The 56,305-nt window shown below is 68.5% G+C and carries 55 protein-coding genes and 1 tRNA gene (2 of these 56 only partly in view); 34 read left to right on the top strand and 22 right to left on the bottom strand.

All coding sequences use genetic code 11. The features are described 5' to 3' along the window. Positions 1–3 carry the 5' portion of a hypothetical protein gene (locus FHR20_RS20190; protein WP_167301405.1) on the bottom strand. The gene continues 888 nt to the left of window position 1, outside the view, so only the first 3 of its 891 coding nucleotides appear in the window; it begins with the start codon at positions 1–3; the stop codon falls past the left edge of the window. Between the two features lie 138 nt (positions 4–141). Between FHR20_RS20190 and FHR20_RS20185 the strand changes: the two genes are divergently transcribed. Continuing rightward, entirely contained in the window at positions 142–525 is a 384-nt protein-coding gene (locus FHR20_RS20185; RefSeq protein ID WP_167301404.1) for a hypothetical protein, read from the top strand. A gap of 96 nt (positions 526–621) precedes the next feature. Here FHR20_RS20185 and cobS read toward each other — a convergent pair whose 3' ends face one another. Then, entirely contained in the window at positions 622–1,626 is a 1,005-nt protein-coding gene (gene cobS, locus FHR20_RS20180; protein WP_167301403.1) for a cobaltochelatase subunit CobS, read from the bottom strand. Between the two features lie 186 nt (positions 1,627–1,812). On the opposite strand from cobS, the gene FHR20_RS20175 reads away from it, so the two are divergent. Then, entirely contained in the window at positions 1,813–2,463 is a 651-nt protein-coding gene (locus FHR20_RS20175; RefSeq protein WP_167301402.1) for a hypothetical protein, read from the top strand. A 56-nt stretch (positions 2,464–2,519) separates the two neighbouring features. On the opposite strand, the gene FHR20_RS20170 is transcribed toward FHR20_RS20175, so the two are convergent. Next, a complete protein-coding gene (locus FHR20_RS20170) occupies positions 2,520–3,134 on the bottom strand; it encodes a winged helix-turn-helix transcriptional regulator (protein WP_243857678.1) in 615 nt (204 codons plus the stop codon). Positions 3,135–3,293: 159 nt separating this feature from the next. On the opposite strand from FHR20_RS20170, the gene FHR20_RS20165 reads away from it, so the two are divergent. Genes FHR20_RS20165 through FHR20_RS20130 form a run of 8 tightly spaced genes read left to right on the top strand, consistent with a single transcriptional unit; the run spans position 3,294 to position 7,846 of the window. Beyond that, positions 3,294–3,986 (top strand): DUF899 family protein, encoded by a 693-nt coding sequence (locus tag FHR20_RS20165; protein ID WP_167301400.1) that lies wholly within the window; start codon positions 3,294–3,296, stop codon positions 3,984–3,986. Between the two features lie 23 nt (positions 3,987–4,009). Then, complete coding sequence (locus tag FHR20_RS20160) at positions 4,010–4,450, top strand: VOC family protein (RefSeq protein WP_167301399.1); 441 nt, start codon at positions 4,010–4,012, stop codon at positions 4,448–4,450. Between the two features lie 26 nt (positions 4,451–4,476). Beyond that, positions 4,477–4,860, top strand: coding sequence for a DoxX family protein (locus FHR20_RS20155; protein ID WP_167301398.1), 384 nt, complete (start codon positions 4,477–4,479; stop codon positions 4,858–4,860). A gap of 24 nt (positions 4,861–4,884) precedes the next feature. After that, a complete protein-coding gene (locus FHR20_RS20150) occupies positions 4,885–5,364 on the top strand; it encodes a VOC family protein (RefSeq protein ID WP_167301397.1) in 480 nt (159 codons plus the stop codon). Between the two features lie 10 nt (positions 5,365–5,374). Further along, positions 5,375–6,028, top strand: a complete 654-nt coding sequence (locus FHR20_RS20145) for a glutathione S-transferase family protein (protein ID WP_167301396.1) — start codon at positions 5,375–5,377, stop codon at positions 6,026–6,028. Between the two features lie 22 nt (positions 6,029–6,050). Further along, a complete protein-coding gene (locus FHR20_RS20140) occupies positions 6,051–6,413 on the top strand; it encodes a DUF1428 domain-containing protein (RefSeq protein ID WP_167301395.1) in 363 nt (120 codons plus the stop codon). Further along, positions 6,410–7,192, top strand: a complete 783-nt coding sequence (locus FHR20_RS20135) for a VOC family protein (protein WP_167301394.1) — start codon at positions 6,410–6,412, stop codon at positions 7,190–7,192. The genes FHR20_RS20140 and FHR20_RS20135 overlap by 4 nt, the downstream gene beginning before the upstream one ends. 6 nt (positions 7,193–7,198) lie before the next feature. Then, on the top strand, positions 7,199–7,846 hold the full coding sequence (locus tag FHR20_RS20130) for a glutathione S-transferase family protein (RefSeq protein WP_167301393.1): 648 nt from the start codon (positions 7,199–7,201) through the stop codon (positions 7,844–7,846). Here FHR20_RS20130 and FHR20_RS20125 read toward each other — a convergent pair. Continuing rightward, a complete protein-coding gene (locus FHR20_RS20125; RefSeq protein ID WP_243857682.1) occupies positions 7,843–8,385 on the bottom strand; it encodes a J domain-containing protein in 543 nt (180 codons plus the stop codon). The genes FHR20_RS20130 and FHR20_RS20125 overlap by 4 nt on opposite strands. A gap of 108 nt (positions 8,386–8,493) precedes the next feature. Here FHR20_RS20125 and FHR20_RS20120 point away from each other — a divergent pair, with 108 nt between their 5' ends. The 4 genes from FHR20_RS20120 (at position 8,494) to FHR20_RS20110 (ending at position 11,019) form a co-directional block, all read left to right on the top strand. Further along, positions 8,494–8,778, top strand: coding sequence for a BolA family protein (locus FHR20_RS20120; RefSeq protein ID WP_167301391.1), 285 nt, complete (start codon positions 8,494–8,496; stop codon positions 8,776–8,778). A 175-nt stretch (positions 8,779–8,953) separates the two neighbouring features. Next, positions 8,954–9,853: a pirin family protein gene (locus FHR20_RS20115; protein WP_167301390.1), complete on the top strand. Its 900-nt coding sequence runs from the start codon at positions 8,954–8,956 to the stop codon at positions 9,851–9,853. Between the two features lie 43 nt (positions 9,854–9,896). Then, positions 9,897–10,022, top strand: a complete 126-nt coding sequence (locus FHR20_RS23085) for a hypothetical protein (protein ID WP_279589467.1) — start codon at positions 9,897–9,899, stop codon at positions 10,020–10,022. 97 nt (positions 10,023–10,119) lie between these two features. Then, on the top strand, positions 10,120–11,019 hold the full coding sequence (locus tag FHR20_RS20110; protein ID WP_167301389.1) for an alpha/beta fold hydrolase: 900 nt from the start codon (positions 10,120–10,122) through the stop codon (positions 11,017–11,019). Positions 11,020–11,047: 28 nt separating this feature from the next. Here FHR20_RS20110 and FHR20_RS20105 read toward each other — a convergent pair whose 3' ends face one another. Both FHR20_RS20105 and FHR20_RS20100 read right to left on the bottom strand, forming a co-directional pair. Next, entirely contained in the window at positions 11,048–11,425 is a 378-nt protein-coding gene (locus FHR20_RS20105) for a DUF6157 family protein (RefSeq protein WP_167301388.1), read from the bottom strand. Beyond that, a complete protein-coding gene (locus tag FHR20_RS20100) occupies positions 11,425–12,522 on the bottom strand; it encodes a DUF2332 domain-containing protein (protein ID WP_167301387.1) in 1,098 nt (365 codons plus the stop codon). The genes FHR20_RS20105 and FHR20_RS20100 overlap by 1 nt, the downstream gene beginning before the upstream one ends. 64 nt (positions 12,523–12,586) lie before the next feature. Here FHR20_RS20100 and hisG point away from each other — a divergent pair, with 64 nt between their 5' ends. The 7 genes from hisG (at position 12,587) to FHR20_RS20065 (ending at position 20,806) form a co-directional block, all read left to right on the top strand. Further along, complete coding sequence (gene hisG, locus FHR20_RS20095) at positions 12,587–13,240, top strand: ATP phosphoribosyltransferase (RefSeq protein ID WP_167301386.1); 654 nt, start codon at positions 12,587–12,589, stop codon at positions 13,238–13,240. Next, positions 13,237–14,529, top strand: coding sequence for a histidinol dehydrogenase (gene hisD / locus FHR20_RS20090; RefSeq protein WP_167301385.1), 1,293 nt, complete (start codon positions 13,237–13,239; stop codon positions 14,527–14,529). Before hisG ends, hisD begins: the two co-directional genes overlap by 4 nt. Further along, positions 14,529–14,918 (top strand): hypothetical protein, encoded by a 390-nt coding sequence (locus FHR20_RS20085; RefSeq protein ID WP_167301384.1) that lies wholly within the window; start codon positions 14,529–14,531, stop codon positions 14,916–14,918. Before hisD ends, FHR20_RS20085 begins: the two co-directional genes overlap by 1 nt. A 90-nt stretch (positions 14,919–15,008) precedes the next feature. Beyond that, positions 15,009–15,470: a transcription antitermination factor NusB gene (gene nusB / locus FHR20_RS20080; protein WP_167301383.1), complete on the top strand. Its 462-nt coding sequence runs from the start codon at positions 15,009–15,011 to the stop codon at positions 15,468–15,470. Positions 15,471–15,514: 44 nt separating this feature from the next. Beyond that, positions 15,515–16,354, top strand: coding sequence for a thiamine-phosphate kinase (thiL, locus tag FHR20_RS20075; RefSeq protein ID WP_167301382.1), 840 nt, complete (start codon positions 15,515–15,517; stop codon positions 16,352–16,354). A gap of 108 nt (positions 16,355–16,462) precedes the next feature. Further along, the gene (locus tag FHR20_RS20070; RefSeq protein ID WP_167301381.1) at positions 16,463–18,643 is read left to right on the top strand and encodes a sodium-translocating pyrophosphatase; all 2,181 of its coding nucleotides are present in this window, start codon (positions 16,463–16,465) and stop codon (positions 18,641–18,643) included. Positions 18,644–18,814: 171 nt separating this feature from the next. After that, a complete protein-coding gene (locus tag FHR20_RS20065; RefSeq protein ID WP_167301380.1) occupies positions 18,815–20,806 on the top strand; it encodes a S9 family peptidase in 1,992 nt (663 codons plus the stop codon). Positions 20,807–20,890: 84 nt separating this feature from the next. Here FHR20_RS20065 and FHR20_RS20060 read toward each other — a convergent pair whose 3' ends face one another. Next, positions 20,891–22,270, bottom strand: coding sequence for a hypothetical protein (locus FHR20_RS20060; protein ID WP_167301379.1), 1,380 nt, complete (start codon positions 22,268–22,270; stop codon positions 20,891–20,893). 247 nt (positions 22,271–22,517) lie between these two features. Here FHR20_RS20060 and infA point away from each other — a divergent pair, with 247 nt between their 5' ends. From infA to FHR20_RS20035, 5 genes are all read left to right on the top strand, one after another. Further along, positions 22,518–22,736, top strand: a complete 219-nt coding sequence (infA, locus tag FHR20_RS20055) for a translation initiation factor IF-1 (protein WP_003049127.1) — start codon at positions 22,518–22,520, stop codon at positions 22,734–22,736. Positions 22,737–22,749: 13 nt separating this feature from the next. Continuing rightward, positions 22,750–23,319 (top strand): Maf family protein, encoded by a 570-nt coding sequence (locus FHR20_RS20050; RefSeq protein ID WP_167301441.1) that lies wholly within the window; start codon positions 22,750–22,752, stop codon positions 23,317–23,319. After that, positions 23,312–24,274: a ribonuclease gene (locus tag FHR20_RS20045; protein WP_167301378.1), complete on the top strand. Its 963-nt coding sequence runs from the start codon at positions 23,312–23,314 to the stop codon at positions 24,272–24,274. The genes FHR20_RS20050 and FHR20_RS20045 overlap by 8 nt, the downstream gene beginning before the upstream one ends. A 1-nt stretch (position 24,275) precedes the next feature. After that, a complete protein-coding gene (locus tag FHR20_RS20040; RefSeq protein ID WP_167301377.1) occupies positions 24,276–24,461 on the top strand; it encodes a DNA gyrase inhibitor YacG in 186 nt (61 codons plus the stop codon). Positions 24,462–24,491: 30 nt separating this feature from the next. Next, a tRNA-Phe gene (locus FHR20_RS20035) sits at positions 24,492–24,567 on the top strand. Positions 24,568–24,783: 216 nt separating this feature from the next. On the opposite strand, the gene FHR20_RS20030 is transcribed toward FHR20_RS20035, so the two are convergent. The 7 genes from FHR20_RS20030 to FHR20_RS20000 form a co-directional block, all read right to left on the bottom strand. Beyond that, a complete protein-coding gene (locus tag FHR20_RS20030) occupies positions 24,784–25,638 on the bottom strand; it encodes a CPBP family intramembrane glutamic endopeptidase (RefSeq protein WP_208413778.1) in 855 nt (284 codons plus the stop codon). A 150-nt stretch (positions 25,639–25,788) separates the two neighbouring features. After that, positions 25,789–28,971, bottom strand: a complete 3,183-nt coding sequence (locus tag FHR20_RS20025; protein ID WP_167301375.1) for an efflux RND transporter permease subunit — start codon at positions 28,969–28,971, stop codon at positions 25,789–25,791. 3 nt (positions 28,972–28,974) lie between these two features. Next, positions 28,975–30,102: an efflux RND transporter periplasmic adaptor subunit gene (locus tag FHR20_RS20020; RefSeq protein ID WP_167301374.1), complete on the bottom strand. Its 1,128-nt coding sequence runs from the start codon at positions 30,100–30,102 to the stop codon at positions 28,975–28,977. A gap of 54 nt (positions 30,103–30,156) precedes the next feature. Further along, complete coding sequence (locus FHR20_RS20015; RefSeq protein ID WP_167301373.1) at positions 30,157–30,489, bottom strand: hypothetical protein; 333 nt, start codon at positions 30,487–30,489, stop codon at positions 30,157–30,159. Positions 30,490–30,540: 51 nt separating this feature from the next. Further along, positions 30,541–32,070 carry a DHA2 family efflux MFS transporter permease subunit gene (locus tag FHR20_RS20010; RefSeq protein ID WP_167301372.1) on the bottom strand — a complete coding sequence of 510 codons (1,530 nt, stop codon included), beginning with the start codon at positions 32,068–32,070 and terminating at the stop codon, positions 30,541–30,543. Between the two features lie 11 nt (positions 32,071–32,081). After that, complete coding sequence (locus tag FHR20_RS20005; RefSeq protein ID WP_167301371.1) at positions 32,082–33,227, bottom strand: HlyD family secretion protein; 1,146 nt, start codon at positions 33,225–33,227, stop codon at positions 32,082–32,084. Continuing rightward, positions 33,220–34,689 (bottom strand): efflux transporter outer membrane subunit, encoded by a 1,470-nt coding sequence (locus tag FHR20_RS20000; protein ID WP_167301370.1) that lies wholly within the window; start codon positions 34,687–34,689, stop codon positions 33,220–33,222. Before FHR20_RS20000 ends, FHR20_RS20005 begins: the two co-directional genes overlap by 8 nt. Positions 34,690–34,778: 89 nt before the next feature. On the opposite strand from FHR20_RS20000, the gene FHR20_RS19995 reads away from it, so the two are divergent. Continuing rightward, positions 34,779–35,408 (top strand): TetR/AcrR family transcriptional regulator, encoded by a 630-nt coding sequence (locus tag FHR20_RS19995; protein ID WP_208413777.1) that lies wholly within the window; start codon positions 34,779–34,781, stop codon positions 35,406–35,408. On the opposite strand, the gene FHR20_RS19990 is transcribed toward FHR20_RS19995, so the two are convergent. Both FHR20_RS19990 and FHR20_RS19985 read right to left on the bottom strand, forming a co-directional pair. Further along, positions 35,405–35,638, bottom strand: coding sequence for a hypothetical protein (locus FHR20_RS19990; protein WP_167301369.1), 234 nt, complete (start codon positions 35,636–35,638; stop codon positions 35,405–35,407). The genes FHR20_RS19995 and FHR20_RS19990 overlap by 4 nt on opposite strands. 3 nt (positions 35,639–35,641) lie before the next feature. Further along, a complete protein-coding gene (locus tag FHR20_RS19985; RefSeq protein WP_167301368.1) occupies positions 35,642–36,709 on the bottom strand; it encodes a Glu/Leu/Phe/Val family dehydrogenase in 1,068 nt (355 codons plus the stop codon). A gap of 103 nt (positions 36,710–36,812) precedes the next feature. Here FHR20_RS19985 and FHR20_RS19980 point away from each other — a divergent pair, with 103 nt between their 5' ends. The 5 genes from FHR20_RS19980 to FHR20_RS19960 all read left to right on the top strand — a co-directional run bounded on the left by FHR20_RS19980 (position 36,813) and on the right by FHR20_RS19960 (position 45,156). Continuing rightward, positions 36,813–37,301: an Lrp/AsnC family transcriptional regulator gene (locus FHR20_RS19980; RefSeq protein ID WP_167301367.1), complete on the top strand. Its 489-nt coding sequence runs from the start codon at positions 36,813–36,815 to the stop codon at positions 37,299–37,301. Between the two features lie 64 nt (positions 37,302–37,365). Further along, on the top strand, positions 37,366–38,469 hold the full coding sequence (locus FHR20_RS19975) for a LacI family DNA-binding transcriptional regulator (protein WP_167301366.1): 1,104 nt from the start codon (positions 37,366–37,368) through the stop codon (positions 38,467–38,469). Between the two features lie 187 nt (positions 38,470–38,656). Next, on the top strand, positions 38,657–41,497 hold the full coding sequence (locus tag FHR20_RS19970; protein ID WP_167301439.1) for a TonB-dependent receptor: 2,841 nt from the start codon (positions 38,657–38,659) through the stop codon (positions 41,495–41,497). A 117-nt stretch (positions 41,498–41,614) separates the two neighbouring features. Further along, entirely contained in the window at positions 41,615–43,558 is a 1,944-nt protein-coding gene (locus tag FHR20_RS19965; RefSeq protein WP_167301365.1) for a glycoside hydrolase family 3 protein, read from the top strand. 86 nt (positions 43,559–43,644) lie between these two features. Beyond that, positions 43,645–45,156, top strand: a complete 1,512-nt coding sequence (locus tag FHR20_RS19960) for a tryptophan halogenase family protein (protein ID WP_243857675.1) — start codon at positions 43,645–43,647, stop codon at positions 45,154–45,156. A gap of 41 nt (positions 45,157–45,197) precedes the next feature. Here FHR20_RS19960 and FHR20_RS19955 read toward each other — a convergent pair whose 3' ends face one another. Then, on the bottom strand, positions 45,198–46,184 hold the full coding sequence (locus tag FHR20_RS19955; protein WP_167301364.1) for a cupin-like domain-containing protein: 987 nt from the start codon (positions 46,182–46,184) through the stop codon (positions 45,198–45,200). 317 nt (positions 46,185–46,501) lie between these two features. Here FHR20_RS19955 and FHR20_RS19950 point away from each other — a divergent pair, with 317 nt between their 5' ends. Together FHR20_RS19950 and FHR20_RS19945 are read left to right on the top strand one after the other, a co-directional pair. Next, positions 46,502–47,905 (top strand): glycoside hydrolase family 30 protein, encoded by a 1,404-nt coding sequence (locus FHR20_RS19950; protein ID WP_167301363.1) that lies wholly within the window; start codon positions 46,502–46,504, stop codon positions 47,903–47,905. Continuing rightward, positions 47,902–49,149: an MFS transporter gene (locus FHR20_RS19945; RefSeq protein ID WP_167301362.1), complete on the top strand. Its 1,248-nt coding sequence runs from the start codon at positions 47,902–47,904 to the stop codon at positions 49,147–49,149. Before FHR20_RS19950 ends, FHR20_RS19945 begins: the two co-directional genes overlap by 4 nt. Here the strand turns inward: FHR20_RS19945 and FHR20_RS19940 are convergent. The 5 genes from FHR20_RS19940 to FHR20_RS19920 all read right to left on the bottom strand — a co-directional run. Beyond that, positions 49,133–49,333 carry a hypothetical protein gene (locus FHR20_RS19940; protein ID WP_167301361.1) on the bottom strand — a complete coding sequence of 67 codons (201 nt, stop codon included), beginning with the start codon at positions 49,331–49,333 and terminating at the stop codon, positions 49,133–49,135. The two genes, FHR20_RS19945 and FHR20_RS19940, sit on opposite strands and share 17 nt — an antisense overlap. Positions 49,334–49,377: 44 nt before the next feature. Further along, positions 49,378–50,433 (bottom strand): alginate lyase family protein, encoded by a 1,056-nt coding sequence (locus tag FHR20_RS19935; protein WP_167301360.1) that lies wholly within the window; start codon positions 50,431–50,433, stop codon positions 49,378–49,380. Between the two features lie 59 nt (positions 50,434–50,492). Then, positions 50,493–53,576 carry a TonB-dependent receptor gene (locus FHR20_RS19930; RefSeq protein WP_167301359.1) on the bottom strand — a complete coding sequence of 1,028 codons (3,084 nt, stop codon included), beginning with the start codon at positions 53,574–53,576 and terminating at the stop codon, positions 50,493–50,495. Positions 53,577–53,901: 325 nt separating this feature from the next. After that, complete coding sequence (locus tag FHR20_RS19925) at positions 53,902–55,317, bottom strand: efflux transporter outer membrane subunit (protein WP_167301358.1); 1,416 nt, start codon at positions 55,315–55,317, stop codon at positions 53,902–53,904. Next, positions 55,314–56,305, bottom strand: partial view of an efflux RND transporter permease subunit gene (locus FHR20_RS19920; RefSeq protein WP_167301357.1) — the final stretch only. The gene runs 2,254 nt beyond the window's last position; only the last 992 of its 3,246 coding nucleotides appear in the window; its start codon lies off the right edge, out of view; it ends in the stop codon at positions 55,314–55,316. The genes FHR20_RS19925 and FHR20_RS19920 overlap by 4 nt, the downstream gene beginning before the upstream one ends.

Below are 56,305 nucleotides of genomic sequence, written 5' to 3'. Positions count from 1 at the left end.
CATCGTCCCCCCTCTTCCGCGCGATTGCCCGCGCCTTCCCGCGCCGAGCTTGCCCGGGCGCGAAGGGCAGCACAATCGCCGATCGATCCGCGATTGCCTTGGCTGCGCCTGCGCTTCATGGTTCCGGGCAAGGGGGATCACATGAAGCTTCTCGACCGTATCGGCCTCGGGCGGATGAGCCACGGGGAATATCGGGCCAACCTCAACGGCCTGGGCATCTTCTTCGGCGCCGTGCTCGGCTTCGTGATGGCGAGCACCGAGACGCTGGGCACCAGGGACTATACCCTGGTCCTCGTCGGCACCGCGTCGATGGTGATCACCATCCTCTACGTCTCGTCGAGCAAGCAGCGGCTGGCCTATGCGCTGCTCGCCGCGGCGGGGGTCGCGCTCATGCCGCTCGCGCTCAAGATCCTGCTCACGCCGGAGGCGCAGCTGCCGGTCCAGCTCCAGCCGACGCTCGCGGTATGGCTGGCGATGACCGTGGCGATCGAGTTCGCCCCGCGCGAGACGGGGAAGAAGGGCTAGGCGAGGCCTCCCATTGTCCCGTGTCGACCGTCATCCCCGCGCAGGCAGGGATGACGGAAACGAAGAGGAGGTCTCAGCCTGGCGGCGGCGCGCCGCTCAGGCCTTGCTCACCACGCTTTCGGGCAGGTCCTTGCCGAACACGCGCTGATAATATTCCGCCACCTGCGCGCGCTCCGCCTCGTCGCACTTGTTGAGGAACGACAGGCGGAAGGCGAAGCCGACATCCTTGAAGATCTCGGCATTCTGCGCCCAGGTGATCACGGTGCGCGGCGACATCACGGTGGAGATGTCCCCGGCGACGAAGCCCTTGCGGGTCAGGTCGGCCACGCGGACCATGTTCTCGACCAGCTCCTTGCCGCCCGGCTTGTCGAAATCGCCCGATTTGGCGAGCACGATCTGCGCCTCGACCGCGGCGGGCAGATAGTTGAGCGTCACCACGATGTTCCAGCGGTCCATCTGGCCCTGGTTGATCTGCTGGGTGCCGTGATAGAGGCCGCTGGTGTCGCCCAGGCCGACGGTGTTCGCGGTGGCGAACAGGCGGAAATAGGGATTGGGGCGAATCACGCGGTTCTGGTCGAGCAGCGTCAGCTTGCCCTCGGTCTCCAGCACGCGCTGGATCACGAACATCACGTCCGGGCGACCCGCATCATATTCGTCGAACACCAGCGCGGTCGGAGTCTGCAGCGCCCAGGGGAGCAGGCCCTCGCGGAACTCGGTGATCTGCTGGCCGTCCTTCAGCACGATCGCGTCGCGGCCGATCAGGTCGATGCGGCTGATATGCGCGTCCAGGTTGATGCGGATGCAGGGCCAGTTCAGCCGCGCCGCCACCTGCTCGATATGCGTCGACTTGCCGGTGCCGTGATAGCCCTGGACCATCACGCGGCGATTGTGCGCGAAGCCCGCCAGGATCGCCAGCGTCGTATCCGGATCGAAGACATAGGCGGGGTCGAGATCGGGCACGCGCTCGTCCGCCTCGCTGAACGCCGGCACTTCGAGGTCGCTGTCGATCCCGAACAGATCGCGCGCCTTCACCATCTTGTCGGGCGCGTCGAGGATCGTGGTGCTCCGGCTGTCGGGCTGGGTGTTGGGGATATCGGCCATGTCTTCGGATCCTTCCGTCGCCAGAGCGACTAGAAGCTCCCGTGCCGCACTGCAACGGGCATCGCGCAAAACGCACCGACGTCGCCTTCCGCCGCAAGCCCTTTCCTCGAATCGGCTTTCATGGGATCATGACGCCACAGTAACGGGCGCGCGCATCCACCGATTCTTAGCTCTCTGGGGAAGACGATGAACGGGAAGCTGTTGTTCCTGGCGCTGCTCGCGCCGCTTGCCGGTTGCGATTGGGGCCAGCAGCCTCCCCCGCCCCCGCGGCGCCCGCCGCCGGTGGTCCGCCCGGTCGATCGCGGGCCGAACTGGCTCGATCCGATCCCCTATTGCGAAGGCGCGCTGCGGCGCGGCGAATGGCTGGTCTGCGACAACAAGGGCCTGAACTGGCTGCACCGCACGCTGGCCGGCCAATGGGCGGAGGAACGCCAGGGTGCCGACCGCCAGCGGCTCTGGGTCCAGCGCCAGCAGCTCCAGGCGCTGCTCAGCGAGCGCGATGCCTGCCAGACGGCGGAATGCGTGGCCACTGCCTATCGCCGCTATCTCAAGGCGCCGCCCCGCTGGACCCAGCCGCCGGAATGGCGGCCCACCCCATCGCCGCGGCCGATCCACTATCGCCCCCGCGAGAAGCGCTGGAACTGGCGCGACAACGGCCCGAGCTGCGCATCGAAGATCGGCTGGCAGAAGGCGGCGCTGCTCGCGCGCCAGTGCACGGTGGTCAATCCCGACGGCCAATGCGGGCCGCAGCGGGGCTGCGAGACGCTCAAGACGATGATCCTCGACGGCTGCTGGGACATGGGCGATCGCCGCCCGGGCTTCTGCAACCGGACCTAGGGCGCGCGCCGCGGCATCCCCGCCTTCACGGGGATGACGGCGGTAGCCGATAGCCTCTAGTCGTTCTCGAATCTGGGCAGGCCGAACAGATCGACGAAACGCTGGGCCAGCGCGATGTCGCCGGCGACGGCCACGCGTCCCTCGCGGATCGACTCGGCGAGCGGCAGCGGGCCATAGAAGGTCGCGGCAAGCGGAGTCGGCACGCCTTCGAAGATCACATCGGCGCCGGCGGGGTCGCCGCGCTCGATCACCAGCCTGCCATCCACGATCGTCGCGCGGAACGGCTCGCCGCCAATGCGGAAGCCGAGATCGATCGAGAGCCCTTGCGCGCCCTCGCGGTTCATCATCGTCTTGAGCGAAAGCATGAAGGCGCCGTTGCTGAGCGGCAGCGTGACGTCGTGCGCGGGCGAACCCGCCGCCCAGCGGCTGAGCGCGAAGATCGGCTCCTCCAGCGCCGCGCCCCAACGGGTAAGCGCATAGACCTGGGCATTGGCCGGCGAAGGGAGCTGCCGGCGGCGCAGGATGCCGCCCTTCTCCAGCCCCTCGAGCCGCTGGGTGAGGATATTGGCGCTCAACCCCTCCAGCGCGCCGCGAATCTCGCCGAAGCGACGCGGCCCCAGCAGCAGCTCGCGAACAATCAGCAGCGACCAGCGTTCTCCGATCAGGTCCATCGCGAGCGCCGTCCCGCACGCGTCCTGATACCAGCGGCGAGCCTTTGCGAAATCCGAGTTAGTTATTTTTTGTGACTCCATAGTTGCTTTTAATAACCGAGTCGGGCATCAGGATCAAGAAAGCGATTCGCTGACCACCCAAAGCGGAGGTTTAGTCCGATGACATTGGTTCCTGCCGCAGAACTGGCCGCGCGTGAGACGGCGCGCTGGCCGGGCGAGTCCCCGGAATATCGCGCCGCGCGCACCGCGCTGCTCGCCGAGGAGATCGCGCTGCGCCGTCATCTGGAAAGCGTGGCCGAGCAGCGCCGCGCGCTGCCGCCGGGTCCGGAAGTGACGGGCGACTATGGGTTCCAGGGCGAGAACGGCGCGGCCCGCTTCGCGGACCTGTTCGGCCCGCACGATACGCTGGTGATCTATACCTATATGTTCGGCCCGCAGCGCGAGCGGCCCTGCCCGATGTGCACCTCGCTGCTATCGGCCTGGGACGGCGAGGCGCCCGACATCCTCCAGCGCACCGGCCTTGCGGTGATCGCCCGCTCGCCGATCGCGAAGCTCGCGGCGTTCAAGGCCGAGCGCGGCTGGCAGCATCTCCCGCTCTATTCCGACGGCGAACAGGCGTTCAGCCGCGACTATGGCGCGATCGCCCCCGACGGCTCGGACATTCCGCAGCTGCTGGTCTTCACCCGGCGCGACGGCACGCCCCGCCTGTTCTGGGCGGGGGAGATGGGCCCGGACAGCGCCGATCCCGGACAGGACCCGCGCGGCGCGCCCGACCTGATGCCGCTCTGGACCATCCTCGATTCCACCCCCGAGGGCCGGGGGACCGACTGGTACCCCTCCCTCACCTACTGAACCAAATCCCCAGGAGAGAAAACATGCCCCAGATGATCTTCGTCAACCTGCCCGTGGCCGATGTCGCCCGGTCGACCGCCTTCTACGAAGCGATCGGCTGCACCAAGGACGCCCGCTTCAGCAACGAGCAGGCCTCGGCGATGCAGCTCAGCGACACGATCGTGTTCATGATCCTGTCGCGGGACTTCTTCAAAACCTTCACGCCGAAGCCGATCGCCGATGCGCATGCGGTGACCGAGGCGCTGATCTGCATCTCGCGCGACAGCCGCGAGGCGGTGGACGCGATCGTCGAGGCGGCGGGCAAGGCCGGCGGCAAGGCCGATATCCGCGAGAAGCAGGACATGGGCTTCATGTACGGCCGCAGCTTCGAGGATCCGGACGGCCATATCTTCGAGCCGATGTTCATGGACCTCGAGGCCGCGATGGCGGCCTTTCCCGACGGCCCCGCCCATGAGCCGGCCTGAGCGGACGCGAGGGAAGGAGACGCAGCATGAAGCGTGACTTCGCAATCGGCTGGGCGCTGAGCGGCCTCGTCATCCTGTTCCTGGCGATGGATGCGGGCGGCAAGCTCCTCGCGCCGGCGGCGATGATCGCCTACAGCCCGCCGCTCGGCATCGCCCCGGACGTGAACCTGTATCGCGAGCTCGGGCTGATCCTCGCGATCTGCACCATTCTCTATGCTGTGCCGCGCACCGCGGTGCTCGGCGCGATCCTGCTCACCGGTTATCTGGGCGGCGCGGTCGCGATGCACTTCCGGGTGGGCAGCCCGTTGCTCAGCTACACCTTGTTCGGCGTCTATCTGGGCGTGATCGCCTGGGGCGGACTGTGGTTCCGCGATCCCCGCATCCGCGCGCTGATCCCGATCGCCGGCTGATTTCAGATCCAAAGGAGAGGACCGATGGCAGACAAGATCACCACCGTCCTGTGGTTCGACCATGTGGCCGAGGAAGCCGCCAGCTTCTACGTCTCGCTGCTGCCCGACAGCCATGTCGGCAGGATCTTCCGCGCGCCGGGCGACAATCCGAGCAGTAAGGAAGGCGCGGCGCTGGTCGTCGAATTCACCCTGGCCGGGCGCAGCTATGCCGGCCTGAACGGCGGCCCCAATTTCAAGCCGAACGAAAGCGTCTCGTTCCAGATCCTCACCGAAGACCAGGAAGAGACCGATCGCCTGTGGAACGCGATCGTCGGCAATGGCGGCGCGGAAAGCATGTGCGGCTGGTGTAAGGACAAATGGGGCTTCAACTGGCAGATTACGCCCCGCCGGCTGATCGAGCTCAATTTCGGCGACGATCCCGCAAGCGCGAAGCGGGCGTTCGAGGCGATGATGACGATGAAGAAGATCGACATCGCCACGATCGAAGCCGCTGCGCGCGGTTGAGGAGGATGCCATGACTGTCGAGATCACCGGCTTCAACTGGGTGCCCGATTTCGCGCGCGGCTATGTCCGCGATCTCAGGCCGCGCTGGGCCTGCGAGGAGATCGGCCTGCCCTATGCCATGCGGCTGATCAGCCCGGTCCCGCCCAAGCCCGCCTCCTATTTCGGGGAGCAGCCCTGGGGCCAGGTGCCGGTGCTGCACGATGGCGACATCCGGCTGTTCGAGAGCGGCGCGATCCTGCTCCACCTGGCCGAGAAGGACACGCGGCTGCTGTCGCGCGATCCGCAGCAGCGGGCGACGAGCATCGCCTGGCTGTTCGCCGCGCTCAACAGCGTCGAGCCGGGGCTGTTCGAACTGGGTAACGTCACCCTGTTCTCCAAGGACGCGGAATGGGCGAAACTGCGCCTGCCGAGCCTGATGGAAGATATGGGCAAGCGGCTCGACCGGCTCGCCGACGCGCTGGGCGAGCGGGAATGGCTGGGCGAGGACTTCAGCGTTGCCGACATCGCGATGGTGACGGTGCTGCGCAACGCCGACGGCAGCACGCTGATCACGTCGCGCCCCGCGCTGGCCGCCTATGTCGAGCGCGGCATGGCGCGGCCCGCCTTCCGGCGCGCGATGGCGGCGCAGCTCGCGGATTTCCAGCCCGCGCCGGTCGCGGCCTGACACTGTCGAGAGGAGAACCAAAATGGCTTATATGGACGGTTACGTGCTCGCGATCCCCGAAGGGAACAAGGAAGCCTATCGCAAGATGGCGGAGAAGGTCGCGCCGATCTTCCAGGAATTCGGCGCCACCCGCGTGCTGGAAGGCTGGGGCAACGACGTGCCGCATGGCAAGCTCACCGACTTCTACATGGCGACCAAGGCCGAGGAAGGCGAGACGATCGTCTTCTCCTGGGTGATGTGGCCCGACAAGGCGACGCGCGATGCCGGCTGGGCGAAGCTGATGCAGGACGAGCGGATGCAGCCCGACGGCGAGTCGCCCTTCGACGGCAAGCGCATGTTCTGGGGCGGCTTCGAGCCGATCCTCGACACGGGAGAAGCGAAATGAACGCGCATGGAAGCTTCATCTGGTACGAGCTGGTGACCGGAGACTCCGCCAAGGCCAAGGCATTCTACGATTCGGTCTGCGGCTGGAACATCGATGCCCAGCCCGCCCCCGGCGGCATGGACTATCGCATGATCAACGCAGCCGACGGCCAGGCCGGCGGCGTGATGCAGCTCAATGCCGACATGATCGCCGGCGGCGCCCGGCCCACCTGGCTCGGCTATCTCGGCGTCGACGACGTCGATGCATCGGTCGCCGCGGTGGTCGCGGCCGGCGGGCAGGTGCACCTTCCCGCCTTCGACATCCCCGATGTCGGCCGGCTGGCGATGGTCACCGATCCGCAGGGCGTGCCCTTCTATGTGATGCGCGGCGCCTCGCCGCACACCAGCACCGCCTATCAGCGGATGGGCCTGGGCCATGTCGCCTGGAACGAGCTGCTCGCGCCCGACGACGCCGCGGCACTCGCCTTCTACGAACGGCTGTTCGCCATCACCAAGGTGGGCGGCATGCCGATGGGCGAGATGGGCGAGTACAGCTTCATCGCCAATGGCGACAGCAAGGGCGAGGCGGTCGGAGCGATCATGCGCGTGCAGCCGGGCACCGCCCCGGGCTGGCGCTTCTATATCCGCGTGCCCGACATCACCGACGCGATCGCCAGGGTCGAGGCCGGCGGCGGCAAGGTCGTGTGGGGGCCCGAGCAGGTGCCCGGCGGCGAATGGGTGATCAGCATCGTCGATCCCGAGGGCGTGGCCTGCGGCTTCGTCTCGCCCGGCAAGAGCTGAGCCGCGATGACCGTCACCATCACGGCGTTCGAACGATCGCCCGATGGCGGCAAGGGGCTGGCGCGCGACACTCGGGTGCGCTGGGCGCTTGAGGAGACGGGCCAGCCCTATGCGGTCCGGCTCGTCTCCTTCGCCGCGATGAAGGCGCCCGCGCATCTCGCGCTGCACCCCTTCGGCCAGATCCCCACCTATGAGGAAGGCGACCTCGCCTTGTTCGAGACCGGGGCGATCGTCTTCCACCTCGCCGAGCGGCATGCGGGCCTGTTGCCCGACGACCCCGATGCGCGGGCCCGGGCGATCGCCTGGATGTTCGCCGCGGTGAACACGGTGGAGCCGCCGATCCTCGATCTGGTCACCGTCCGGATCGTCGAGGGCGACAAGCCCTGGGCGGCCGAGCGCATGCCGCTGGTCGTGGAGCGCATCCATGGCCGGCTGCGCCAGCTCGCCGACCGGCTCGGCGATGCGGAATGGCTCGACGGCGCGTTCAGCGCGGGCGACCTGATGATGGTCTCGGTGCTGCTCCGGACCCGGCCGTCGGGCATTCTCGACCAGCATCCGAGCCTGGCCGCCTATGTGGCCCGCGGCGAGGCGCGCCCCGCCTATCGGCGCGCCTTTGCCGACCAGCTCGCAGTGAACACCCGCCCGGCCGACTAGGCGAAGGCAGGCGAGCCCTTGAGCGTCTGATACGCTTCGATCACGCGCTGGAGCCGGCCTTCATGGCTGCGGTCGCCGCCGTTGCGATCGGGGTGGAACTTGCGGACCAGCTCGGAATAGCGCTTGCGCAGCGCCGTGCGATCGGAATCGATCGCGAGGTCGAGAACCTTGAGCGCCTCGCGGTCCTTGCCCGATAGCGGCTTGCCGTCCTTGCGCTCCGCCCGGTCCTTCACGCGATCGTTGAAGCGCGCGCCGATCGCATCCAGCGGATCGGCGAAATCCGCCCAGCGCGGCGGCCGGTCGGCGCCGCCCGCGCCCGAAAAGGCGCGCGTTTCGCGCTCCCAGCCGGCATAGGGACGCTGGGCGTCGTGGATCTCGTCGGGCGTCATGCCCTGGAAGAAATTATAGCCCGAGTTGAACGCGCGGACGTGATCGAGGCACAGCCAGCGATACTCGCCCGGCCCGTCATAGCCGCCGCGCGCATGGCCCATCGGCGCACGGAACTCGCCCGGCTCGGTGCACCCCGGCTCGGCGCACAACCGCCCCGGCGCCTCCACCCGGCCGTGGAAACGCGCGTTCGGCCTGTCTTTCCTGTGCTGGCCCTCGGCCACGCTACCTCCCTTGCGCAAACCGCCTATATAAGCGCGATGACCGACACTGCCACCGGCGGACTCGCCGACATCATCGCCGCCCGTCTCACCGCTGCGCTCGCCCCGGCGCATCTCGAAGTGATCAACGACAGCCATCACCATGCCGGCCATCTGGGCGACGACGGCACCGGCGAATCGCACTGGACGGTGGTGGTCGAGAGCGGGGCCTTTCAGGGCCTGTCGCGCGTTCAGCGGCAGCGCCTGATCAACAGCGCGCTCGCCGACCTGCTCGCCTCGCGCATCCACGCATTGGCGATCCGGGCCCGCGCGCCGGGAGAATGAGCATGCCGGACAAGCTCTGACACTGGACGGAAATCCAGGGCCGGGGCGAGTTCGTCCGGCATATCGCCCATCTCGCCAGCGAGCGGCGCATCGCGACCCGAAAGGATGGGTTTCCAAACTGTGGCTGTCCGTCCCGTACGCCGCGGGCTATGCATCCGGCGACGAAAGGGCTCTTATGACCGACGCGCTTTTCACGCAGATCATCACTCCCACCACCCATGATCTGGGCGGCTTCAAGGTCCACCGCACGCTGCCTTCCCGGCCGCGGACGATGGTGGGGCCGTTCATATTCTTCGACCAGATGGGCCCGGCGCGGCTGGACCTGGGCACCGGCATCGACGTGCGCCCGCACCCGCACATCAACCTCGCCACCGTCACCTATCTCTATGCCGGCGCGATCGACCATCGCGACTCGCTCGGCACCTTCGCCACGATCGAGCCTGGCGCGGTGAACCTGATGACCGCCGGCCGCGGCATCGTTCATTCCGAGCGCTCGCCCAGCGCCGAGCGCGCGAAGGGCCCGGAGCTGTCGGGCATCCAGACCTGGCTCGCCCTGCCCGAGGCGAACGAGGAAATGGCCCCGGCCTTCGAGCATGTCGGCGCCGGCGAACTGCCGCTCGTCGAGGCGCCCGGCGCGCGCTGCCGGGTGATCATGGGCACGCTGTGGGGCGCCAGCGCACCCACCACCACCTATGCCCAGACCATCTATGCCGATATCGAGCTTGCCGAAGGCGGCGCGGTGCCGATCGATCCTTCCGCCGACGAGCGCGCCATCTATCTCTCCTATGGCGATGCCAGCATCGACGGCGTCGAGATGGAAGTCTCCACGCTCTACATCCTGCGCCCCGGCATCACGGCGATCCTGCGCTCCGCCGGCGGCGCGCGCGTGATGCTGTGCGGCGGCGAGGACTTCGCCACGCCGCGCCACGTCTGGTGGAACTTCGTCTCCTCCAGCCGCGACCGCATCAACCAGGCCAAGGAAGACTGGAAGGCGGGCAACTTCCCCAAGGTGCCGGGCGACGACAAGGAGTTCATCCCGATCCCCGAAGTGCCCAAGACGGTGAGCTATCCCTAGGACGCGGCTCAGCATCTGCCGGCGCAAGCGGCGCTATGCGACGATGCCCGAGGCGCTGGGCGCGATCCATGCGTCGGGGCTGACGCTGCGTCCCTATCGCTGCGACCGTTGCTTCCAGTATCATCTGACCAGCCGCACCAGGGGCAAGCGCGCGGTGCGGCCCGAATAGGCGCCATTGCTATCGACGCGCGCGGGCCAGGATGATGGTTGAGGATGCACGCCTCCCGGCCTACCCTGCGGCAAAGAGACAAGCGGGAAAGGCAGACATGGCCGATTTCGAACTCCGGCAGATCACGCTTCCCACCGGCGTGACGCTGAACGTCGCCATCGCGGGCGATCCCGCCGCGCCGCCGGTCCTGCTGCTCCACGGTTTCCCCGAATCGCACCGCACCTGGCGCCACCAGATCCCGGCACTGGCCCGCGACCATTTCGTCATCGCGCCCGACCAGCGCGGCTTCGGCCATTCCGCCCGTCCCGAGGGCGTGGCGAACTATACGCCCGACAAGCCCGTAGCGGACCTGCTCGCGCTGGCCGACCATTTCGGGCTCGCTCCCTTCACCCTGGCCGGGCACGACTGGGGCGGCGCCATCGCCTGGATGGCGGCGCTGCAGAACCCGCAGCGCATCGCCCGGCTGATCATCGTCAACGCCCCGCATCCGCTGGTCTTCCAGCGCAGCCTGTTCGACGATCCGGCCCAGCGCGAGGCCAGCCAGTACATCACTGCCTTTCGCAACCCCGATTTCGAGCAGTTCCTCGCGCGAATCGGGCTGGAGAATTTCTTCGACACCACGTTCGCCAAGCATGCGGATCCGGCGCTGCTCGCGCCCGAGAAGCCCGCCTATCTCGCCGAATGGAGCCAGCCCGGCGCGATGACCGCGATGCTGAACTGGTACCGCGCCAGCATCATCCAGGTGCCCGCACCCGGGGACATGCCGGAGCGGCCGCCCTGGCTCGATGCGCCCTTCCCGCCACTCGGCCAGCCGACGCTGGTGATCTGGGGAATGCAGGACAGCGCGCTGCTGCCCGTCCAGCTCGACGGACTCGATGCGCTGGTGCCGGACCTGACCATGGTGCGCATCGCGGACGCCGGCCATTTCGTGCCGTGGCAGAAGCCCGATGCCGTGACCGAGGCGATGCGGGACTGGCTCGCCGCGCGGAACGGCTGAGGGCCGGAAGCCCGGGACGCCCTCGACCCTAGCGCGCCCGGCGCATCCCGGGCGCCTTGGCGACCGAAGGATCCTCGAGCAGCCGGCGATACTCGGCGCTCTCCATGCCGAGCAGCGCGATCCGGCCCTCGCCGTCGTGATGCACGCCCCAGCCGAACTGCTTCACCAGCGGCGAGGCGCGCAGGCAGGCCTGGGGCCTGGCGAAGAAATCCTCGCGGCTCTTGTCCCCGCCACGCTCGCGATATGCCGCGAAGATCAGGTCGTCGCTGGTCATCGCATAGGGCCGGGCGAGCAGCGCATGCTGCACCGCCGCCACCGTTCCCGGCTTTCCGGGCACGATGCCCTTGTGCACCGGAGTATCGGGGGAAGCGGTGATCAGCGTGTCGCGATAATTGGTCGACTTCATCACAACCGCACCTCGGCCGCGGCATCGAGGAGAATGCCCTGCTCGCTGCTGCGTTCCGCACCCGGGCGAACCCAGGCGGCATGGGCGTGCGCGGTGGCGACCACCATGCGCGGTCCGCCATCGGGCCAGGTCCGCACGCTCACCACCTGCTCGCCGAGCGCGCGATCGGGCTCCATCGCCACCCAGGCGAGCGGCCGTTCGGGCGTGGCCGCGGCGCCGGCCGCCTCCATCGCGGCGCGAATGCGCGCGGTGCTCGCATCGGGAACATATTGCCATACCACCGAATGCATCAGCACGCGCGTGACGCCTTCCGCCTGCGGCTCGGCCAGGCGCGCCTCGACCCAGTCGGCGGCATCGGCACGCGCGAGGTCCACGCCGCTCGCACGCACCATCGCGATCGCCTTGCGCAGCCGATCGAGCCGCATCGGCGTCTCGGCCCAGACATAGGCGGAGAGCCGCGCCTCCACCGCCGGATCGGTGACGTCGAGCGGCGCGACGTCGCAACCCCGGGTCGAGACGATCTCCAGCGGCGGCAGCGCGGGCGGGTCGCCCAGCCATGCGGGCGCGATCGTGACGGGCGAATCGGCCGGCCCGAGCAGCGCGCCGCCCAGGTCGAAGCGATAGCGATCGATCAGCAGGTTGAGCCCGCCGCTCGATCCGATCTCCAATATCTCCAGCTTCGGGTCATGGCGCCGCGCGACTTCGATCAGCCCGACGATCAGCGCGCCCGAGCGGCCCGGCTCGTTGGTCTGGGGCGGGCCATCGAGCCAGGGGAGCAGGGCGGCATCGTTGCGCGCCAGCACGCGGTCGAGCGCCGCCTGCAATGCTTCGCCCGCCAGCCTGCCCGCGAACGCCTCGGCCAGTTCCGCGTCGCTGCCCGCCAGCACCAGCGCGTGCAGCCCGCCGACCAGCCGCAGCGGCAGCGCGTCGCGAGTCGGCTCGCCCGGCCAGTGGAGCGCGCGGCGGCCGGTTTCGCTGCCACGCGTCAGCCCGTCGGCAAGCGCGGCGCAGATGTCCGCATAGATGGGCGCGTCCATCTTGCGGCAATAGAATTCCTGGATCCGGAACGCGCCGCGGTTATTCTCTTCACTGGCCATAAGAATTACCTCCGCGGCGCGTCTGTTGCGCCTGTCGGGTGCCCCTAGTAAAGCCCCGCCTTCGATGACCGAACCGCTGATCCTCGCCGTCCCCAAGGGGCGCATCCTCGACGAGGCGCTGCCGCTGCTCGCCCGCGTCGGCATCGTGCCCGAGCCGGACTTCGCCGACGCGGGCTCGCGCGCGCTCCGCTTCCGGACCAACACGCCGGCGATCGACCTGATCCGCGTGCGGGCGTTCGACGTCGCCACCTTCGTCGCGCATGGCGCCGCGCAACTCGGCATCGTCGGCTCGGACGTGCTCGCCGAGTTCGACTATTCGGAGCTCTATGCCCCGGTGGACCTGGGAATCGGCCATTGCCGCATCTCGGTCGCCGAGCCCGCCGACCTGGCGGAGCGGGACGATCCGCGCGGCTGGAGCCATGTCCGCGTCGCCACCAAATATCCGCACATCACCCGCGCCCATTTCGAGGCGCGCGGCGTGCAGGCGGAGTGCATCAAGCTCAACGGCGCCATGGAACTGGCGCCCGTGCTGGGCCTGGCGCCGCGCATCGTCGACCTCGTCTCCTCGGGCCGCACGCTCAAGGAGAACGGGCTGGTCGAAGTGGAAGTGATCGCCGAAGTGAGCAGCCGGCTGATCGTCAACCGCGCGGCCTTCAAGACGCGCGCGACCGAAGTGGTGCCGCTGGTCGACGGGTTCCGCCGGGCGGTGGCCGCATGATCCGGCTGGATGCCGGCGATGCGGGTTTCGCCCGGGCGTTCACCGATCTGGTCGACGCCCGGCGCGAGGCCGACGAGGATGTCGCGCGCGACGTGACCGCGATCGTCGCCCGCGTCCGAACCGAGGGCGATGCGGCGCTGCGCGACTATACCCGGCGCTTCGACCGGTTCGACCTCGACACGCAGGGCTGGAAGCTCGACCGTGCCGATTGCCTTGCTGCCTGGGAGGGGCTTTCCCCCGAATTGCGCGACGCGCTCGAGCTCGCCGCCGAGCGGATCGCCGCCTATCACGCCAAGCAGAAGCCCCAGGATCGCGACGAGATCGACGCGGCGGGCATCCGGCTGGGCGCGCGCTGGCGGGCGGTGGACGCGGCGGGCGTCTATGTGCCGGGCGGTCGGGCCGCCTATCCCAGCTCGGTGCTGATGAACGCGCTGCCGGCACGCGCCGCCGGCGTCGGCCGGCTGGTGATGGTGACGCCGACGCCGGACGGCGAAGTGAACCCGCTCGTCCTCGCCGCCGCGCATCTGGCCGGCGTCGACGAGATCTGGCGCGTCGGCGGAGCGCAGGCGATCGCCGCGCTCGCCTATGGCACCGACAGCATCGCGCCGGTCGACGTGATCACCGGCCCCGGCAATGCCTGGGTCGCCGAGGCCAAGCGCCAGCTCTACGGCGTGGTCGGCATCGACATGGTCGCGGGCCCGAGCGAGATCGTGGTAGTGGCGGACGGCAGGAACGATGCCGGCTGGATCGCCGCCGACCTGCTCAGCCAGGCCGAACACGATCCCACCAGCCAGTCGATCCTGTTCACCGACGATGCCGCATTCGCCGACAAGGTGGCCGAAGCGGTGGAGCGCGCGCTGGCCGCACTCGCCACCGAGAAGACCGCGCGGGCGAGTTGGGAAGCGAACGGCGCGATCATCCTGGTGCCCGATCTCGTTTCCGCGATGCCGCTGGTCGATCGCCTGGCCCCCGAGCATCTCGAGCTCGCCTGCGACAATGCCGAAGGGCTGTTCGACATGGTCCGCCATGCCGGCTCCGTCTTCATCGGTCGCTACACGCCCGAGGCGGTGGGGGATTATGTCGCGGGTCCAAACCATGTCCTCCCCACCGGCCGCCGGGCGCGCTTCGCCTCGGGCCTGTCGGTGCTCGATTTCATGAAGCGGACCAGCTTCCTGTCGCTCGACCGGGACGGGCTGGCCGCGATCGGCCCGGCGGCAGTGGCGCTCGCCCATGCCGAGGGACTGCCGGCACATGCCGAGTCCGTCGCGATCCGGCTGCGGGAGGCGTGATGCGCGTGCCGGACCTCGACGAGGACGGCTGGTGCCTGGCCAGCGCCGCCGACTATCATGCGCTCGATGCCGAAACCTTCGAGATCCCGGACGAAAGGGCCCGGGCCAGCCTGAAACCCGGCGACTTCGCCAAGCTGATCTTCCTGATCGCCGTGGAGGAGGACGACGAGCCGATCACCGACCGGATGTGGGTGGTGGTGCGCGAGGCGGCGGACGGCAGCTATTTCGGGCTGCTCGATAACGAGCCCGACATCGATGAGAATGACGCGTTCTGGCTCGGCACCGAAGTGCCTTTCGGACCGGAGCATGTGATCGAAGTGCAGGCGGGGAATGCCGAGAGCCGCGACTATGCCGCGCGGGCGCCGCTGAAGATTTGGCCGCGGGACTAGGCGCTTCTCCTTCCCTTGCCGAGAGGGGAATGGACGCTCGCCGCGCAAGACGCTTTGCCATCTCGGCCGAACGGACCTATGGGGCGCAGCATGCCTAGCCATCAAGCAAAGTCCCGTTCCAAGGCGCGCGCCGCCGCGCGCCTCGCCGCCGTGCAGGCGCTCTATCAGCACGAGATGGAAGCGACCTCGATCCCGGCGCTGCTCCATGAATTCCACCACCACCGCCTGGGCGCGGTGATCGAGGACGTGGAATATGCCGAGGCGGACATCGCCTTTTTCGACGACATCGTGGTCGGCGTGAGCGAGCGCCGCGACGAGATCGACCGGCTGATCGCCGCCAAGCTGACCGCCGACTGGAGCCTCGACAGGCTCGACAAGCCGATGCGCCAGATCCTGCGCGCCGGCACCTATGAGCTGATGGCGCGCAAGGACGTGCCCGTCGGCGCGGCGATCAGCGAGTATCTCGACGTCACCGACGCCTTTTACGATCGCCGCGAGAAGGGCTTCGTCAACGGCATCCTCGACGCCGTGGCAAAGGAAGTCCGGGGTTGAGCCCATGCGATCCTGCCCATGCGAAGCGGGGGGAGGATTAGGAAGTGAACGAAGCCGAGTTCATCGCAGCGCTGCGCACCCTTCCGCTCCATCCGGGCGCCGAGGGCCTGCACGACGATACGGCGACGCTCGCGATCGGCGGCGAGACGCTGATCCTCACCCATGATGCGATCGCCGAGGGCGTGCATTACCGCCCCGGCACCGATCCGTTCGACATCGCCTGGAAACTGGTCGCGGTGAACCTGTCGGACCTGGCCGCCAAGGGCGCCACGCCGCTGGGCGTGCTGATCGGCGCCGTGCTGGTGGAAGGGGCGGAGCGCTTCGTCGAGGGGCTGCGCGCGATCCTTACCGAATATGCCGTGCCGCTGCTCGGCGGCGACACCATCTCGGTCAGCCCCGCCACCTTCGGCTGCACCGCCATCGGCCGCGCCGGCGCCGCCGTGCCGCGCCGCGACGGCGGACGGGCAGGCGACGCGCTATGGGTGACCGGCACGATCGGCGCGGCGATGCTGGGCTTCGAGGCGGGCGACGGCGCCGCCTATCTCCGCCCGCGCCCGCGCCTCGCCGAGGGCCGCGCGCTCGCGCCGCACGTCCATGCGATGATGGACGTGTCGGACGGGCTTCTCCTCGACGCCTCCCGCCTGGCCGAAGCGAGCGGCTGCACCGCCGAGATCGCCCGCGCCGCCCTGCCCGTCGCTCCCGGCGCCGATCCGCTGCGCGCCGCGACCTGGGGCGACGATTACGAGCTGCTCTTCGCCGCCCCCGCCGATTTCGCGCCGCCCGTGGCGGCCACGCGGATCGGCACGCTGACGGACGAACGGGCCGTTCCGCTGCTGCTCGACGGCGCGGCGCCCGATTTCCCCCTGGGCTACCAGCATCGCTGATCCGCTTGCGCTGCGGGCCACCGCTCGATAGCCTCCCCATACCGGGCCCTCTAAACCGGCACACAGACCGGCGCGGCTCGATATCCAATAGGGGAAGGGCTTGAACGCATGACGATTGTGTACATCGCCATAGCCTGCGGCGTGCTCGCAGTGCTCTATGGCTTGTTGACCAGCCAGCAGGTGCTGAAGGCGCCGGCGGGCAACGAGAAGATGCAGAGCATCGCCGCTGCCATCCAGGAAGGCGCCAAGGCCTATCTCGGCCGGCAATATATGACGATCGCCGTAGTGGGCGTGATCGTCGCCATCGTCCTGTTCTTCACGCTGGGGACGCTGTCGACGATCGGCTTCCTCGTCGGTGCCGTGCTTTCGGGCGTGGCGGGCTTCGTGGGCATGAACATCTCGGTGCGCGCCAATGTCCGCACCGCGGAAGCGGCGCGCACCTCGCTGCAGGGCGGCCTCACGCTCGCCTTCCGCTCGGGCGCGATCACCGGCATGCTGGTGGCGGGCCTGGGCCTGCTCGCGATCGCCGTGCTGTTCTGGTACCTGATCGGCCCGTTCGGGCTCGCGCCCAACAGCCGCAAGGTGATCGAGGCGCTGACCGCCCTCGCCTTCGGCGCTTCGCTGATCTCGATCTTCGCGCGCCTGGGCGGCGGCATCTTCACCAAGGCCGCCGATGTGGGCGCCGACCTGGTCGGCAAGGTCGAGGCCGGCATTCCCGAGGACGATCCCCGCAACCCCGCCGTTATCGCGGACAATGTCGGCGACAATGTCGGCGACTGCGCCGGCATGGCCGCCGACCTGTTCGAAACCTATGTCGTGACGCTCGGCCTCACCATGGTCTCGATCGCGCTGCTGGTGAAGAATCTTTCCGACGAGCTGCTGCTCAAGCTGATGTCGCTGCCGCTGATCGTCGGCGGCGTGTGCATCATCACTTCGATCATCGGCACCTATATGGTCCGCCTGGGCAAGAGCCAGTCGATCATGGGCGCGCTCTACAAGGGCTTCTGGACCACCGCGATCCTCTCGGTCCCGGCGATCTGGTTCGTCACCCAATATGCGCTCGGCGACATGAATGCGCCGATCGGCGGCCTCTCGATCGATCCCAGCTCCTTCCTCGAACCGAGCGACCAGGTCACTGCCGAAGCGGTGCGGGGCCTGGCCTCGGGCGCGCAGTTCACCGGCTGGAGCCTGTTCATCTGCATGATGATCGGCCTGGCGGTCACCGGCCTGCTGGTGTGGATCACCGAATATTACACCGGCACCAACTATCGCCCGGTCAAGTCGATCGCCAAGGCTTCGGTGACGGGCCATGGCACCAATGTGATCCAGGGCCTGGCGATCAGCCTGGAATCGACTGCGCTGCCGACGCTCGTCATCGTCGTCGCGGTGATCGCGGCCTATCAGATCGCCGGCATCATCGGCGTCGCCTTTGCCGCGACGTCGCTGCTCGCGCTGGCCGGCATGGTCGTCGCGCTCGACGCCTATGGCCCGGTGACCGACAATGCCGGCGGCATCGCCGAGATGGCCGGCCTGGAGGATGAAGTCCGCCACAAGACCGACGCGCTCGACGCGGTGGGCAACACCACCAAGGCCGTGACCAAGGGCTATGCCATCGGCTCGGCCGCGCTCGCCGCGCTGGTGCTGTTCGGCGCCTATACGACCGACCTCAAGGAGTTCTTCCCGGACGTGCCCGTGGATTTCTCCCTGAACAATCCGTACGTGATCGTCGGCCTGCTGCTCGGCGCGCTGCTGCCCTATCTGTTCGGAGCCTTCGGCATGACCGCAGTCGGCCGCGCGGCGGGCTCGGTGGTCGAGGATGTCCGCCAGCAATTCGCCGCCGACAAGGGCATCATGGCCGGCACCAGCCGCCCCAACTATGCCCGCACGGTGGACATCGTCACCAAGGCGGCGATCAAGGAGATGATCGTTCCGTCGCTGCTGCCGGTGCTCAGCCCGATCGCGATCTATTTCATCATCACCGCGGTCGCCGGCCAGTCCCAGGGCTTCGCGGCCGTGGGCGCGATGCTGCTCGGCGTGATCGTCTCCGGCCTGTTCGTCGCCATCTCGATGACTTCGGGCGGCGGCGCGTGGGACAATGCCAAGAAATATATCGAGGACGGCAACTACGGCGGCAAGGGATCGGAAGCCCATAAGGCGGCCGTGACCGGCGATACCGTCGGCGATCCGTACAAGGACACCGCGGGACCGGCGGTGAACCCGATGATCAAGATCACCAACATCGTGGCGCTGCTGCTGCTCGCCGCGCTGGCGGGGCACGCCGCGGGCTGATCTTCCGCCTTCGACGGGATCGAGGACTGGCCCCGCCCGGAGCGATCCGGGCGGGGCCTTCCCTGTCCGGATCGCGCCACGCCGGTGCCAAACTCCGCTGGACAAACCCATCGACGCCGATGAATTTCGGCGCAGGGGGCATTTCGCCCTCCTCTGCGGGGGAGGATCATCTTGTTGCATCGCTTTGCGCCGTTCGGCGCCCTGATTGCCATCGTCGCCATGTCCGCGCCGGCACGCGCCCAGCCCAGCACCGAATGGGCCAGGAAGACCGTCCCGATCGAAGTGTTCGGCCAATTCCCGTCGATCGACCGTCCGGCACTTTCGCCCAATGGCGACCTGATCGCAGCCAAGGCTCGCGCCGACGGGCGGCAGGCGCTCGCGATCCTGCCGATCGGCCAGCCGGACGCGAAGCCGTTCATCGTCGCGGGCGACTCCGATTTCTCGAAGGGCAATTTCGGCGACCGCGAAATCTATCGCTGGCAATGGATCGACAACCAGAACCTGCTGATCTGGATCCGCGGCCTCGATTTCGAGTTCGGTCAGTGGATCGACGTCACGCGCATCGCCGCCTACAATATCAAGTCGCGCAAGGCGACGCCGCTCGGCTGGGACGGTGCCGCGGGATGGGCGGGCGATGTGCTGTGGATGTCGCCGCCGGACACGCCCAAGCCGCACCTGCTGCTCCAGCGCTTCACCAACCGCAACAGCAGCGAAATGTGGGCCCATCCCGAAGTGATCGACATCGATGTCGAGACCGGGGCCGTCCGCAACGTGCAGCGCTCCAATCCGGTGGTGAGTTCCTGGACCGCCGACAGAAGCGGCGTCGTCCGGATGGGCTGGGCGCGCGACCGCGAGAACGGCAAGTTGCGCGTGCTCTACCGAACCGGCGCATCGGAGACGTTCCGTACCATCCTGCACGAGACGCCGGACCAGTATGACGACACCGAACTGCCCGATTACATCCTGTCGGGCTCGAACAAGGCCTATGCCCTGAGCAATCGCGACGGCTTCCGCGCGCTCTACGAATACGACCTCGACAAGATGGCGCTCGGCCAGAAGGTGTTCGGTGTCGCGGGCTACGATATTTCGGATGCGACGATCACGCCGGACGGCACTGCGCTGCAGAGCGTGACCTATAGCGACCAGCGCACCCACCGGGTCTTCTACGAGCCCAGGCTCAAGGAAATCGCCAAGCTGCTCGATCAGGAGTTCGGCGCCGGCAACGTCAATCTGCTGTCGGCAGACCAGAAGCGCGAGAAGATCCTCTTCTCCTTCGGCGCGCTCGGCCAGGTTCCCGCCTATTATCTGCTCAACACCGTGACCGGCGACATCTCGCTGATCTCGTGGAGCAACGAGACGCTCAAGAACGCGAAGCTCAATCCGGTGCAGACCTTCCGCTACACCGCCTCCGACGGCAAATCGATCGAGGCCATCCTCACGCTGCCGCGCCACCGGACGGGAGAGAAGAACCTGCCGCTCATCGTGATGCCGCATGGCGGCCCCTGGGCGCGCGACGACGCCGATTGGGACAGCTACCAATGGGCCCAGACGCTGGCGGAATATGGCTATGTCGTCGTCCAGCCCAATTATCGCGGCTCGACCGGCTACGGCAAGGAATTCGGCAAGGCCGTGAACGGCAATTGGGGCCTGCGCATGCAGGACGATCTCAACGACGTGATCCCCTGGCTTGCCAAGGACGGGACCATCGATCCCAAGCGAGTCTGCATGGTCGGCTGGTCCTATGGCGGCTATGCCGCCAGCCGCGCGGCGCAGCGCGACGGCGACAAATATCGTTGCGCGGTGAGCGGCGCGGGCGTCCACGACCTCCCGGCGATGGTCAATTACGACAAGAACTATCTCGGCGGCTATGGCGCCAAGATGGGCCTGGGCGCGGCGGGCGACCTCGGGGCGATCTCCCCTGCCTATCATCCCGAGATGTTCTCGACGCCGATCCTGATCGTCCATGGCGCCAAGGATCAGCGTGTCCCCGTCGCCCAGTCGCGCGGGCTGGTCAGCAAGCTCAAGGGCGCAGGCAAGAAGGAGGGCGTCGACTTCCTCTATCTCGAGCAGCCGCTGAACACCCATAACCTGCTGCGCGAACAGGATCGGACCCAGTTCCTGCAGGAAATGAAGAAGTTCCTCGACAAGCACAATCCGGCCTGAGCGAGCGGGGCGGCGTGGCGACGGGCCGCCCCGGTCATCGCTCTCCGGCCCTCGCGCAGACCGGCCGGCGGCGGGGAACGGCTTCTATTTCGGCTTGCCCGAACCCGGCCCCTTGCCGGCCCCCTTGGGCTTCACCGTCAGCGGCGCCAGCAGGTCGTCGGCCGGCGCCTCGGGCGCCTTTGCCGGCGCCGCTTCCTTGCCCGCCCCCTTGGGCTCCACCGTCAGCGGCGCCAGCAGGTCGTCGGCCGGCGCCTCGGGCGCCTTTGCCGGCGTCGCTTCCTTGCCCGCTCCCTTGGGCTCCACCGTCAGCGGCGCCAGCAGGTCGTCGTCCGGCGCCTCGGGCGCCTTTGCCGGCGTCGCTTCCTTGCCCGGGCCCTTGGGCTCCACCGTCAGCGGCGCCAGCAAGTCGTCGTCCGCCTTCTCCGGCAGCTTGTACTTCTTGTGGATCTCGTCTTCCTCGCGCTGCGACTGCGCCTTGAGCGGCCTTTCCATTTGCGAGCAGGCCTTCCCCGCGTCCTCGATCGCGGTCGTCTTCCTCCCCGTCAGCGCGGCCTGGGCGAACTTCTGGAACGCGTCCTGCCGCATCTTTTCGCATTGTCGCTCGATCTGCTCGAATTTGGGCTTGTAGCGCGCCTCCAGCACCCGCATCGCGCCGAGATACCCCGGCGCGAAGCCTTCCTCCAGATTGCGCTCGATCCATTTGTTCAGGCGATCCGTCGCATTCTTGAGGTTGCGCTTCGCCGCCTCCAGCCGCTTCAGCGGATTCGTCCCCTGCTCCTTCCCGAGCGAAGTCGCGAATTCCCCATATTTCTGCGCGAATCGATCCTGCGCGCGCTGTGCCGCCTCCAGTTCGCGAAAGGCGTCCTCGAGCTGCGCGTGCAGCACATCGCCTTCCTGGTTGATCATGATCATGGTTTCCTGCGTCGCCTCGGCCGCGGCGACGGACCTGTCCGTGACCGACACGGCCTCGGCCGCGGCGGCGGCATTGCTCTCGATGGTGCCGCTATAGATCGCGAAGCCCAGCGCCCGGCTGGCATTGGCATATTCGTTGAGCGCCAGCGCATCGGCCCGGGTCTGCCCGCCGGTCGAGATGCGCATCTGCGCCAGGCGCCGCGAGAGCGGCGTCGGCGGGAACAGCGCGTCGAGCGTCTCCGGCCGCGCCGCCACTCCCGTTGCGGCGGGCGCACCCGATGTCTCGACGATCCCCTTGCCGTGGCGCCGCATCAGCGCTTCCATCCGCGCCACCGCCTTCAGGCATTCGGCGGGGTTGCTGTCCTTGACCTCCTCGGCGAGCAGCGACTGGTCGGACAGTTCGTCATGCACCTGGTAGGGTGTGTTCTCCGGCATGTCGCGCGCATTGTGATTGGCCCGCTCCAGCCGTGCGGCGCATTGCGCGCGCGCATCGACGGCGGTGAAGACGGCCAGCACGCACAGCGCCGAGCCCAGCAGAAACGAAGGACGCATTTTCCCGACTCCCGAATGATCGGCGGCGGGAGATACAGGTTGCCCCGGCACGGCAAATCGGGCGGCGACGAAGCACGCGCATCCGTCGATCAAATCGGCCGGAATTGCCGCGCAGGATGGCAAGGGGCGGCGCAATCCCCATATCGGACCAAGGTGGCCGGCTTTGTCGGCTTCACCGCCTTCCCTTTTCTCCCTGCGCACTGTAAAGGCTCCGCCACTTTTAGCGCGCGCACCCATGAGGTAATTTTTGGCCAAAGAAGAACTGCTTGAAATGCGGGGTCAGGTCGTTGAGCTTCTGCCCAACGCAATGTTCCGCGTCCGGCTCGAAAATGATCACGAGATCCTGGGCCATACCGCCGGCAAGATGCGCAAGAATCGCATCCGCGTGCTGGTGGGCGACGAAGTGCTCGTCGAGCTCACGCCCTACGACCTGACCAAGGGCCGTATCACCTATCGCTTCAAGTAAGCGGGCGGTGCCCTTGCGGCTCGTCCTCGCTTCCACGTCGCCGCGCCGGCTCGATCTGCTCAAGCGGATCGGCGCCGAGCCCGCGCGCATCGCCGCGCCCGATGTCGACGAGAATGTCCGCGCCGGCGAGACGCCGCGCGCCTATGTGCTGCGCGTCGCCATCGACAAGGCGCATGCCGTGCCCCGCGCCGCGGACGAGATCGTGCTCGCGGGCGACACCACCATCGCGGTCGGCCGTCGCATCCTCGCCAAGCCCGAGGACGAGGCGGATCTGCGCCGCATGCTCGCCCTGCTCTCGGGCCGGCGCCACCATTGCCTGTCCGCCGTCTGCCTGATCGGCGCCGACGGCAAGGCACGCACCCGCATCTCGGACACGGTCGTCGCCTTCAAGCGGCTGAACCAGGCCGAGATCGACTGGTACGTCGCCTGCGGCGAAGGCATGGGCAAGGCAGGCGGCTATGCCATCCAGGGCAAGGCCGAGGCCTTTGTCCGCTACCTCGCCGGCAGCCATTCTGGCGTGGTCGGCCTGCCCGTCTTCGAAACGCGCGCGCTGCTGGAGAGCGCCGGGTACAGCCTTGGCTGAGTGGCTGTACGAGGCCGGAATCGGCGAGAACCGCGCCGCGCTCGTCGCGCGCGGCAGCATCTGGAAGGCGCGGATCGAGCTGGAGGGCACCCGACCGCGCGTCGGCGCGGTGCTCGACGCAAGGCTGGTCGACAAGGCGGCCAAGCTGATCGCGCTCGACGGCGGCGGCGAGGCGCTGTGCGACCATGTCCCCAAGGCGATCACCCAGGGGGCGAAGCTGCGGGTGCGGATCGTTCGCGAAGCGATTCCCGAGCCGGGCCGCGCCAAGCTGCCCAAGGCGGTGCCGAGCGACGAGGAACCCACCGACGGCCCCACCCTGCTCGATCGCATCGCCGCCACCGGCCTCCCCCTCCGCATGCTCCGCCCGCACGAGCCGGACGCGCTGGAAGCGGCCGGCTGGTCCGAAGTGATCGAGGAAGCGATCACCGGCGAGATCGCCTTTCCGGGCGGGGCGCTGCGGCTTTCGCCCACCCCGGCAATGGCATTGTTCGACGTCGACGGCTCCGGCCCGATCGAGCCGCTGGCGGTTGCCGCCGCGCATGCGGTGGCGCGGGCGATCGAGCGACACGGCATCGCCGGCTCGATCGGCATCGACTTCCCCACGCTTGCCGGAAAGGGCGCGCGCCAGGCGGTGGCCGAGGCGATCGACGCCGCCCTGCCCCAGCCCTTCGAGCGGACCGCGGTGAACGGCTTCGGCTTCCTCCAGATCGTCCGCCGCCGCACTCGGCCTTCGCTACCCGAACTGCTGCGCGCCGATCCGCTCGGCGCCGAGACGCGGGCCGAGCTCAGGCGGATCGAACGGCTTCCCCCGCCGCCCCCGACTACCCATATGGTGACCAGGAACGTCGCACGCCGCCTCGCCCAGCAACCCGGCTGGACAACGGAGCTGGCGCGGCGGATCGGCGGCGTGACCAGGTTCACGTCCGCCGGCGACGGAACCGGCGCGAAGGAGTGAAATGGCGAAGAGCGATACCTGCCCCGTCTGCGGCCAGCCGACGGATATCGAGAACAAGCCTTTCTGCAGCCGCGGCTGCAAGGACCGCGACCTGCTGCAATGGCTGGGCGAGGGCTATCGCATTCCCGGCGAGCGCGTGGATCCCCATGCGCATTCGGGGGTGGACAGCACCGATTCGCACGACTAAGAGGCGCGCTCCCCGGCACTCGCCGGGCATGCCCGGGTAGCTCAGTTGGTAGAGCATGCGACTGAAAATCGCAGTGTCGGCGGTTCGACTCCGTCCCCGGGCACCATTTTTCTTTGATCGCGCTCGCTGATATCTGCGCTTGGCCAGCCAACGAGCCCATATCCATCGTTTGCAATGTGGACGTTCGGCATCTGGGCCGACATCGCACGAAGCAAGGAGCTGCCACGGTCGCGCCCCGGGGCGGTTGCCATTCGATGGGTGACCCGCTGAGCTTCGCTCGAAGTGGCGGTTCACCTGCATCGAAAGTGACTCCGGCAAGGCGTCACGCCTGGCCGGGAGGGCCGCCATATCCCGCAGCCTGGCGCCTCATCAGCAACCAGACGGCCCCCACGGCCAGCACGACCGTCGACAGAATGCTCGCCTCTGGGCCGAACGCCCCGCCGGTAATCCACCAAGGCACGGCTTGGTTCGGCGCAAGATCGACGATGAGCGGCGGCGTCTGGATCCGGTTTCCGGACACCTCGAGGCCAAAGCCCAATCCGAGAAGCCAGTTCCAGGCGGCGTGCCAACCGCATACGCCCCATAGCGACCCTGCCCGGGCGGCGTAGAGGCTCAGGAAAAGGCCGACGAGCGCGACATTGACGAGGCCCAGCGCCAGTTCGGCAGAGGGCGCGATGTTAGCCCCGTGAAGGACGGCAAAGATCACGCAGTTGAAGACGATGCCGGCCCATAGCCCGTGACGCGAAGCGACCAGCTGCATCATCCAGCCGCGCGTGATCAGCTCCTCGGTCGAGCCCTGGACGATGAAGCCCGCCAGGAGGATGCCGATCGCCCCCAGCGCGACCGCAGGGTCAGCGGCCTGGAGCGCGCCGCCAGCCTCGATGCGATAGCCTCCGATGATCCCGATCCCGCCGATAACTATGGCGAGCAGGGCGAGGCCGCCGAGATAGCCTCGCACAAAGCGCTTCGCGCCGTCGCCGTTGAACCCGATGGTCGCCAGCGGTCGTCGCTCGAAGAACCTGACCCATGCGAGGAGAAGCAAGGCAACCAGCCCGAAACCGAAGAAGAGAGAGTATCCGAGTTCCCACCACGGCTCCTGCTGATCGCCCAGATCCAGGCCCAACAGACTCGCTATTCCCGTGGCCACGAGCTCGCCGGCGATCAGGAACGCCAGCATCAAGACGATCGTAGCCCAAGTCCAGGTTCGACGGTGCCCCGCATCTCGCGGCGCGTAAAGTTCGATACCTCTCATTCTTCCCCCAATGCGCATAGGCCTGCATCCAGTGCATTATATCATCGACGAAGACGACAGGGTGCGTCGCCCGCCTTATGGCGTTTCGCGCGGCACCTGCCCGAACCGGGCATAGAGCGCCGGCAACACGAACAAGGTAAGCAAGGTCGCCGAGATCAGGCCGCCGATCACGACCGTCGCCAGCGGCTTCTGCACTTCCGCCCCCGCGCCATGGCCGAGCGCCATCGGCACGAAGCCGAGGCTGGCGACCAGCGCCGTCATCACCACCGGCCGCAGGCGCTGCATCGCCCCCGCTCTGGCGGCCTCCGCCCGCGCCACGCCCGCGCGGACCAGGTCCTGGATCGAGGAGACCATCACCAGCCCGTTGAGCACCGCGATGCCGGACAAGGCGATGAAGCCGACTGCGGCCGAAATCGAGAAGTCCATGCCCCGCAGAAACAGCGCGAGCACGCCGCCCACCAGCGCGAGCGGCACGCCGGTGAAGACGATGGCCGCATCGCGCGCCGAACCGAGCGCGCCGTAGAGCAGCAACAGGATCAGCGCGAAGCAGGCGGGGATCACCAATGCCAGCCGATCGCGCGCCGAGGCGAGATTCTCGAACTGGCCGCCCCATAGGAGATAGCTGCCGGCGGGCAGCCGCACCTCGCGCTCGATCGCGGCGCGCGCATCGGCAACCACGCTGCCGACATCGCGCCCGCGCACGTTCGCCTGGACGACGACGCGCCGCTTGCCATTCTCCCGGCTGATCTGGTTGGGACCGTCGACAACGCGGATCTCCGCGACGCTGGCGAGCGGCACGAAGGCACCGCCCGCGACGGGCAGTTGCAGCCGGGCCAGCGCCTCGAAATCGGCGCGCTGCGTCTCGGAGAGCCGCAGCACCACCGGGAAACGGCGATCCCCCTCGAAGATCATGCCGGCTTCGCGCCCGCCCAGCGTGGCGGCGACCAGATCCTGCACATCCTGCGCGGTCACGCCAAGCCGAGCCATCGCGTCGCGGTTCACGCGGATGTCGAGCATCGGCAGGCCGCTGGTCTGCTCGACCTTCACGTCCGCCGCGCCGGGGGTGCGGCGCAGGATGCCGGCGATGCGTTCGGCAGTGGCGTTCATCGCGGCGAAGTCGTCCCCGAACACTTTCACCGCGATGTCGCCGCGCACGCCCGCGATCAGCTCGTTGAAGCGCATCTGGATCGGTTGGGTGATCTCGTACGCATTGCCCGGCAGCTTCGCGAGCTGCCCCTCGATCCGCTCGACCAGCGCTTCCTTGCGCAGCCCCGGATCGGGCCATTCGGCGCGCGGCTTCAGGATCACGAACATGTCGGTGGCGTTGGGGGGCATCGGATCCGAGGCGAGCTCGGCCGTGCCGGTCTTGGAGAAGACGAACTTCACTTCGGGCTGCTTCGCCATCAGCCGTTCGAGCGGCACCTGCATCGCCTGGCTCTGCTGGACGGAAGTGGCGGGGATGCGCAGCGCCTGGATCAGCAGGTCTCCCTCGTCGAGCTGCGGGAGGAACACCTGGCCCAGCGCCAGAAAGGCGAGCGCCGCCGCGCCCAGGCTCGCCACCGCCGCGCCGATCGTGACGGTGGGCCGGCGCATCGCGCGGTCGAGGCCCGGTTCGTAGCGCCGGCGCAGCCAGCCGATGATGCGCCCTTCCTTCTCCTCGACGCGCCTCGACAGCCAGATCGCGATCGCCGCGGGCACGAAGGTGAGCGACAGGACGAAGGCGCAGGCGAGCGCGAGGATCACCGTCACCGCCATCGGCACGAAGGTCTTGCCCTCGACACCGCTCAACGTGAGCAGCGGCACATAGACCAGCATGATGATCGCCTGGCCATAGACGGAAGGCCGGATCATCTCGCGCGCGGCGGCGGAGACCGTCTCCAGCCGTTCGGCCCGATCGAGCGGCCGCCCGGCTTCGTGCTGGCGCTCCGCGAGGCGGCGCAGGGCGTTCTCGACGATGATCACCGCCCCGTCGACGATCAGCCCGAAATCGAGCGCGCCGAGGCTCATCAGATTGGCCGACACGCCCAGCCGCAGCATGCCGAAGCCGGTGAGCAGCATCGTGACCGGGATCACCGCGGCCGCGATCAGCGCCGCGCGGAAATTGCCGAGCAGCAGGAACAGCACGACGATGACGAGGAGCGCGCCCTCGCTCAGGTTGCGCGCCACCGTGCGGATCGTCGAATTGACCAGCGCCGTGCGATCGAGCACCGGCTGGACCACCACGTCGGGCGGCAGCGAGGCGTTGATCGACTTGAGCCGGTCCGCCACCGCGGTCGCCACCGTACGGCTGTTCTCGCCGATCCGCATGATCGCGGTGCCGACCACCACTTCGGTGCCGTTTTCCGACGCCGATCCCATGCGCACCGCCTGCCCGGTCCGCACCGTCGCGACCTGATCGAGCGTGATGGGCACCCCGGCGCGCGTGGCCACGACGATGCGCGACAGCTCGGCCGGGCCCCGCACCAGCGCGTCGGCGCGCACCGCGAGCCCCTCGCCGTTGCGGTCGACGAAGCCGCCGCCGCTGCTGGTGTTGTTGCGCTCGATCGCCGTGGCCAGATCGGTGAGCGTCAGGCCGAGCGCCGCCAGCTTCGCCACGTCGGGAATGACCAGGATCTGCCGCGCATAACCGCCGATCGAATCGATGCCGGCGAGCCCCGGCACGTTCTTGAGCAGCGGCGTGACGATCCAGTCCTGCGCAGTGCGCAGATAGGTCGCCTTGTCGGTCTCCGTTACCAGCCGCTCGCCCTCGGGGGTGATGTAGCTGCCGTCGGGCTGCATCCCGGGCTCGCCGGGCTGATGCTTGTCGTCCGCCCGGTGATCGAGCCGGACCGTCCACATATAGACTTCGCCAAGGCCGGTGGCGATCGGCCCCAGTTCGGGATCGGCGCCGTCGGGCAGCCCTTCCCGCACGCCCGCGAGCCGTTCGTTCACCTGGGCGCGGGCGAAATAGATGTCGGTGGCGTCGGTGAACACCGCCGTCACCTGCGCGAAGCCGTTGCGGCTGAGCGAGCGGGTATATTCGAGGCCGGGAATGCCGGCGAGCGCGGTCTCGATCGGAAAGGCGACCTGCTTCTCGACCAGTTCGGTCGAGAGCGCGGGCGCGCGGACGTTGATCTGGACCTGGTTGTTGGTGATGTCCGGCACCGCGTCGATCGGAAGGCGATACAGGGCGGCGGCGCCGATCACGGCGGCGATGGCGGTGAGCAGGAGGACAAGCCAGCGCTTGTCGACCGCCCAGTTGACGATGCGGGCGATCATGGCTCAGTCCTCATGGCTCGCTTCGCCCTTGCCGAGCTCGGCCTTGAGCGTGAAGGTGTTGGTGGCGGCGATCTGCTCGCCGTCCGAAAGGCCGGCAAGGATCGCGACCATCGCGCCGTCGCGGGCGCCGAGCGTCACCGGCCGGGTCCGGAAGCCCTGCGGCGTCCGCACGAACAGCACGGGGCGGTTCTCCACCGTCTGCACCGCCGTCGCCGGCACCATCAGCGGGGCGCCGCCCGCCCCCGCGACTTCGATCCGCGCCTGCACCGGCTCGCCCGCGCGCCACTGGCCGCCGCGATTGTCGAGATCGGCGATCACCCGGACGAGGCGCGTCTGCGGATCCAGCGCCGGCGCGACGAAACGCACGCGCGCCATGGCGGTGCGCCCCGCCGCGGTCACTTCGACCGGATTGCCGGGCCGCACCCGGGCGGCATCGCCGGCCGCGATCGACAGGGCGACGCTGAGCCGCTCCAGCGCCGCGATCCGGAACAATTCGGTCTCCGCCGCATCGGCGGTGAACATCTGGCCGGGCACGGCGCTGCGCGCGACGACGCGGCCGGCGATCGGCGCGGTGATCACGATCCGGTTGAGGCTGCCGCCGCGCACGCCCGAGGCCGCGACCTGCTGGCGCGCCAGCCTGACATCCGTCTCCGCCTGTTCGGCGGCGGCGCGCGATATCTCGACTTCGCGCAGGGGGCGGAAGCCGCGCGCATAGAGCGCCTCGTCGCGCGCCAGCGTCTTGCGGGCGAGTTCCAGCCGGGTCCGCGCCTTCTCCACTTCGGCCTGGAGGCCGGCGGCCTGGCGGCTCTCGATCACCGCCAGCGTATCGCCCCGGCGGACGGCATCGCCCAGGTTCCGGACGAGCGCGATCACGCGCCCTTCGAGCGGCGCCGCGACCACCCGGGTGGCGTCCGGATCGCTCTCGAGCAGGGCGGGCGCCTCGATCGCGGCCCCGGCGCCGCCCCGGCCGGGCCGGATCAGCGTGATGTTGGCCGAAGCGATCTGTTCGGCGGTGAGCGTGGCGGTGCCTTCGGCATGCGCCTCGGCAGTCTTGTTTTCCGGCTGGGGCGCAGGCGCGCCGCAACCGGCAATGAGCGTCGCGACGCAAAGCGCCGCTGCGATTCGATGCATGAACTTGAACTCCTGACAGGGACAGACGCGCCGCGAAGGGCGCGGAGGCCGGTGTCAGGCGATCGGTGGTCTTAGCGGCGTGTCGGCGACGCGCGCGGCAAGCTCGGCGCTGGCCATGCGCCAGGCCAGCCGGGTGCCGCCATGGGCACGGGGCGCCGCGGGCGCCTTCACCGGCGCGGCGAGGTCATGGCCGTGGCAGGTCGAATGGTGATGCGGATAGTTCTTGTCGGGATCGGCCGGCACTTCATCGGCATCGCCGGGGGCGTGCCAGCCCTCGATCTCGATCGTGGTGAGGTGCCGCTCCGGCGCCTCGGTCGCGTGCGCGACCGTCGTCAGGCTGGTGATCACCAGCATCAGACAGGCAATGACGGGCAGCAACAGGCGCATCGCGGTGTCCCTAACACATCCGCGCGCCGGTGTAAGCGCCTGATGGCGGGCCTAATGCGCCGCGCCCGCCCCCACTGCCCGCTTCGGGCGCGGGGTCAGCCAGATGATCATCGCCGCGCCGGCGAAGACGAAGGCGGAGAGCAGGAAGATGTGGCTCGTCGCCAGCGCAAAGGCTTCCTTGTCGACCAGCTGCGCGATCGCGAGCCGCGCCTGGTCGAGCGAGAAGCCCTGCGCCGCCATCGCATCGACGGTGCCGTCGCTGTTCAGCCGCGAGGCGATCTCGCTGCGCGCCACGCGGGCGCTGTCGTCCCAGGCGGTGGTCGATACCGACGTGCCGATCGCGCCCGCCATCGTCCGCAGGAACGCCATCACGCCTGCGGCCGATGCCGTTTCCTGCGGCTGCACCGAGCCCAGCGCCAGCGTGGTCAACGGAATGAAGAAGAACGGCATGCCGATGCCCTGCAGCATCTGCGGGAAGGCGAGACTCCAGAAATCGGCCTGGCTGTTCCATTGGACCCGCAGCAGCGAAGTGAAGCCGAGCCAGAGGATTCCGAAGCACACCAGCGCGCGCGGATCGACCTTGTTCGTCAGCTTGGCGACGATCGGCGACATGATCACCGCCGCCACGCCGGTAAAGGCAGTGGCATAGCCGGCATAGGTGGCGGTGTAGCCCATGCTGGTCTGCAGCCATTGCGGGATGATCACTGCCGAGGAGAAGAAGGTCCCGAAGGCCAGGGCCAGCGACAGCACCGCCACGGTGAAGCCCCGATGCCGGAACACGCGCAGGTCGACGATCGGCTGGTCCTCGGTCCCCTCCCAGGCCAGGAAGACCAGGAAGCCGATCAGCGCGGTCACGCCGAGCATCACGATCGTGCGGTCGTTGAACCAGTCATGCTCGCGGCCGAGATCGAGCATGATCTGCAGCGCGCCGATCCACAGCAGCATCAGCATCAGCCCGACCCGGTCGACGCGCAGCTTGCTCGTCGGCGTCTCGACCCTGGAGAGCAGCCGCATGCCGCCGAACGCGCAAAGGGCGGCGACGGGGATGTTGATGAAGAAGATCCAGTGCCACGACCAGCTGTCCGAGATCGTGCCGCCCAGGATCGGGCCCAGGATCGGCGCGACGACGGTGGTCATCGACCAGACGCCCATCGCCTGGGCGCGCTGCTCGGGCTTGAAGATGCGCATCAGCAGCGTCTGCGACAGCGGCATCAGCGGGCCGCCGCACAGCCCCTGGCCGATACGGCAGGCGACGAGCATGCCGAGCGAAGTCGACAGGCCGCACAGGACCGAGAAGACGCCGAAGCCGATCATCCCGAAGGTGAAGGTGCGCACCGTGCCGAAGCGCCCGGCGAGCCAGCCGGTCAGCGGCACGCACACCGCCTCCGCCACGGCATAGGAGGTGATGATCCACGTCCCCTGGCTGCCCGAGATGCCGAGGCTGCCCGAGATGTGCGGGACCGAGACGTTGGCGATGGTGGTGTCGAGCACCACCATGAAATTGGTCAGCGCGAGCACCACGCCCGCGAGGATCAGCGGCAGCCCGGTCAGGGGCGCCGCCGTCTCGGTCTTGCCGTTCATCGCAGCCGTCCTCAGTTCTTCGAGACGTCGATCTCGGCGTCCATGGAAAGGCCGACCCGGAGCGGGTGCTCGGCAAGCTCCCTGGGATCGAGCGCGACGCGCACCGGCAGGCGCTGGACCACCTTGATCCAGTTGCCCGTGGCGTTCTGCGCCGGGATCAGCGCGAAGGACGAACCGGTGCCGCCCGACAGGCCGACGACCTTGCCGTGATATTCGACGCCGCCGCCATAAAGGTCGGACTTGAGCGTCACCGGCTGGCCGACCTTCACGCGGGTCAGCTGGCCTTCCTTGAAATTGGCGTCGACATAGAGCTGGCCCACCGGCACGACCAGCATCAGCTGCGCACCCGGCGCGACGCGCTGGCCGACCTGGACGTTGCGGCGCGTCACCACGCCGTCGATCGGCGCGCGGATCACGGTGCGATCGAGATCGAGCTGCGCCTGCGCCACCCTGGCCTGGGCGGAAAGCACTTCCGGTGCCGAATTGGCGGTGGTGCCGCTGATCAGCGCATTGTTCGCGGCAAGCTCGCCGCTGGCGGCGCCGCGCGTCGAATTGGCCTGGGCCACGCCCGCCCGCGCCAGCTCCAGATTGGCCTTGGCCGAGGAGAAGGCGTTGGTCGCCGATGTGAGCTCCTCGCCCGACACCGCACCATTGGGGGCGAGGCGCTGGCGCCGGGCGAGGTCCACCCGCGCCTTCTCGTAATCCGCCTCGGCGGCGACGAGCTGGGCACGGGCTCGGGAAATATCGGCGCCGCGGGCCTGGACCTGCGCGGCGAGCGCCGCGCTGGTGGCCGAGGTCTGGCCGTATTGGCGGCGGGCCTTGGCGAGATCCGCCTCGGCCTGGGCGAGCGCGATCCGCGCATCGCTGTCGTCGAGCCGGACGAGCACATCGCCCTTCTTCACCGCCTGGGTATCGGACACCGCGACGCCGGCCACCTGCGCGGCGACCATCGGCGTGACGCTGGCGGTGTCGGCGCCCACATAGGCATTGTCGGTGCTGATATAGTGGCTGCCGACCAGCACGTACCAGCCGCCATAGCCGATGCCGGCGATCAGCACCGCGCCGGCGATGCCGGTGAGCAGCCGCCGGCGCAGGTTGGGCTTGGCGGGCGCCGCTTCGGCGTTCGCGACATGGATCTGGGGTTCGGCGTCAGCCATGGGTCGAGTCCTTGGTTGCGGCGGCGGCCGCGATGTCGGTGGAAAAGCCCCCGCCCAGCGCGCGGACCAGCTGGACGTCGAGCGTGAACGCCCGCGCCTCGAGATCGGCGACGATCTGGCGGTTCTGCAGCACGCCCTGCTCGGCGGTCAGCACGTCGAGGAAGGTCGACAGGCCGCCCTCGTAGCGCTGGCGGGCGATCGCATAGGCGGCCTCGGAATCGGCGAGCGCCTGGCGGCTCTCGGAAAGCCGGGTGACGAGGGCGTTCTTGCTCGTCACCGCATCGGCGACTTCGCGATAGGCGGTGGTCACGGTCGAATCATAGGTCGCGACCGCCTCGTCATAGCCGGCGCGGGCGCCCTTGTACTGGCCGGCCAGCTGCCCGCCCCGGAAGATCGGCAGGCTGATCGCCGGGCCGACCGAACCATAGGTCGATCCGCTCTTGAACAGATTGTCGAGCCCGAAGGCCTGGAAACCGATCAGCGCGCTGAGGTTGATGGAGGGATAGAAATCGGCGCGCGCCACCTTGATGCGGCTCGCCGCGGCCTCGACCCGGGCGCGGGCGGCGGCGATGTCCGGGCGGCGGCCGATCAGGTCGGTGGTGACGCCCGCCGGAAGCCCGTGTGCGCCGGCCGGGCCGGCGGGCAGCGCAATGGCCAGCCCGCGGTCCGGCCCCTTGCCAAGCAGGGCGGCGATGCGGTTGCGGGTCAGCCCGATCGCCTCATCGGTGGCCGCCAGATCGGCGCGGGCGGCGGGCACCGCGGCGTCGGCCTGTTTCAGCTCGGCGCGGGTATCGAGCCCGTTGGTCACCCGGTCGCTCACCAGCTTCTGCGTCTGGGTCCGCAGCGCGAGCGCCTTGGCCTGGACCGCGCGTTGCGAAGCGAGACGGGCGAGATCGGCATAGGCGCTGGCGATGTTGGTCGAAAGCACGAGCCGCGACTGCTCCAGCTCGATCCGCGCCGCCTCGGCATCCGAAGTGGCGGCGGCGAGCGAGGCGCGGTTCTTGCCCCACAGGTCGAGATCGAAGCTCAGGTTCGCCGCGACCTGGCCGCTGTCGTTCCAGCCCTTGGGCACGAAGGCGGCGGGGATGCCGTTGTTATAGCTCTGCTTGCCCTCGGTCGCTCCGGCCTGGACGCCCACCGACGGCAGCAGCGCGGCGCCGGCCTGCTGGGCATAGGCCTGGGCGGAGCGCAGGCGCGCGGCGGCGGCGGCGAGATCGGGCGAGCCGGCCAGCCCCTCCGCGATCAGCCCGTTCAGCTGCGCGTCGCCATAGGCGCTCCACCAGTCATTGGCGGGCCAGTTCGCGGCATCCGCCCGCACGGCCAGCGACTGGTCGGCGGCATAGGCGGCCGCCGCGCGCACCTCGGGGCGGGCGCCGAGCTGCGGCACCGGCGCGCAGCCAGAAAGCAGCGCGGCCCCGGCAGTCGCGGCGAGCAGCAACGGACGAAGGGAGAATCGGATCATGATTTAAATACCGTACTGTCGGGTACGGCGCGGCAGATGGGCGCGGACCGCCATCTTGTCAACCCGTAATCGTACCCTATAGTACGGTTATGGAAAAAATACTGGATAGGCCGTCCGGCAAGCGCGAGGCGCGCAAGGAGGAACGGCGCGAGGCGATCCTGGCGATCGCCAAGCGCGTGTTCCTCGACCAGGGCTATTCCGGCGCTTCGATGTCGGCGATCTCGGCGGAGCTCGGCGGCTCCAAGGGGACGCTGTGGAGCTATTTCCCGTCGAAGGAAGAGCTGTTCGCCGCCGTGCTCGACGATGCGACCAAGGAATATCGCGGCCAGCTCGCCGATGTGCTCAAGCCCGGCGAGGACGTGCGCGCCGCCGTGCTGCAATTCTGCCGGGGCTTCATCGCCAAGATCTCGTCGCCCGACGGGCTGCGGCTGCACCGGCTGATCGCCTCGGAAGTCAGCCGCTTTCCCGAGATCGGCGACATCTTCTATCGCCGCGCCCCCATGCCCACCCAGCAGCTGCTCGCCGGCTTTCTCGAGCGCGCGATGGATGCGGGAACGCTCCGCCGCGCGGACCCGCTGTTCGCGGCGCGCGTGCTCGCCTCGCTCTGCCTCGGCGTGCAGCAGCGCATGATCTGGGGACAGGAATTGTCGGCAGCCGAGCGCGGCCACGAAGCCGCGCAGATGGCCGAAGTGTTCCTGCGTGCCTTCGCGCCCGGCTAGAGCGCCGCCCCGTCGAGCGCCACCGCCTCGACGCCGATGCAGCGAAGCATCTTCTCCGCCACGATCCTGCCGGGCGGCCCGTCCAGGCCACCCAGGTCGAGCCGCACGGCCATGCCGTCCCCGGTCAGGCGCACTTCCATTTCGGGCGCCGCCAGGTCGTGCTGCGCGGCCAGGCCGAGCAGCCGGCACAGCAGCGCGGCGCTCGCTTCGCCGACGATGTCCAGGCGCATGACTCAGGCGGCCTCGCGCACCGGCGCCGCCGATACCGCGACGATCCGCGCGCGGGCCAGCGCATCGGCGGCACGGTGCGGCGCCAGTCCCTCGCGCCCGGCATGGGCCAGCACCGCGCCGAGCCGCAAGCCGGTCGCATGGACGCGCGCCGCCACTTCATCGGCACTCCAGCCGAGATATTCCCCGGCGACACTGATGATTCCGCCGGCGTTCACGACATAGTCGGGCGCATAGAGGATGCCGCGATCGGCGAGCCGGTCGCCATCCTCGGGCGTGGCGAGCACATTGTTCGCGGCGCCGCAGACGACATGCGCACGCAGCCGGCGGACCGCCGCTTCGTCGATCACGCCGCCCAGCGCGCAAGGTGCGAAGATGGCGCAGCGGGCATCGAGGATGCTGTCGCGCCCCATGATCTCCGCATCGTAGCGGCAGGCGATATCCGCGGCGATGCCGGGCCGCGGCTCGGCTACGACCAGCCGGGCGCCCGCTTCATGGAGCATGCCGCACAGCGCCGAGCCGACATGACCGAGGCCCTGCACCGCGACGCGCAGCCCGCGCAATTCGCTGCCCAGCTGGCGCCGCGCCGCCTCCTCCATCGCCAGGAACACGCCGCGCGCGGTCCAGGGCGAAGGATCGCCGCCGGGCCTGCCACCGCGCGGCGGCAGGCCGGCGACATGGCGGGTCTGGCCGCGCACCGCTTCCATGTCCGCAACGCAGGTGCCGACATCCTCGGCCGTCACGTAATCCCCATCGAGCCGTGCCACTGCCCGGCCGAACGCGGCGAACAGCCTGTACCGGTCGAATTCCCCATCGGGCAGGTTGAGCACCGCCTTGCCGCCGCCCAGCGGCAGGTCGGCCATCGCATTCTTGAAGGTCATGCCCTCGGCCAGCCGCATCGCGTCGCCGACCAGCGCGGCATGGTCGCCATAGCGCCACAGCCGGCACCCGCCCGCCGCGGGGCCGCGGCGCGTGGAGTGGAGCACGATCACCCCGTCCAGCCCGCTCTCGGCGTCGCGCAGCACATGCACGCTCTCCGGCGGGGTGGCGGTAACTTGCGGGGTATCGACCATGAAAGCGCTCCTGAAATCCGGAGACAACTCTTCCATGGACTCGCAGGATAATGTTGCCTTCTTTGCCGCCTATGCTGCATTATCAGCAAGATTTCACCCAAATATGCGCATTTGGAGAACAGATTTGCCTATCGAACTCGATCCGTTCGAACGCAGGATCCTGCAGGTGCTCCAGGAAGATGCGTCGATGCCCACCGCTAGGCTCGGCGAGATGGTCGGCCTGTCGAGCTCGCCCTGCTGGCGCCGCGTCGACCGGCTGGAGAAGGAAGGCGTCATCACCCGGCGCGTCGCGCTGGTCGACCGGCAGAAGATCGGGCTCAACGCGCACATCTTCGCGCAGATCAAGCTGAACGCGCATGGCCGCGCCAATCTCGACGAGTTCGCCGCGGCGATCCGCTCCTTTCCGGAGGTGCTGGAAGCCTATGTGCTGATGGGCGTGTTCGACTTCATGCTGCGCATCGTCGCCGCCGATATCGAGGCCTATGAGCGTTTCTTCTTCACCAGGCTCTCCAAGCTGCCCGGCGTGCAGGAGATCAACTCCACCGTCGCGCTTTCGCAAGTGAAGGCGACGACGGCGCTGCCGATTCCCTAGCCGGACGGCGCGCATTTTGGGTTGCCGCTTCGCCAGCGCCTGTGCCACCCATTCCCTTCTAGAAATGTCATCCCTTTCCAAATCACCGCCGATATCGGGCGCCAGCGGCACGGAAGCCGGCCGGAACGGACGGCCGCCGACGATCGACGACGTCGCGGCGCTCGCCGGTGTCGGCCGGGCCACGGTGTCGCGGGCGCTCAACGACCAGGCGCATGTGAGCGACAGGATGCGCGACCGGGTGATGCGCGCGGTCGAGGCGCTCGACTATCGAGTCAATCCGCAGGCGCGCAACCTCGCCAGCCGGGCGAGCAACACGCTTACCCTGATCAACTGCAATGCGCGCGACGCGCCGCCCAATTCCTATTATTTCGCCGCGATCGAGCTGGGCGCGTTGCGCGCGGCCGCGGCGGCCGGGTTCGAGCTTTCGACCTTCAACATCCATATCGAGGACGACAATCGCGACGACCGGCTGATCGAGCTGTTCGCCTCGGGCCGCAGCACCGGGCTGATCCTGTCGCCGCCGCTCTCCGCCGATGTCGAACTCGCCCGCCGGCTGATCGCCCAGGGCTGCCCGGTGGTCTGCATCTCGCCCAGCGAGGAAGTACGCGCGCTGCTGCCCGGCGTCGGGTTCGACGAGGCGGCGGCGGGCTATGAGATCGCCCATCACGTCGTGGCCGCCGGCCATCGCCGCTTCGGCTACATGCTGGGGATCGAGGGCCATCTCGCCGCGGAGACGCGCTTCGCCGGCTTCCTGCGCGCGCTCGCCGAAGCGGGGCTCGACGAAGGCGCGGTGACGGCATTGCGCGGCGACTTCAGCTTCCGCTCCGGCGTGGAACTGGCCGAGGCGCTGCTGGCCGGCCCCGACCGCCCCACCGCGATCGTCTGCGCCAATGACGACATGGCGGTCGGCGCGATGTTCGCCGCGCACCGCATGCACCTGGCCATGCCCGGGGACCTATCGGTGGTCGGCTTCGACGATGCGCCGGTCGCCGCCTATATCTGGCCGCCGCTCACCACCATCCACCAGCCGATTCGCCGCATCGCGGCGCGCGCGGTGGAGCGCCTGGTCGAGACCTTGCTGCGCGGCCAGGGCACCGGCACGCCGGGCTTCGACGCGATCGATCACCACCTCGTCCTGCGCGAATCCGTCGCGCCGCCGCGCGGTTGAACGCGCCGCAACAAGCCGGTTCGTAAGCGTTTTCTGTAACGCGTTGACAATTTCGCGCGACGCGATGATACCAATTGGAAGCGCTTCCAGTTTTCACGGGGCGCCCAATGGGGACAGAGACGGTCGATAACGGCCGCTTGCTATGAGAGGGGAAGAGGCAATGGCGGAGCGTCCGCATGCGCGCGCTATGAAGCGCGCCAAGAGCAATCTCGGGCTCACGATTTCGACGCTGGCTCTGGCGACAACGTTGCCAGCCCAGGCCTGGGCGCAGGACGGCGCCACACGGGCCGGGCAGGACCAAGTGCCGGCGGAGGAGAGCACGATCGTTGTGACCGGCCTGCGCGCCGGCCTGCAGAATTCGATCAACATCAAGCGCGACCAGGCCTCGATCGTCGAAGCGGTATCGGCCGAGGACATCGGCAAGCTGCCCGACGTCTCCATCGCCGAATCGATCGCCCGCCTGCCCGGCCTCGCCGCCCAGCGGGTCAACGGCCGCGCCCAGGTGATCTCGATCCGCGGCCTCGCGCCGGACTTCACCACCACGCTGCTCAACGGGCGCCAACAGGCCAGCTCGGGCGACAACCGCGCCGTCGAGTTCGACCAGTATCCGGCCGAGCTGCTGTCGAGCGTCGTCGTGTACAAGACGCCGGACGCCGCCATCGCCGGCATGGGCCTGTCGGGCAGTGCGGACCTGCGCACGGTGCGCCCGCTCGCCTATGGCAAGCGCGCGATCGCGATGAACCTTCGCGGCGAGCTCGACGCGGATGGCGGCCGCAACGCCGACATCTCCAAATGGGGCTGGCGCGGCACGCTCAGCTATATCGACCAGAATGCCGCCGGCACGCTCGGCTGGTCGCTCGGCTATGCGCATCTCGATTCGCCCAGCCATGTCGATCACTACAAGGCCTATGGCTACGAAGCCTTTGGCAACATCTGCCAGCCGACGCCCACCAACCCGTGCAGCCCCAACACCGTCACGCCCGATTCCGCCGACAACGCGCTGCAGCTCAACGGGCAGGAAGCCTGGGCGACCAGCCGCCGCAACCAGCGCGACGGCGTGATGGGCACGCTCGAATGGAAGCCGAGCGACAGCGTCCACAGCGTGCTCGACGTCTATTATTCGCGCTTCAAGCAGAAGGAAGTGATCCGCGGCGCACAGTGGTTCTCGAACGGCTGGGCGGACAATGCGACCTTCTCCAATATCGGCACCACCCAGCTGGGCGGCTCGGCGATCGGCACCTCCGGGCACGTCACCAATGCCGTTCCGATCCTGCGCAACGACTATAACGAGCGCAAGGACGAGCTGTTCTCGGCAGGGCTCAACAACGAGTTCCAGCTCGACGAGCGCACGCGCTTCGTCGCCGACCTGAGCTATTCGACCAACAAGCGCGACGAGACCTATATCGAGACCTATGGCGGCTATGGCGCGGGCCCGTTCCAGACCCGCACCATGGACAATTACGACTTCTCGTTCCCGATCGACGGCGCCTTCCCGCATTATGGCTTCGGCCTGGACTATGCGAATGCCAGCCAGGTCTCGCTCGGCGATCGCGCTCCCTGGGGCGGCTGGGGCCATGACGGCCTGATGAAGTCGCCGCACGTCAAGGAAGAGCTGGGCGCCGTCGACTTCATGCTGAGCCGGGAGATCGGCGGGTTCCTCCGTAACATCGAGATCGGCGTGAACTACACGCAGCGCAACAAGCACAAGACCGTCGACGAACTCGATCTCAACCTGAAGAACGGGCGCGCGCAGGTGCCGGTCGGCTCGCAATATCTGCTCGACCCGACTTCGCTCGACTTTGTCGGCTTCGGCAACGTGATCGCCTGGAACGTGCCCGCGGCGCTCGACACCTATTACAACAAGACCCCGCTGGAGGACGCCAACCACTTCGACAAGACGTGGAAGATCAAGGAAGACGTCATCAGCTGGAAGGCGAAGGCGAACATCGAATGGGGCCGGCTGCGCGGCAATGTCGGCGTGCAGGTGGTGGAGCAGTTCCAGTCCTCGTCGGGCCTGCGGATCAACCAGACGCTGACTCCGATCGCGCTGTCGCAGGTCTTCGAGACGATGCACTATACCGACGTGCTGCCCAGCGCGAACCTGATCTACGACCTGGGCGGCGGCCACCGCATCCGCCTGGCCGCGTCCAAGGTGCTGGCGCGCCCGCGCATGGACGATATGCGCGCCAACTTCACGCCGAGCTTCAACGTCAATCCGTGCGGCGGCAGCCCGCCCTGCGCGCCGGGCAGCACGGTCAATCCCTGGTCGGCGACCGGCGGCAACCCGAAACTCCAGCCCTGGCGGGCCAAGGCGCTGGACGTCGCCTATGAATGGTACATCGGCAAGGCGACCTACATCAGCGTCGCCGGCTTCTACAAATGGCTCGACAACTATATCTACAACCGCAACTTCGCGATCGACTTCCAGGGTCTGCCGATCCCGACCAACCAGATCCCGTCCAACGTCAACATCAGCTCGATCGGGCAGGTGACGATGCCGGCCAACGGGCCGGGCGGCAATCTGAAGGGCATCGAAGTCAGCGGGGCGATCGAGATCGGGCGCATCATTCCGGCGCTGGACGGCTTCGGGTTCACCGGCAGCTATTCCTACACCGAATCCGATCTCAACCCGACGGACAACAACGACGTGGTGCGCATCCCGGGCCTGTCCGGCACCGTCTACAACGTCACCGGCTATTTCGAGAAATGGGGCTTCCAGGCACGGGCCAGCTATCGCTTCCGCTCGGCCTTCAAGGGCGAGACGGTGCAGCTGTTCACCAATCGCGGCTATACCGAGATCCTCGCGGACCGGCAGCTCGACGCCCAGATCGGCTATACCTTCCCGGACAATTCGGCGCTCAAGGGCCTCGGCGTGCTGCTCCAGGTCAGCAACCTGACCGACTCGCCCTATCGCACGCGGCTGGGGCTGGACACGGGCGGCACGCACACCACCGACGGCACGCCGCTGCCCGAGACCTATGAGAAATACGGCCGGCAGTTCCTGCTCGGGTTCAACTACCGCTTCTGATTTCCTCCCCCCGGGTCGACCCGCCGGGTGTTCGAGGGGAGGTGCACGGTCATGGCCGGCACCTCCCCTTTTCTTTCCCCGCGGCCCGCGCGCGGCCCCAAGTGAACGAGTAACGCGATGAAAGCTCTGCGATCCGGGCTCTGGCTGATCCTTCCCCTGCTGGCGGGCTGCGCCGGCACCGCGCCGGGCGGCGACCTGCTCTGGCACGGCCAGGACTGGCCGGCGCTCCGCTCCCCCACCGCGCCCGACGCGGCAATGGAGGCGCGGATCGCGGACATCGTGCGCGGCATGACGCTCGAGCAGAAGATCGGCCAGATGACCCAGGCGGACATCCGCTCGATCACGCCGGACGAGGTGCGCCGTCACTATATCGGATCGGTCCTCAACGGCGGCGGCGCCTGGCCCGGGATGCGGAAGGATGCCGCCGTCACCGACTGGACCGCGCTGTCCGACGCCTATTACCGCGCCTCGATGGCCACCGACATGGCGGTGCGGGTGCCGGTGATCTGGGGCACCGACGCAGTGCACGGCCACGGCAATGTCGCGGGGGCGACGCTGTTCCCGCACAATATCGGCCTGGGCGCCGCGCACGATCCCGCGCTGGTCGAGCGGATCGGCCGCGCCACCGCCCGCCAGGTGCGCGCCACCGGCATCTCCTGGGTGTTCGCACCCACGCTGGCGGTGGGCAAGAACCGCCGCTGGGGCCGCACCTATGAGAGCTATTCGAGCGATCCGGCGATCGTCGCATCCTATTCGCGCGCGATGGTGCACGGGCTGCAGGGCGGCCTGACCGGCGACGGCGACGTGATCGCCACCGCCAAGCATTTCCTGGGCGACGGCGGCACCTTCGACGGCATCGACCAGGGCGAGAACCGCACCGCCCGCACCCATATGATCCAGGTGCACGGCGCCGGCTATTATCCCGCGCTCGACGCAGGGGTACAGACGGTGATGGTCTCGTACAGCAGCTGGAACGACACCGCCGCCGGCAAGGATTACGGCAAGATGCACGGCAGCCGCGAACTGCTGACCGACGTGCTCAAGGCCCGGCTGGGCTTTGACGGGCTGATCGTCTCCGACTGGAACGGCATCCAGCAGGTGCCGGGCTGCACCAAGGATCACTGCCCCCAGGCGGTCAATGCCGGGATCGACATGATCATGGTGCCCGACGACTGGAAGGCGTTCATCGCCAACACCGCGGCGGACGTGCGCGAGGGCCGCATCGCCATGGCGCGGATCGACGATGCGGTGACTCGCATCCTGCGGGTCAAGCTGCGCGCCGGGCTGTTCGATCGCAACCCGAACGCCGGCGCCTTTGCCGGCAAGGCCGATGCGCTCGCCGCGCGCGAGCTCGGCCGCGAAGCGGTGCGCAAGTCGGTGGTGCTGCTCAAGAACCAGGGCGCGCTGCCGCTGGCGGCGGGCAAGCGCGTGCTGGTGGTGGGCGCCAGCGCGGACAGCCTGTCCAACCAGACCGGCGGCTGGTCGCTCACCTGGCAGGGCACCGAGAACAGGAATGCCGATTTCAAGGGCGGCACCACATTGCTGGCGGCGCTGCGCAACGCGCTCGGCGCCGCGAACGTCACCTTCTCGGAAGACGCCAGGGACGTCGATCCCGGCAAGTTCGACGCCGTGGTCGCGGTGATCGGCGAGACGCCCTATGCCGAGTATAATGGCGACGTCCGCGCACCGAAGCCGGCGGCGCACAGCGCGCTCCACCCCGCCGACCTGACGGTGCTCCAGCGCGTCTCGGGCAAGGGGGTGCCGGTGGTCTCGGTGCTCTATTCGGGGCGCCCGGCCTATGCCAACGACCTCATCAACCTGTCCGACGCGTTCGTCGCCGCCTTCCTGCCGGGCACCGAGGGCGAGGGCCTGGCCGACCTGCTGGTCGGCGGGCGCCACGACTTCGCCGGCCGCCTTTCCTTCGCCTGGCCGGGCTCGGCCTGCTCGACCGGCGAGGATGCGGCGAGCATCGTCCAGTTCGCCCGCGGCTATGGGCTCAGCTATGCGAAGCCGGGCCGCACCGGGCCGCTGCCGGAGCCGGCGGTGCCAACGGCCTGCTGACCACCCGGCGCCCGGACTTGTTCCGGGGTCCGCCGGGAGGCAAGCTTGGGGCCGCAGATGCAAGGCCGGGGTTACGAGAAGAGGGGATGGACGGGCGCACCATGCAGCAGATCAAGCGCATCCTGATCGTGGGCGGCGGCACGGCGGGCTGGATGACTGCCGCGCTGCTCGGCAAGCTGTTCCAGGGGCTGTACGAGATCACGCTGATCGAGAGCGAGGAGATCGGCACGGTCGGCGTCGGCGAAGCCACCATCCCGGCGATCAAGAAATACAACGAGCTGCTCGAACTCGACGAGAACGACTTCGTCCGCCGCACCCAGGGCAGCTTCAAGCTGGGCATCGAGTTCGTCGACTGGGCGCACAGGGGCGACGCCTATTTCCATTCCTTCGGCGTGATCGGCCAGGACCTGGGCTGGCTGCGCTGCCACCAATATTGGCTGAAGATGCGCGCCATGGGCCGCGCCGCGGACTTCTCCGCCTATTCGATCAACAGCGCGGCCGCGCGCGCCAACAAGTTCATGCGCGCCGATCCCAAAATGGCCGAGAGCCCGATCGGCCATATCGCCCATGCCTTCCAGTTCGATGCCGGGCTCTATGCCCGATATCTGCGCGGCTATGCCGAGGCGCACGGCGTCACGCGGCGCGAGGGCAAGGTGGCCGACGTCACGCTGCGCGGCGACGACGGCTTCGTGGAATCGGTGACCATGGCGGACGGCGAGACGATCGCCGCCGACCTGTTCATCGACTGCTCGGGCTTTCGCGGCCTGATCATCGAGCAGGCGATGAAGACCGGGTACGAGAACTGGACGCACTGGCTGCCGTGCGACCGCGCGATCGCCGTGCCCTGCGCGCGGACCGAACCCTTCACCCCCTATACCCGCGCCACCGCGCGCACCGCCGGCTGGCAATGGCGCATCCCGCTCCAGCATCGCACCGGCAACGGCCATGTCTATTCGAGCGCGCACATCTCCGACGAGGAGGCCGAGGCCCAGCTGCTCGCCAATCTCGACGGCGCCCAGCTCGCGGACACCAACAAGCTGCGCTTCGCCACTGGCAAGCGCCGGCAGATCTGGAACCGGAACTGCGTCGCGGTCGGCCTCGCCTCGGGCTTTCTCGAGCCGCTCGAATCGACCAGCATCCACCTGATCCAGTCCACGATCATCCGCCTCGTCCGGCTGCTGCCCGATCGCGGCTTCGATCCCGCGACGATCGCCGAGTTCAATCGCCAGACCGATTTCGAATATGCGCGGATCCGCGACTTCATCATCCTCCACTACAAGGCGACCAGCCGCGACGACACGGCCTTCTGGCGCCAGTGCCGCGACATGGAAGTGCCCGACACGCTCCAGCGCAAGATCGACCTGTTCGCCGCGAACGGCCGCATCTTCCGCGAGGACGACGAGCTGTTCACCGAGGAAAGCTGGATCCAGGTGTTCCTCGGCCAGGGCGTGATCCCGCGCGGCTACGACCCGCTGGTCGACATCAAGCCCGAAGCGCAGGTCGAGGAGTATCTAGGCAACATCCAGCGCGTGATCGCCCGCTGCGTGGGCCTGATGCCGGACCATGCCGAGTTCGTGGCCAAGACATGTGCTGCCTAGCCCGCACCCCTCCCGACCTCCGGGAAAGGATCGACATGCCCTCAGCGCCGCAGCCGCTTGCGCAGGCCGTCGAAGAGCATCGCGCGCATCTGCGCGATCGCCTGGGGCGATGTGGCCCCGAACACCCCGCGCGCCTCGGGCGGCAGGTGGGCACCGGGGTCGCCGTCCACCAGGAAGACATAGCGATCGAACATCGCCCGCCAGGCGCGGCGCTGGTCGGGCGGCAAGCTCCTGAGGCTCACGAATCCGTGCATCATCGCTTCCCAGGGCGAAGCGTCGGGCACCGGATCCCACCAATAGTTCACCAGCACGTTGAAGCGGTCGAGCGCCTCGACATGGTGATACCATTGATAGGGGATGTAGATCGCGTCGCCCGGATCGAGCTCGGCGACCAGGGCCGCCGCCATCGCCGCCGCGAAGCGCGGATAGCGCGCGTGATCGGGCGCGGTCAGATGGACCATGCTCACCTGCACGCCGGCGGGCGTCGGGTCGAACGGCCCCATGTAGAGATTGCCCACCTGCTCGGGCGCGAACAGCGTGAAGCGGCGGCGGCCGGCGCCGACCACGGCGATATTCTCGGTCGGATCGTGATGGATCGCCACCTTGGCCGCGTTGCCGATCCACAGGCGCGGCGAGACGCCGGGAACGAGCGCCATCGGATTGGCTTCGGCGAAGCCGGGCATCAGCTGCGGCGCGGGCAAGCCTTGCAGCGCCAGCGCCTCGGGCCGATCCGCTTCCGACTGCTCGGCCAGCCGGTCGAGAAAGGCCGCGAACGGCGCTTCCTCGCGCGTGAAATTGCGCGAGCCGATCGTCGCGCCATAATGCATGCGCCCCTCGATCTCGGGCGGCGCGCGCATGTACTGCACCGTGCCGGGCAAGGCCATCGCGCGCAGATAGGCGGCGGCGTCCGCAGCGCGCACGAACGGCCAGTCGGCGGCGAGCCCCTTCATCACCGCGGGCTCGCCGGCCGCGCGGATCTCCTGGAACCTGGCGGGCGTGACGTCGTGCCAGAGGCGAATGGGGTTCATGACCTGACGAGCCTAGGTCAAGAGCCCATATCCCTTCAACCGTCATCCCCGCCCAGGCGGGGATCCAGGGCCAAGGGCGGAGCGCGCGCGGCCAAGACCGGCGCTCTCAGGAGGGCGTTCGCACAATGGCTTCGACATCCTGCGCCACCCTGGATCCCCGCCTGCGCGGGGATGACGAAGTGGAAGACTAATTTCCATAAATATCAAATACTTATGTCGATACACCCTAACAACCCGCCCCTCCGCGTCGATGCGCCAGGGCACGCCCTGCCGCCCATCCCCACGAGCTTCCCGATCCTGCGATGAGGAGAGACATGATGCGCATCCTGCCCGCCCTCGCCCTGCTGGCCGCCACGGCCGCGGCGCCCGTTCCCGCCTCCGGACCGCAGGTGGAGGTCTGGCTCACCTTGCCCGACAAATCGGCACTGCTGGCGAAACAGCCTTCGCTCCCGCTCCGGCGCGGTGCCGGCGCCGCGATCACGGTCGATCCGGGCAAGCGCCAGCAGCGGATGGTCGGCTTCGGCGCGGCGATCACCGATGCCTCGGCCTGGCTGATCCAGCACCGGCTCGATCCCCGGCAGCGCGGCGCTCTGCTCCGCGAGCTGTTCGGCAGCGAGGGCCTGGGCTTTGCCTTCACCCGCCTGACCATCGGCGCCTCGGACTTCTCGCGCTCGCACTATAGCTATGACGACGTGGCGAAGGGCGGGGCCGATCCGGACCTCGCGCATTTCTCGATCGCGCCCGCCAAGCAGGACGTGCTCCCCACCGCCCGCGCCGCGCGCGCGATCAATCCGCGGCTGGCGGTGATGATCTCGCCCTGGAGCGCGCCGGGCTGGATGAAGTCGACCGATTCGCTGGTGAAGGGCACGCTGAACGAACGCGCCTATGCCCCCTTCGCCCGCTATCTCGGCAAGACCGTCCAGGCCTTCGCCGCCGAGATCGGCCCGATCGACTATCTGAGCATCCAGAACGAACCCGATTTCGAGCCGGAAAACTATCCCGGCATGCGCCTTTCCGCCGCGCAGCGCGCCCGGATCATCGGCGACCATGTCGGCCCCGAATTCGCGCGGATGGGGCTGGGAACGAAGATCCTCGACTGGGATCATAATTGGGACAAGCCCGAGCATCCGCTCGGCGTCCTCGCCGATCCCGCCGCCAGCCGCCATGTCGCGGGCGTGGCCTGGCATTGCTATGGCGGCGACGTCTCGGCCCAGACCAGGGTGCGCGACGCCTTTCCGGACAAGGACGTGTTCTTCACCGAATGCTCGGGCGGCAACTGGTCGGGGCCCTGGGCGGACAGCTGGAGCTGGACGCTGCGCACGCTGGTGATGGGCGCCCCGCGCAACTGGGCGCGCGGCGTCCTGATGTGGAACCTGGCGCTCGACGAGAATCACGGCCCCCATCTCGGCGGCTGCGGTGATTGCCGCGGCGTGGTGACGATCGACAGCAAGACCGGCGCGATCACCCGCAATCCCGAATATTATGCGCTGGGCCAGGCCTCGCGCTTCGTCCGCCCCGGCGCCTGGCGGATCGACGCGACCAGCACGCCGGACGGGATCGAGACGGTCGCCTATGCCAATCCCGACGGCACCCGGGTGCTGATCGCATTCAATGCCGCCGCCGCCGCGAGGGACGTCGACGTGACGGCCGAGGGGCGCCGCTTCACCTATCGCCTCGCCTCGCACGGCGCCGCGACCTTCCGCTGGCGAAAGCCGCGTTGAGCGCATCCGCCGCCCCGACGCGCTTCGCCTTTGCAAGCGTGACGGCGCTGTTCTTCGGCTGGGGCTTCGTCTGCGCGAACAACGATCCGCTGATCGCGGCGGCGCGGCGGGTGTTCGGATTGGGCTATACCGAGGCGCTGCTCACCCAGATCGCTTCGTTCGTCGCCTTCTTCCTGCTGTCGCTCCCCGCCGCGGCGATGCTCGCCCGGTTCGGCGCGATGCGGACGATATTGGCCGGGCTCGCCGTGATGGCGGGCGGATGCCTGACGATGCAGGGCATGGGCCGGCTGCCCGATTTCGCAGTGGTGCTCGCCGCGATCTTCGTGCTGGCGAGCGGCGTGACCCTTCTCCAGGTTGCCGCCAATCCGCTCGCCGCCGCGTTGGGCCCGCCCGAGCGCAGCCATTACCGGCTCACCCTCGCCCATTCGTTCAACGCGCTCGGCGTGGTCTGCGGCGTGCATTTCGGCGCGCGCTTCGTGCTGGCGGGCGCGGTGTTCCACTCGCCCGAGCCGATCCGCTCCGCGGCAGAGCGCAGCGCGGGCATCGCGGCGATGATGCAGGCCTATCTGGTGATGGCGCTGCTGGTCGCCGGCCTCGCCGTGCTGGCCATTGCCGCACGCCGCGCGATCGCCGCCGCCGCGATGCCGGAGCCGCCCGCCGCCGGCGGCGCGTTCGCCGCGCTGCGCTCGCGCTGGGCGTTGCGCGGCGCGCTCGGCATCGCCCTGTATGTCGGCGCCGAAGTGACGATCGGCAGCACGCTGATCCTCTATCTCTCCCAGGCCCATACCCTCGGCCTGCCGCTCGACGTGGCGGGTGCCTGGGTCGCCAATCTCTATTGGGGCGGCGCGCTGGTGGGGCGCTTCGTCGGCAGCTGGCTGCTGCGCTTCGTGCCGGCCCCGCGGCTGCTCTTGCTGGCCGGGCTCGCCGCCGCCGCGCTCTGCCTCGCGTCGCTGGCGCTGCCCGGACGATCGGGCGCGTGGTGCCTGCTCGCGGTGGGGCTCTGCAATTCGATCATGTTCCCGACCATCTTCGCGCTCACGCTCGAACGCTCCCGAGCGCCCGCTGCGGCGACTTCGGGACTGCTCGTCCTCGCGGTCGGCCCTGGCGCGGCGCTGCCCCTGATCGCCGGCGGCGTCGCCGACACGGCCGGGCTGGGCTGGGCCTTTGCGGTGCCTGCCCTTGCCTATCTCTATGTGGCCGGCTTCGCCTGGGCGGCGCGGCGCCCGCCTATTTCTTCGGGGTGACCCAGACGGAGACCGGCACCACCACCTTGCCCGGCGCCGGCTTGCCGATATCGACGCGGTCGATCGCGACCAGTTCGCCGTTTTCGAGAGTGAACGAGGCCCAGGGCTTGGGCATGCGGCCGAAGCGCATCTTCTGGATCGGCTGGCCGGTGGTCGAATTCATGACGGTGGCAATGACTGGCATTTGCGGGCGGATAGCCAGACGGAGCGATCCCTGTCCAGTGCCGCCTAGCGGGCCAGCAGCACGATCCAGTCGGCCGGCTGGCGCCCGGTGCGCTCGGCAAGCTTCGCTGCGAAGGCGCGATAGCCGGGGGCCAGCAGCCGGGCGAGCGCATAGGTGTTCACTGCATTGCCCGGATCCCAGGGATGCGGCGCATATTCCTTCTGCCCGGCCGCTGCCCGGTCGCGATCGAACTGGATCCGCGAACGGACGAACTCGACATGCGTCTTCTCCCCCGTGGCATAGGGCTCCAGCCAGGCGAGCGCGCCGGCCAGGCTCGAACCCGACGGGCTCTTCCAGCCATACCAGTCCTCGCCATGCGCACGGGCGGCGAGCGCCGCCATCAGCAGCGGGTCGAGATCATAGGTGACATAGTGCAGCGCGTCCCGCTCGTGGAAGTCGAACACCGATCCGTCGGCCTGGATGTTCGCGCCGACCTGGTTGCGGAACGCCGCCCGCGCCCGGGCGATCAGCGTGGCGTCGCCCGTCTGGAACGCGGCCATGGTCGCCAGCTTGATGCGGTGGCTCTGCCAGTTGGTGTTGGCGTTCCTCGGGCCGGCATCCATCGCGTCGAGATAGCCCGCCGCCATCTTCCGCCAGAAGGCATCCAGCTTGCCGCGCAGCGCGGGGGGCAGGTCCGCCTCGGTCAGGTCGGTGGCGAGCAGCAGCGTATCGAACCCGGTCTCGTCGATCGGGTTGAACGACATCCGATAGACGTCCGCCCAATTCTCCAGATAGCGCGCGGTCTGGTCGAGATAGCGCCGCTCGCCGGTCAACCGCCAGGCGAGCGCCAGGGCGAGGACGATCCCCTGGTCCTGCTTGGCCGTGAGGCTGATCTCGCGGATGCCCTTGCCCGGCAGCGTCCCCTCGGTGTGGAGCCGCGGGATCGCCCCCGGCGGACGCTCGAGCGCAGCGCCCGCCCGGCCGCGTATCCGGCGTGCGACCGGATCGTCCGGCGCCACTGCCCTGGCGAAACCGGCGTCGAGGATCGCATGGCCCTGGGCGCGGGCGGGAAGACCGCCGAACGCCAGCAGGGCGACCGCGCTGGAGAGAAGCAGTTTCATCGGGCGGCCTCTTCGAAAAGGGTGCGGAGCGGCGGGAGAATAGCCGCTCCGCACGAGCGCTAGAAGTTGCTGCGGATCGTCAGCGTATAGGTCCGGCCGTCATAGTCGATGCGGCGGGGCAGCATCGGATCGTTCTCATATTCCGAGCGAGTCGCGTTCGTCAGGTTGAACGCGTCGACCGAGATCGAGAAGTTCTTCATGATGTTGAGCGAGGCCGAGGCATCGAGCTGGCTGCGCGCCTTCACGGTGCGGGCATCGCCGACGAAGCTGTTGCCCGCCGCCAGGTCGTATTTGCCGCGATGGTTGAACACCACGCGGATGCCGAACAGCTTGGTCTCGTAATAGCCGATCAGGTTGAGGTTGTGCTTGGCGACGCTGGGGAGCGTGATCGGATTGCCCTGGGCGTCCTTCCCGTCGATGTCGGTATAGGTGTAGTTCGCGGCGCCACCGAGATATTTCAGGAAGCCCGGCAGGAAATCGAGGTTCTGCTGCACCGAGACCTCGACGCCGCGCACCCGCATCGGCTTCTGGTTGGTGACGCCGCTCGCCGTCACGCGCGCGCCGGTCGGGCTGCCCACGATATTGCAGTTGGTGCCATCGTCCTGCAGCGCGCCCAGGCCGAAATCGATGCCGTTATAGATGCCGTTGGCGGGGCACAGGACGCGGCGATCGGTGATCGGGCCGACATAGCCCTGGATGTCCTTCTGATAGACGGCGATCGCGAAGGCGCCGCCGGGGCGGTTGTACCATTCGAGCGACAGGTCGTAGCTGTCCGACGTATAGGGGCTGAGGTTCGTCGCCCCGATGATGACATTGTAGGCCGGCGTGCCGACGACCGCCGGATCGGGGATCTGCATCGTGGTCGTGGGCACATTGTCGCGCGGCTGCGGGCGGACATAGGTCTGGTAATAGGCACCGCGGAACACGAGGTTCTTGGCCAGGTCCGCCGCGAACATCGCCGAGGGCAGCCAATAATCATAATTCTGCTTGTAGGTCCGCGTGCTCATGCTGTGGTTCACCGGCAGCGGCAGCAGCGACAGGCCCGCCAGGCAGTTGCGGCAGTCCAGCGCGTCGATCTTCTGCGTGGTCGCCTCGTAGCGCACGCCCGCATTGCCGCGGACGCGGATGCCGAACAGGTCTCCGTCGAACCTGGCCATGGCATAGGCCGACATCACCTTCTTGGTGTTGGTGAAGTTGTTGTTCCAGTAATTGGGATCCCAATAATTGTTCACCAGCCCATAGGGCGTGAGGAACACGCCATATTGTTCGCCCATGGCGAACTGGGGCGGCAGGCCGTTGGCGAACTGCGAAGGGCGCGTCGTCAGCACCACCGGCGTGATCGCGCCGAGCACCTGGTTCACGTCCATGCTGCGCCAGTTGCTGGTATAGCCGCCCGCCGTGCCGCCGAAGAAGTCGGCGACATAGGGGTTCACCTGCGACATCGCCGGCGTGACATTGGCGGTGACCGCGCCGATCGAAGTATTGCGCGAGCCGATCGAGCTATATTCGTTATGCTCGTAGCGCATGCCGACCTGGAAGCCGGAAAGGAAGCTGCCCGCGAAGCTGCGCTCGATATCGAGCTGCACCGCGTCGAGCGCGTTCCACGACTGGCCGTTGGTGCCGGTGACGCCGAAGCGATCGCCCAGCGTATTGGCCGGGGCGCCCGGCATCTGCGCGCCCGCCTGAGTCGCCTGGTTCGCCGGCGAGGCGAGCGGATAGCCGCCCGTCGGAATGTGCGAGGCATTGGGCGTGTTCAGGACGAACACTGCGTTCTGCAGGCTGGTGCCGCCGGTATAGACCGACGCGGTGATCCCGTTCAGCCCCGCCGTGCCCAGGTTGCGATACGGGTTCTGGATGATGTCGAACTCGATCTGATTGGCGAGCACCTGCGCGCGCGAGATCGTGCCTTGCGCCGTCACGCGCCACTGATCGTCCTTGAACTCGACCATGGGGTTGATCGCCCAGGTCTTCTGCTTTGCCGGCTCCGAGCGGATCGAGTCGTAGGTCTGCAGATTCTCGGCGGTGAACTGGTTGATATAGGCGCGCGGCCCCGTCGGCGTCTGGACGACATAGGGCGTGCCCAGGCTGGTGAAATGCGCCACCGCCGAGCTGGCCGCCAGCGCGCCGGTGCCGTTATTGCCCGCGGACGTGTCGATGTAGAGCAGGTGGTTGGTGCCCTGATCGAGGTTGCGCTCGGTGTAGAAGCCGGTCGCGCCGAACTTGAGCGTGTCGCTCGCCTGCCATTCATAGCCGCCGGCACCGGTGAGCAGATGCCCCTTGTTCAGGCGGGCGAACTGGCGGACCTGGGTAGGATAATAGACCCCGCCCGGATATTGCGCCATCAGCGCCTGATAAGTGGGATTGGAGGCCGGCACCGCCTGGTTGCCCACCTGGATCGAACCGAGCTTGTTCGCCCAGCTGTTCACCGAGATCGAGTCGCGGCGGAACTTCTCGTCCTTCCACGAGACCACGCCGAACACCGCGAAATCGTCGGTGATGTGCCCATTGTAGCCGGCTGCGAGCGCCGGGCTGCCCAGGTCGCCGAGATCGTTATACTCATAGGACGCCTTGACCCAGCCGCCCGCCTTGCGGCCGAGCGCAGGCGCGATCTTCAGGTCGACATTGCCCGAAAGCCCGCCGGCCAGGTTCGCCGCCGAGGGCGACTTGATCACCGTGATCGACGAGAAGATGTCCGAATTGAACGCGCCGAGCGGCGTGGACGACGTGTTGGTCGCGCTCCCCAGGATCGGATCGGCGAAGCCGCCGCCGTTCAGCGTGGTGCGCGCGAACGAACCCGGCAGGCCGCGCAGCGAGATCGTGGCGTTGCGCGAATCCGCCTCGCGGTTGATCTGCACGCCTGGGATGCGCTGGATCGCCTCGCCGACGTTCAGGTCCGGGAAGCGGCCCAGCCCGTCGGACGAGATCGAATCGGTGATCTGGTCGGATTCGCGCTTGATGTTGAGCGCATCGGCATAGGCCCGGCGGAACCCGGTGACCACGATCTGGTCCGCGGCCTGCGGCGCCGGCTCCTCGGCCTGCGGCGCGCTGGCCTGGGTATCGATATTGGTGTTCTGGGCGAACGCAGGCGTCGCCGCCAGGACGGCGCAGATCGCCGTGCCAGCAAATAGAGCAGTCCGTCGCATGACTCTCCCTCCCCCTCTGTGCCCCGGCTTGCCTTGTCGCCAGTCGTGCTGGCCACCGGTGTCAGGCCAATAAGGCCGATACGCGCGCGAGTGTCAATAGAATGGTCAGGCCACATTGCGTTATTGGTCGGGCAACAAGCGTGCGCGCGGGGGAAGGCGATGCGGGGCCGGCACACAACCGCAATGGGTCACGCCCTTGCAGGCTGTGCCCAGCTACGCTTTCGGGTAGAGATGCGGTGTTCCCGCCCGTTCCGGCGCGGCGGGAAACGGCCGCGCCCCCGCGCACCGAAAGGTACGCGGGGTCGCGGGGGCGGGGGTCGGCAGTTCAGCCCTGGGGAGACTGCTGCCAACCTCCGCCAAGCGCGAGGAAGAGGGTAACCGTCGCGTCGGAGAAGTCCGATTCGGCCTGGGCCAGGCTCAGCTCGTTCGTGGCGAGCGAACGCTCGGCATCGAGCACGGTCTGGAACGGTTCCGCGCCGGCACGGTAACGCAGCCGGGCGATGCGGGCCGCCTCGGCGTTCTGGTCGCGGCCCCGCCGCAGCGCCTCGACGCGCTGGCCCTGCGCCACATAGGTGGCCAGCGCGGTCTCGGTATCCCGCAGCGCGGTCAGCCAGGTGCCGTCGAACGTGGCGAGCGCGGCATCCGCTCCCGCCTCGGCCTGGGCGATGCGGGCCCGGGCGACGCTCATGTTCGGGAAGCTGAACGACAGCAGCGGCCCGACGCTGAAGCGGAAGCTCGAGCTGTTGAACATGTCCTTGGGCGCCAGCGCGGTCGAGCCGATCGAGCCGCCGATCGAGATGTTCGGATAAAGGTCCGCCGTGGCGACGCCGATCCGCGCCGACGCAGCGGCGAGCCGGCGCTCGGCCGCGCGGACATCGGCGCGGCGGGCGAGCAGCGTCGCACCATTGCCGACCGGGATGGCCTGCTTCACGACCGGCACCGTCTCGCAGCTCGCCACGTCGGCGGGCGCCTCGGCCGGCGGCTTGCCGGTCAGCACGGCGAGCCGGAAGAGCGCGGCCTTGCGCTGCGCCGCATAGACCGGGACCTGCGCCCGGGTCTGCTCCAGCAGCGCGGCGCCCTGGCTGGTCTCCAGCCCGGTGCCGCGCCCGCCCGCCTCGAGCCGGCGCGTCAGGTCGAACGTGTCTTCCTGGAGCTTGAGCGTCTGCGAAGCGACCTTGAGCTGCTCGCCGGCGGCACAGGCATCCGAATAGGCACGGATCGTCTCGGCCACCACGGTGACGCGGGCGAGGTCGTAAGCGGCCTCGCTCGCCTGCAGGTCGGCACGGCCGGCCTGGATCGCGCGGGTGATCTTCCCGAACAGATCGACCTGATAGCTCAGGTCGAGCCCGACGTCATAGGTATCGCCTTCGAACGAAGAACCGGGGATGCCCAGCGACGCGCCCGGAACGCGGGCATGCGTCGCCTTGGACGTGACGTTGGTGGTCGGCAGCCGCTGGGCCCGCGTCTCGCGCAGGCTCGCCCGCGCCTGGCGCAGGTTCGCCGCCGCGACCCGCAGGTCGGTATTGGCGGCCAGCGCCTCGCCGACCAGCCGGTCGATCACCGGCGTGTCGAACAGCTTCCACCAGTCCGCCGGCGGCTCGTCCGCGACGAAGCCCGGCGCGCTCGCCTGGCTCAGGTCGCCCTGGGCGGGCGCCTTGGGGGCAGGCGAGACATAATTGGGGCCGACCATGCAGCCCGACAGCGTCAGGCCGGCGGCGATCAGGGTCAGGGTCCGCTTCATTGCGCTTCTCCCGTCGCGGCGGCAGGCGTCTCCGGTGCCGGCGGCGTGGGGCCGTGATGCGCCACCTTGCCGCCGCCCAGCTTGCGCAGCAGCACATAGAAGATCGGCGTGAAGATAAGCCCGAAGATGGTGACGCCGACCATGCCGAACGCCACGGCGGTGCCGAGCGACTGGCGCATCTCCTGGCCCGGGCCGCTGGCGATCGCCAGCGGGATCACGCCGAAGATGAATGCGAACGACGTCATCAGGATCGGGCGGAGGCGCGAACGCGCGGCGTGGACCGCGGCATCGAACCGGTTCATGCCCTCTTCCTCGCCCTGCTTGGCGAACTCGACGATCAGGATCGCGTTCTTCGCGGCAAGCGCGATCAGCACCACCAGGCCGACCTGGGTAAGGATGTTGTTGTCCATCGCCCGCAGGTTCACGCCGAGCAGCGCCGCCAGGATGCACATCGGCACGATCAGGATCACTGCGAGCGGCAGCGTCAGCGCCTCATACTGGGCAGCCAGCACGAGGAAGACGAACACCACGGCGAGCACGAAGATCAGCGCCGACGAGCTGCCGGCCGCCTTTTGCTGATAGGCGAGGCCGGTCCATTCATAGCCATAGCCCTGGGGCAGCACCTTGCTCGCCATCGCCTCCATCGCCGCGAGCGCATCGCCCGAGGAAACGCCCGGCGCGGCGGCGCCCTGCAGCTCCACGGCGGGCAGCAGGTTGTAGCGCACCACGCGCGACGACCCGGAGTCGCGATGGAAGCTCGCCACCGCCGAGAGCGGCACCATCTGCCCGCTCGACGAACGCACCTGCAGCCGGCCGATGTCGCTGATGTCGTCGCGCGAGGCCGGCTCCGCCTGCGCCGTCACGCGGAAGGTGCGGCCGAGCAGGTTGAAGTCGTTGACATAGGTCGAGCCGATATAGGTGCCGATCGCGTCGAACACCTGTTGCGGCTGCACGCCGAGGATCTGCGCCTTGTCGCGGTCGACATCGG

This window comes from Sphingomonas leidyi (assembly GCF_011761945.1).
Lineage (GTDB): Bacteria > Pseudomonadota > Alphaproteobacteria > Sphingomonadales > Sphingomonadaceae > Sphingomonas > Sphingomonas leidyi.
This window is presented reverse-complemented; position numbering and strand designations above follow the sequence as displayed.

Coding starts and splice junctions, on each gene's coding strand:
- FHR20_RS20185 (WP_167301404.1), top strand. CDS start 142: ATGAAGCTTCTCGACCGTATCGGCCTCGGGCGGATGAGCCACGGGGAA.
- cobS (WP_167301403.1), bottom strand. CDS start 1,626: ATGGCCGATATCCCCAACACCCAGCCCGACAGCCGGAGCACCACGATC.
- FHR20_RS20175 (WP_167301402.1), top strand. CDS start 1,813: ATGAACGGGAAGCTGTTGTTCCTGGCGCTGCTCGCGCCGCTTGCCGGT.
- FHR20_RS20170 (WP_243857678.1), bottom strand. CDS start 3,134: ATGGACCTGATCGGAGAACGCTGGTCGCTGCTGATTGTTCGCGAGCTG.
- FHR20_RS20165 (WP_167301400.1), top strand. CDS start 3,294: ATGACATTGGTTCCTGCCGCAGAACTGGCCGCGCGTGAGACGGCGCGC.
- FHR20_RS20160 (WP_167301399.1), top strand. CDS start 4,010: ATGCCCCAGATGATCTTCGTCAACCTGCCCGTGGCCGATGTCGCCCGG.
- FHR20_RS20155 (WP_167301398.1), top strand. CDS start 4,477: ATGAAGCGTGACTTCGCAATCGGCTGGGCGCTGAGCGGCCTCGTCATC.
- FHR20_RS20150 (WP_167301397.1), top strand. CDS start 4,885: ATGGCAGACAAGATCACCACCGTCCTGTGGTTCGACCATGTGGCCGAG.
- FHR20_RS20145 (WP_167301396.1), top strand. CDS start 5,375: ATGACTGTCGAGATCACCGGCTTCAACTGGGTGCCCGATTTCGCGCGC.
- FHR20_RS20140 (WP_167301395.1), top strand. CDS start 6,051: ATGGCTTATATGGACGGTTACGTGCTCGCGATCCCCGAAGGGAACAAG.
- FHR20_RS20135 (WP_167301394.1), top strand. CDS start 6,410: ATGAACGCGCATGGAAGCTTCATCTGGTACGAGCTGGTGACCGGAGAC.
- FHR20_RS20130 (WP_167301393.1), top strand. CDS start 7,199: ATGACCGTCACCATCACGGCGTTCGAACGATCGCCCGATGGCGGCAAG.
- FHR20_RS20120 (WP_167301391.1), top strand. CDS start 8,494: ATGACCGACACTGCCACCGGCGGACTCGCCGACATCATCGCCGCCCGT.
- FHR20_RS20115 (WP_167301390.1), top strand. CDS start 8,954: ATGACCGACGCGCTTTTCACGCAGATCATCACTCCCACCACCCATGAT.
- FHR20_RS23085 (WP_279589467.1), top strand. CDS start 9,897: ATGCCCGAGGCGCTGGGCGCGATCCATGCGTCGGGGCTGACGCTGCGT.
- FHR20_RS20110 (WP_167301389.1), top strand. CDS start 10,120: ATGGCCGATTTCGAACTCCGGCAGATCACGCTTCCCACCGGCGTGACG.
- FHR20_RS20105 (WP_167301388.1), bottom strand. CDS start 11,425: ATGAAGTCGACCAATTATCGCGACACGCTGATCACCGCTTCCCCCGAT.
- FHR20_RS20100 (WP_167301387.1), bottom strand. CDS start 12,522: ATGGCCAGTGAAGAGAATAACCGCGGCGCGTTCCGGATCCAGGAATTC.
- hisG (WP_167301386.1), top strand. CDS start 12,587: ATGACCGAACCGCTGATCCTCGCCGTCCCCAAGGGGCGCATCCTCGAC.
- hisD (WP_167301385.1), top strand. CDS start 13,237: ATGATCCGGCTGGATGCCGGCGATGCGGGTTTCGCCCGGGCGTTCACC.
- FHR20_RS20085 (WP_167301384.1), top strand. CDS start 14,529: ATGCGCGTGCCGGACCTCGACGAGGACGGCTGGTGCCTGGCCAGCGCC.
- nusB (WP_167301383.1), top strand. CDS start 15,009: ATGCCTAGCCATCAAGCAAAGTCCCGTTCCAAGGCGCGCGCCGCCGCG.
- FHR20_RS20070 (WP_167301381.1), top strand. CDS start 16,463: ATGACGATTGTGTACATCGCCATAGCCTGCGGCGTGCTCGCAGTGCTC.
- FHR20_RS20060 (WP_167301379.1), bottom strand. CDS start 22,270: ATGCGTCCTTCGTTTCTGCTGGGCTCGGCGCTGTGCGTGCTGGCCGTC.
- FHR20_RS20040 (WP_167301377.1), top strand. CDS start 24,276: ATGGCGAAGAGCGATACCTGCCCCGTCTGCGGCCAGCCGACGGATATC.
- FHR20_RS20030 (WP_208413778.1), bottom strand. CDS start 25,638: ATGCTGGCGTTCCTGATCGCCGGCGAGCTCGTGGCCACGGGAATAGCG.
- FHR20_RS20025 (WP_167301375.1), bottom strand. CDS start 28,971: ATGATCGCCCGCATCGTCAACTGGGCGGTCGACAAGCGCTGGCTTGTC.
- FHR20_RS20020 (WP_167301374.1), bottom strand. CDS start 30,102: ATGCATCGAATCGCAGCGGCGCTTTGCGTCGCGACGCTCATTGCCGGT.
- FHR20_RS20015 (WP_167301373.1), bottom strand. CDS start 30,489: ATGCGCCTGTTGCTGCCCGTCATTGCCTGTCTGATGCTGGTGATCACC.
- FHR20_RS20010 (WP_167301372.1), bottom strand. CDS start 32,070: ATGAACGGCAAGACCGAGACGGCGGCGCCCCTGACCGGGCTGCCGCTG.
- FHR20_RS20005 (WP_167301371.1), bottom strand. CDS start 33,227: ATGGCTGACGCCGAACCCCAGATCCATGTCGCGAACGCCGAAGCGGCG.
- FHR20_RS20000 (WP_167301370.1), bottom strand. CDS start 34,689: ATGATCCGATTCTCCCTTCGTCCGTTGCTGCTCGCCGCGACTGCCGGG.
- FHR20_RS19995 (WP_208413777.1), top strand. CDS start 34,779: ATGGAAAAAATACTGGATAGGCCGTCCGGCAAGCGCGAGGCGCGCAAG.
- FHR20_RS19990 (WP_167301369.1), bottom strand. CDS start 35,638: ATGCGCCTGGACATCGTCGGCGAAGCGAGCGCCGCGCTGCTGTGCCGG.
- FHR20_RS19985 (WP_167301368.1), bottom strand. CDS start 36,709: ATGGTCGATACCCCGCAAGTTACCGCCACCCCGCCGGAGAGCGTGCAT.
- FHR20_RS19980 (WP_167301367.1), top strand. CDS start 36,813: ATGCGCATTTGGAGAACAGATTTGCCTATCGAACTCGATCCGTTCGAA.
- FHR20_RS19975 (WP_167301366.1), top strand. CDS start 37,366: ATGTCATCCCTTTCCAAATCACCGCCGATATCGGGCGCCAGCGGCACG.
- FHR20_RS19970 (WP_167301439.1), top strand. CDS start 38,657: ATGAAGCGCGCCAAGAGCAATCTCGGGCTCACGATTTCGACGCTGGCT.
- FHR20_RS19965 (WP_167301365.1), top strand. CDS start 41,615: ATGAAAGCTCTGCGATCCGGGCTCTGGCTGATCCTTCCCCTGCTGGCG.
- FHR20_RS19960 (WP_243857675.1), top strand. CDS start 43,645: ATGGACGGGCGCACCATGCAGCAGATCAAGCGCATCCTGATCGTGGGC.
- FHR20_RS19955 (WP_167301364.1), bottom strand. CDS start 46,184: ATGAACCCCATTCGCCTCTGGCACGACGTCACGCCCGCCAGGTTCCAG.
- FHR20_RS19950 (WP_167301363.1), top strand. CDS start 46,502: ATGCGCATCCTGCCCGCCCTCGCCCTGCTGGCCGCCACGGCCGCGGCG.
- FHR20_RS19940 (WP_167301361.1), bottom strand. CDS start 49,333: ATGCCAGTCATTGCCACCGTCATGAATTCGACCACCGGCCAGCCGATC.
- FHR20_RS19935 (WP_167301360.1), bottom strand. CDS start 50,433: ATGAAACTGCTTCTCTCCAGCGCGGTCGCCCTGCTGGCGTTCGGCGGT.
- FHR20_RS19930 (WP_167301359.1), bottom strand. CDS start 53,576: ATGCGACGGACTGCTCTATTTGCTGGCACGGCGATCTGCGCCGTCCTG.
- FHR20_RS19925 (WP_167301358.1), bottom strand. CDS start 55,317: ATGAAGCGGACCCTGACCCTGATCGCCGCCGGCCTGACGCTGTCGGGC.